We start from the raw sequence: 56731 nt of genomic DNA, 5'->3' as shown, positions 1-56731 counted from the left end.
ACCTGCGGGTTGAAGACGAAGCTGTAGTACTCAGGAAAGGCGCGTCCCATGATGCCCGGCCCCAGCAGGATGCCAGCGATGATCTGCACCACCACCAGCGGTGCGTAGTAATCGGTGCCGCCCAGGCGCCAGATCAGATATGGCACGCTGAAAATAATCACCATCGCAATCAGGAAGATTTCGGTCGTCCCCATATGCATGCTTGTCCCCTTTTTTATTTGGCATAGTATCGTTATATTTTATACATTACGTAACATCATAATGCATTTGGAAACGATACCACAGCCAATTCGCTGTTGCATTAGTTTCACACTGCGCGATTTTATAGTGGCACTTACTTGATTAATCAAGTATATTTCACGCATTAATCAACGACTATACAACCATGACCGACGACACCATCAATCCCAGCCTGGAATTCACCCTGCGCTTGATGCGCGCGCAAGCCACGCTGGTGCGCCGCCTCGACCAGGTACTGGGCGGCTACCATGGCATCAGCTTCAGTGACTTCATGCTGCTGCATTACCTGAACCGCGCACCGGGCGGCCGCCTGCGCCGCGTCGACCTGGCCGAGCGCCAGGGCCTGACCGCGTCCGGCGTCACGCGCACCCTGCTGCCGCTGGAGAAAATCGGCCTGGTCGAGCGCCAGCAAGATCCGCGCGACGCCCGCGTGGCCTATGCCGTCATCACCGCCACCGGCCGCGAACTGCTGACCAACGCAGTCACCGTAGCCAACCAGATCAGCAAAGACTTGCTGCGCAACTGCCCGCAAGGCCAGTTTGATGCGCTGAGCCAGGCACTGGCGCTGATCGCCGGCATGGATGCGTCCAACTCATGAGCGTGCTCAGGCAGAACGCCAACTTCAAATGGCTGATGCGCGGCAGCGTGATTGCGCTGCTGGGCGACCAGATGACCATGATCGCCCTGCCCTGGCTGGTGCTCAAGCTGACCGGCGATACGCTGGCGCTGGGGCTGGTGATCGCGCTGATGAGCATCCCGCGCGCGGTATTCATCCTGATCGGCGGCGCGCTGGTGGACCGCTATTCGCCGAAGCGCGTGTTCATGCTGAGCAAGCTGGCCAACGCCGTGCTGCTGGCCTTGCTGACACTGCTGGTGCTGTGCGCCGACAGCACACGCACCGTCGCACTATCGGACACACTGTCGCTGACCATCGCGCTGACATCGCACATGACGCTGCAATTGATCTATCTACTGGCCCTGGGCATCGGCCTGGCCCAAGCATTCGGCATGCCGTCGGCAACCTCGATCATGCCGCTGGCGATACCGCCCGAACAGCTGCAGGCAGCGAATGGCGTGATGATGGGACTGCGCCAGGTGTCGATGCTGGTCGGGCCGCTGCTGGCGGCCGGCCTGCTGGCGATCAGCGGCGACAAGAACAGCGGCGCGGTCAGCAACGCTGGCGGCCTGGCGCTGGCCTTCGGCATCGACTGCGCCAGCTATCTGATCTCGGCGTGGACGCTGTCGCGGGTCAAGCTCAACGCGCCGCAGCAGGCGGAGGCGCCGCAATCGGTGCTGCGCTCCGTCGGCGAAGGCTTGCGCATGGTGTGGAACGACCTGCCGCTGCGCCTGTGCCTGAGCTACTGGGGCATCGTCTCGCTGCTGATCGGCGGCGCGATGCAGGTGGCGATACCGGTACTCGCGGCCGACCTGCACGGCGCCTCGACCTTGGGTGTGCTGATGGCAGCGCACGGCGCGGGCACGCTACTCGGCATGGGCATCGCGGCCAAATTCGGCGCGCAGCTGCGCTTCGCCAGCTTTGGCGTGATGATACTGCTGGTGGACGGTGTGGCCGGGCTGCTGGTCGCGCCGCTCGGGCTGGTGCAGGCGGCCTGGCAGGCGGCCGTGCTGATGCTGACGCTCGGCCTGCTGGCCGGCTATATGCAGATCAACGTCTTCACCTGGATACAGCGCCGTGTGCCGCCGCGCATGATGGGCCGCGCCATGAGCATCTTCATGTTCATCTTTATGGGACTGGCGCCGCTGTCGGCCGCCAGCGCCGGATGGCTGCTGACACTGGTCTCGCTATCGCAATTGTTCATCGGCGGTGGCATCATACTGGTGATGTTCGCGCTGCTGGCCTATGTGTTCACGCCGATGCGCAGCATCGTCTCGATCACAGCGTAAAGGATAGGTATGGAAACCAAATGGCTGGAAGACTTCATCTCACTGGTGGAGACCAATAACTTCAGCCGCTCGGCGGCGCTGCGCCATGTGACGCAGCCCGCCTTCTCACGCCGCATCCAGTCGCTGGAAAACTGGCTGGGCACGGACTTGATCGACCGCACCTCCTACCCCACCCGGCTGACGCCGGCCGGCATCGTGTTCTATGAACAGGCGCTGGAGATGCTGTCCAAGATTAACGGCGCGCGCGAAATGCTGCGCAGCAAGCGCGCCGCCGCGCAGACCAGCATCGACCTGGCCGTGCCGCATACGCTGTCGCTGACCTTTGTGCCGAAGTGGCTGACCAGGTTGGAACAAGACTTCGCGCCGATCCGCAGCCGGCTGATGGCGCTCAACGTCCACGACGCCGTGCTGCAACTGGTCGAAGGCGGCTGCGACCTGCTGCTGTGCTATCACCATCCGCGCCAGCCGGTGCAGCTGGATCCGGGTCGCTACGACATGCTGGTACTGGGCCGCGAGTCGCTGCGCGCCTACGCGCGCTGCGATAAAAACAAGGTGCCGGAATTTACGCTGCCCGGCACCAAGCGCGCGCCGCTGCCCTTCCTCTCCTACACCAACAATGCCTATCTGGGCCGTATGGTGGAGCTGATACTCAACGACGCCAAAACCCCGCTGCACCTGGAGCCGCATTACGAAACCGATATGGCCGAAGGCCTGAAGATGATGGCGCTGGAAGGCCGTGGCGTCGCCTTCCTGCCGGAATCCGCAGTCACCCGCGAACTCAAACAAAAGCAGCTGGCGCGTGCCGACGGCGATACCTCGGACTGGGAAATCGAAATGGAAATCCGCCTCTACCGCGAGCGTCCATCGGCAACGCGGCACGGCAAGCCCATCGTCGACCGACTGTGGGATTTCCTTGAAACGCAGCAGAATGGCGGACGCAGAAAACGGCACATTCCGGTATCGGAAAGATAACTATGCATTTTACGCATAGCAGAATGCGCATACAGCATTGGCGGCCCTAAATGCCCAGGCGTAGGATTCGACCCACTTGAACAGCTGCCACGAGCAGCGTTCAGCAAACGAATCCATCAGGAGCCTTGAGCATGACCTCTGTACAAGCACAACACGCACTGCCTTCCTACCTCAACGCCGAAGATCTCGGCCCATGGGGTGTCTACCTGCAGCAAATCGATCGCGTTACCCCGCACCTCGGTCCTCTGTCGCGCTGGGTGGAAACGCTCAAGCGCCCTAAGCGCATCCTGACTGTCGACGTGCCGATCGAGCGCGATGATGGCAGCATCGCCCACTACGAAGGCTACCGCGTGCAGCACAATATGTCGCGTGGTCCAGGCAAAGGCGGCGTGCGCTTCCACCAGGACGTGACCCTGTCCGAAGTGATGGCCCTTTCGGCATGGATGACCGTGAAAAACGCTGCGGTCAACGTGCCATACGGCGGCGCCAAAGGCGGCATCCGTGTCGATCCTAAAACCCTGTCGCGCGGCGAACTGCAGCGCCTGACCCGCCGCTACACCAGCGAAATCAGCCTGATCATCGGCCCGAACAAAGACATTCCTGCACCGGACGTCAACACCAACGAACAAGTGATGGCCTGGATGATGGACTCCTACGCCATGATCGAAGGTAATCTGTCGACCGGCGTCGTGACCGGCAAACCAATCTCGCTGGGTGGCTCGCTGGGCCGCCGCGAAGCGACCGGCCGCGGTGTGTTCGTGGTCGGCCGCGAAGCCGCCGCCAAGCGTGGCGTGGCGATTGCCGGCGCCCGTGTCGCCGTGCAGGGCTTTGGCAACGTCGGCGGCGTGGCAGCAACCATGTTCGCTGAAGCTGGCGCGAAAGTCATCGCCGTGCAGGATCACACCGCCACCGTGGTGCATCAAGGCGGCCTGGATATCGCCCGCCTGCACAAGCACGTCGCGGAAACCGGCGGCGTCGCTGGCTTCCCAGGCGCCGAAGCGATCCTGGATCGCGACGCTTTCTGGGATGTTGAATCCGAGATCCTCATCCCGGCCGCACTGGAACAGCAGATTACTGCCGCTAACGCGCCGCGTATTCGCACTAAAATCATCCTGGAAGGCGCCAACGGCCCAACCACGCCGGAAGCCGACGACATCCTGACCGACAAAGATGTGTTGATCGTTCCTGATGTACTGGCTAACGCTGGCGGCGTAACCGTGTCATACTTCGAATGGGTGCAGGATTTCTCCAGCTTCTTCTGGACTGAAGATGAAATCAATGCACGCCTGACCCGCATCATGCAGGACGCATTCAATGCAGTATGGACCGTTGCGCAGGAAAAGAAAGTCACGCTGCGAACCGCCACCTTCATCCTCGCTTGCACCCGAGTGCTGCAAGCGCGTGAGGTACGTGGCCTGTATCCATGATTGACTGAATCCCCAGCAGTTTGCGCCTGTACCTGCCTTTGGCTCGTGCAGGCGTTTTTCGCTTTAAAGGAATAAAGAATAAAATGACCACGATTGAACAAAAGGCACTGGCCTATCACCGTGCCGGTAGCGCCGGCAAAATCGCCATCGAGATTACCAAGAGCGTCAGCACCCAGGAAGACCTGGCGCTGGCTTACTCGCCTGGCGTTGCCGCGCCGTGCGTCGAGATCAAGCGCGATCCGGCCAAGGCTTATGAATATACCGCCAAGGGCAACCTGGTTGGCGTCATCACCAACGGCAGTGCAGTGCTCGGCCTGGGCAACATCGGCGCGCTGGCCGGCAAGCCGGTGATGGAAGGTAAAGTCGTGCTGTTCAAAAAATTCGCCGGCATCGACGCCTTCGACATTGAAATCGACGAGAGCGATCCGGACAAGCTGGTCGAGATCATCGCCGCGCTGCATCCAACCTTCGGCGGCATCAACCTGGAAGACATCAAGGCGCCGGAGTGCTTCTACATCGAACGCAAGCTGCGCGAGCGCCTGTCGATTCCGGTGTTCCACGACGACCAGCACGGCACCGCCATCGTGGTTGGCGCCGGCATGCTGAACGCGATTGAAATGACCGGCCGCGACATCGCCACCGTGAAGATCGTCTGCTCCGGCGCCGGTGCGGCGGCCATCGCCTGCCTGGACTTGCTGGTTGACCTGGGCGCGCAGCGCAAGAACATCTTCGTCTGCGACAGCAAAGGCGTGCTGTCCACCGCACGCACCCTGGACGGCGAAAAAGCCGCCTGGGCGCAGGACACCAGCGCGGTCACCTTATCCGACGTGATGGATGGCGCGGACGTGTTCCTTGGTGTTTCCGGTCCTGGCGTGCTGTCGCAAGCCGACATCCAGCGCATGAAGGCCCAGCCTATCGTGTTCACGCTGGCCAATCCGGAACCTGAGCTGCGCCCTGAACTGGTGCGCGAAGTCGCCCCGGACGCGATCATCGCCACCGGCCGCTCGGACTATCCGAACCAGATCAACAACGCGCTGTGCTTCCCTTACCTGTTCCGTGCCGCGCTGGATTCGGGCGCAACCACCATCAACCAGGAAATGAAACGCGCTTGCGTGGTTGCCCTGGCTGACATGGCGCGCAGCGACGCACGCTTCAGCAAGGACTACATCGTACCTGGCCTGCTGGACCCGCGCCTGCTGAGCGGCGTTACGCCTAAGATCGCTGCCGCAGCCTACCGTAGCGGCGTCGCCCGCAAGCAGCTGGTCGAAACCGAGTACGCCGACGACCTGAAAGACCTGGCCGAATCGCTGCTGTAATCCATTGCTGATTACTGCGTCGGCTGCAAGGCAATAACCGCCATGCCCGCCAGCGCCAGCACGGCGCCGGCGGCGTCATAGCGCGTCAGCGCCATGCCGTCGACCAGGCGTAGCCACAACAGCGCCACGCAGATATAAGCACCGCCATAAGCGGCGTAAATGCGTCCGGCAGCCGCCGGATGCAGCGTCAATAGCCAGGCAAACAGCGCCAGCGACGCGGCGGCTGGCAGCAACAGCCAAGCCGTCCTGCCCTGCTTGAGCACCAGCCAAGGCAGATAACAGCCGATGATTTCCGCCAGCGCCGTCACCAAGAACAGCGCGCCTATCTTAAGCATCTCCACGTCCCACTCCAAATTTTTCGTTGATGACGCGTACCGCGTTAGCCACGCCGTTTTCCTGCGCCATCGCATGCGCAACGGCGGCCGCCTTGATCTGCATTGCTGGCCGCAGCGCGCGGATACGCGCCGCCAGCCTGGCTGCCGTCACGCTGCGACGCCTGAGCAGCTTGCCGGCGATGCCCAGCCGGCGCAGCTCCTGCCCCCAATGTTCCTGCTCCGAGATATTCGCCACCACAATGGATGGCCGTCCCGCCAGCGTCGTCGATTGGGTGGTGCCGGCACCGCCGTGATGCACCACCGCCGCACAGCGCGGGAAGATCAGATGATGAGGGGAGGCACTGACGTACAGGATCTGCTGATCCGAATGAAAACCGCAAGCGGCGGCGTCCGGCGTCTGGATGATCGCGCGACGGCCGGACAGGCGTGCGGCCTGCGTCAGCAATTGCAGATTCTCGGTCTGGTGCGGAATATCGCGCGGCGTCCAGCTGCCGAAGGTCATGTATACCGGCGCTCCGCCAGCGGCGAGAAAAGCTTCCACCGCTTCGGTTAGCCGTCCTTCCAGCTGCATATTCGGCATATCGAGGAAGCCGGTCACCTGGATCGATGACGGCCAGTCAGGCTGGCGCTCGCAAATCTGCGGACTCACCGCCAGCAGCGTCATTTGTGTCGACAGCCACACCTCGGTCAGCATATCTCCGCTCGGCGGCATATTCAGTTGCGCGCGCAAGCGGTTGGGATAAGGCGAGGCGGCCCTGTGCAACGCCCATTGCGTGAAGCGCCACAACCAGCGCTGGCCGAATGGCAGCGGCAAGGGATAGCTGTAGGCACTCGGCACCATCACATGCGACAGCAGCACGGTCGCATACGGCTTGCCGGCGCGCTCCGCCGCAATCTGCAAGGGGTAGACAAAGAAGTGGCCGATCAGCAGATCGGATTCCTCAGCCAGTTGCCGCGACGCCGCGAAGATCGCCTCTTCTGCCGGCAGGAAGCCGCCTTCGATCAGCATCTTCAATTGCGCGAACGGATTGCTCATGCGCGCCGCCGCCTCGCCCAGCCGCTCGACTTCCGCCTGGTCGATCACCGGCGAAGCCACCACCCGCAGCCGCACGCCCGGCGGCGACGACAGCGCCGCATAGGCATCGCTGTCGACACAGGTAATCACCAGCGTGACCTCATGCCCCGCCAGTTGCAAACCCTCGGCCAGCGCGACAAACGGCCGCACATCGCCATGACTGCCCCAGGTTTGCAAGCCTATCTTCATGCTATGCGGCGCACTTCCTCATCGGTTGACGGAACGGCGGCAGTGGCGCGCGCCGGATGGCCGCGCATACTGCTGACGCTGGCCTTGTGCGATTCTAACTTGAATACGTCCACCACATGTGCCAGGCTGGTGGACTGGTCCTGCAACTCCTGCGCAGCAGCCGATGCCTGCTCAACCAGTGCGGTGTTTTGCTGAGTCATCGCGTCCATCTCGCCGATCGCCTTGTTGACCTGTTCGATGCCGGCCGTCTGCTCCATACTGGCGCCGCTGATTTCGCCCATGATTTCGGTCACGCGCTTGACGCTGCTGACTACCTGGTGCATCGTCTCCGCCGCCTTGTGCACCTGCTCGGAGCCAGCGCCAACCTTGGCCACGGAATCATCGATCAGTGCCTTGATCTCCTTGGCGGCGGACGCGGAACGCTGTGCCAGCGTGCGCACTTCCTGTGCCACCACCGCAAAGCCGCGTCCCTGCTCACCCGCGCGCGCCGCTTCCACAGCGGCGTTCAAGGCCAGGATATTGGTCTGGAAAGCGATACCGTCGATGACCGAGATGATGTCCACGATCTTCTTCGACGATGCGTTAATCGAGGCCATGGTCACGGTAACCTGTTCCATCACCTGCCCGCCCTGCTCCGATACATCCGACGCCGACACCGCCAACGTATTCGCCTGCATGGCGTTGTGCGCATTCTGGCGCACCGTACCGGTCAGCTCTTCCATCGCGGTGGCGACCTTCTCCAGCGATTCCGACTGATGCTCGGTGCGCAGCGACAGATCGCGGTTGCCGCTGGCGATTTCGGAAGAAGCAGTGGCAATCAGATTGGTCCCCTGGCGTACCTGGCCAACGATGGAGAACAGGTTGTCGCGCATCGTGGCAATCGCGTGCAGCAGGCTGTGTTCATCGTTCGCCTTCAGCGCCACGGTTGCGGACAAGTCGCCCTCAGCGATCTGGTTGGCGATCTGAGTGGCGTAAGCCGGCTCGCCGCCCAGCTGCTTCAACAGCAGCCGCGTATTCACCCACGCGATCAATATGCTGACGATCAGCGACAGCAAGGCTTGCAGTGCGATCCACAGCAGCGCAGCGCTGGCATGCGCGTCAACACCGGCGCTGGCGGCACGTGTCTCCTGCTGAACAGAGGTCAGCAGCACGCCCATGTCGGCCACAATCTGCTTACGCAGCGGACTGCATTCATTGGTCAGGAAAGCCGCCATGCCTTCCATATCGCCCGCCTCGCGGTACTTGCGCGGGCGCTTGAGTTCATCGGCCATCTTCAGCAGGCCATCGCGTACCTTGTTGAAACCGGCGTCGCCTTGATAGGCCGGCGCCATCTTCTCCAATGCAGCCAGATACATCGCCTTCTGCTCATCAATGATGGCCAGCTCGCGGCTGGCTTGCGCCGCGTCGGCGAAAATGTAGGCGTTGCGCGCGGCCAGGCCGGTTTGCGCCAGCGCCTCGCGCGCCACATACATCGGCTCCAGTTTTTCAGCCAGCACCCGCTGCTCATCGTGGAAAGCACTGGCGATCGACGAGGTGCGCACGACCGCGAAGCTTGCCATGATCAGCATCAGCGCAGTCAGCGTACCGAAGCTCAGCGCCAGCTGCGTCCCTATTTTTAGTTTTTTGAACGTTTCCATCAACTTCCTGGTGTAAAGGAAAAAATGACGGATTATCCATTACCCCATATTTTTGTCCACAACAAACTGGTAATTTGCGAGGAATACTCTGACTTTCAGGAGTGGCGTAAGGGATGCCCTTAGTGTTAGCGAATGACGACGCCGCCTTTCATCACAAACGACACCTTGGTCAACTCGGTCGCGTCATCGGCCGGATTGCCCTGGACAGCGATGATGTCAGCGTATTTGCCCACGCTGATGGAGCCGACGCGATCCTTCCAGCCCAGCAGGTCGGCCGCATTGATAGTGGCGGCCTGAATCGCCTGCATCGAAGTCATGCCGTACTTGGTCATGTAATAGAACTGCCTGGCGTTGTCGCCATGCGGATAAACGCCGGAGTCCGAGCCGAAGGCCATTTTCGCGCCGCCCTGGAACGCCTTGCGGAAGTTATCGCGCTGCAGCTGGCCGATCACCTTTTCCTTCTCAATCGACTCCGGCAGCATGCCCGCCTTTGTACCTTCTTGCAGTATGAAGTCATCGTTGTAGATGTCCATCACCAGGTAAGTGCCCTTCTGTTTCGCCAGCTTGATATTGGCGTCGTCAATCAGGCTGGCGTGTTCAATCGAATCGACGCCGGCCAGGATGGCGTCGTGGATCGCGCTGGTGCCGTGTGCGTGCGCAGCCACCTTGCGTCCCAGCTTGTGCGCTTCGCTGACGATGGCCTGCATCTCTTCCAGCGTGTATTGCTGCGCGCCTGGCTCATCGCCTTTCGACAGCACGCCGCCGGAAGCGCAGATCTTGATCACATCGGCGCCGTACTTGGCCATCTCGCGCACCTTGGCGCGTGCTTCCCACGGTCCATCGGCCACGCCACGGCCGGTGAAGTTGACCTCCGGCGGCAGCAGATTTTCATCGCAGTGGCCGCCCTTGATGCCGATGGCGTAACCGGCGGTGCGCATGCGCGGGCCGACGAAGTCGCCGTCGTTGATAGCGTCGCGCAGCGCCACGTCGCCAAAGCCGGCGGCGCCCACATTACGCACGGTGGTGAAGCCAGCCTCCAGCGTCTTGCGCGCTGCGCGCACGCCGTACAACGCGGCACGGGTGTCGGACACGCCCAGCGAGTTATAGCCGCTCATATAAGGATCGGCGGTCAGGTGGGTATGCATGTCGATCAGGCCTGGCAGCACGGTCTGCGCCGACAGGTCGATCACCTTCGCGCCGGCAGGCGCCTGCACCGACGCGCTCGGACCGACCGAGATAATGCGCTCGCCGCTGATGACGATGGTCTGGTCCTTGAGCACAGTGCCAGCCACCACATCCACCAGCCGGCCGGCGCGGACTACCGTCACCTGCTCTGCTGCGAGGGCTTGCGCGGCCGCGCCCATGACGACGGTGGAAATCAGGAAGTGCTTCAGCTTCAGTTTCATGGACGGCGCCCTCGGAAAGTAAAACAAAAAGCATAGCAGAGCGCCGCGCAAAAGCGAAACTATCCGGGCCAGGCGCAGGTGCGGAAACCTGCAAAGAGATCGTCACGTTCCGGCAGCTGGAAATGGCGGAATTTGGCCGAGCCAAAGCGCGACGGCGTGGCGAACGACGCACCGCGCAGCACTTGGTGTGTATGGAAGCACGGCTCGGAATATTCCAGATAGCGGTCTGCCTTGAAGTCCGGATACGGCTCGAACGGAGACGCGGTCCATTCCCACAACTGGCCCCAGCGGAACGCCGGGTGGCCGGACAACGCAGCATACTCCCATTCCGCCTCGCTCGGCAGACGGCGGCCAGCCCAGGCACAATATGCCTGGGCCTCGTACAGGCTCACATGCCGTACTGGTTCGGCGCCAGCCAGCGTGGTCAATCGCCCGAAGCGCATCACGCGCCACTGGGCGCCGTCGCGCTGCCAGTAGCGCGGCGCCGAGCGCTCCTGGCGCATCAGCCAGTCCGCGCCGGCGCTGCTCCAGAACTGGCGCTGATCATAACCACCATCCATGACGAAATCTGCATACTGACTGTTGCTGACCAAGGTACTGTCGATGACAAACGGCGCCACATGAAAAGCATGCTGCTGGCGTTCGTTATCGAAGCTGAAGCCGGCATCCGGCTTGCTGCCCAGTTGAATGGTCCCGCCGGGGAAGCCGATTTCGGATGGCGTGAACATAGGCTGCGCTTCGCTGAGTAGCGGCGCGGGCGCGGCCAGGCCCAGCGTCTGCAAGCTGTGCAGCAGCATTTCGCCACGCAGGTCCTCATACGCCAGCGCCAGGCGATAGGGATACAAGGCCGTATCGGTATTGGCTACGCGCGTCAGCTTGTCCAGCACCCGGTCCAGCACCTCGTGGCAATAGGTCTTGACGCCACCGCTACTGGGCAGATCCAGCGTCCAGCGGCTGCGGTGCGGCACGCGCGTGGCGTCGAACCAGTCGTCGCCCTTGGTCAGCAGGCAGTGGCCATGGGCGTCGGCCGGATGGCTGGATTCCGCTTCGCGCAGAATGAACCATTCGGCAAACCAGGCGATCTGCCCCAGCTCCCACAACGGTGGATTGAGGTTGCGCAGCTGCGGCACGCGCGACGCGGCGTCCATGCCGGCCGCAGAAAAACAGTCGAACAGCGAAAGCGTATAATCCCTGGCATGCTGCAGGGCGCGAGCCAATTGCTGCGACGTGGCGTTCCTGAACGAAGAAGAGCTGGAAGTCATGCGCCGATTGTACCCCGCCGCACCTCGAACACAACAGGAATCACACCATGAGCAATGACGCAATCAAACTGACCTCTTTCTCCCACGGCGGTGGCTGCGGCTGCAAAATCGCGCCCGGCGTGCTGTCCGAAATCCTCAAGAATTCCAACGGATTCGCGGTGCCCAAGGAACTGCTGGTGGGGATCGAAACGTCCGACGACGCCGCTGTCTACAAGCTCAATGACGAACAGGCGCTGATTGCCACCACCGACTTCTTCATGCCGATTGTCGACGACCCGTACGACTTCGGCCGCATCGCCGCCACCAACGCCATCTCCGACGTGTACGCCATGGGCGGCACGCCGATCATGGCGCTGGCCTTGGTGGGCATGCCGATCAACAAACTGCCGATCGACACCATCGGCCAGATCATCAAGGGTGGCGAATCGATTTGCGCCGAAGCGGGCATTCCGATTGCGGGCGGCCATACCATCGATTCGGTGGAGCCTATCTACGGCCTGGTGGTGATGGGCCTGATCCATCCGTCGAAAGTGAAACGCAACGCCGATGCCAGAGCCGATGATGTGCTGGTGCTGGGCAAACCGCTGGGCGTGGGCGTGTTGTCGGCAGCGCTCAAGAAAGGCAAGCTGGATGCCGCTGGCTACCAGGCCATGATCACCAACACCACCAAGCTGAATAAGCCGGGCAAGGCCTTGTCCGAGCTGGCCGGCGTGCACGCGATGACCGACGTCACCGGCTTCGGCCTGCTGGGCCACCTGCTGGAACTGGCGCGCGGCGCCGGGCTGGAGGCGCAGCTGGAAATGGCGAAGATCCCGCTGCTGCCAGGCGTCGAACAACTGGCCCACGACGGCTACTACACCGGTGCCTCGGGCCGCAACTGGGAGGCCTACGGCAAGGACGTGCAGCTGTCGCCATCGATCACGGCGGCACAGCACTCGCTGCTGACCGACCCGCAAACCTCCGGTGGCCTGCTGGTGTCCTGCGACAAAGCCAGCGCCGAGGAAGTCCTGGCACTGTTCCGCCGCGAAGGTTTCTCCGACGCCGCCATCATCGGCCGCATGGCGGCAGGTGAAGCGCGCGTCAAGGTCGGCTGATTATTGCTCCGGGAAGTGCGTCGACCAGACCACGGAGAAGATCTTCCACTGGCCGCCGCGCTTGACCATCTGCCAGGTCTCGACGCCGTAGTTCTCTACCTTTCCATCGCCGACAAATTCGTAGTCGAACATCACCCAGGCCAGGTCACCGTCCTGGGTGATCTTGATGTTATAAAAACGCTCCTCAATGTCCTTCTTGGCGTTTTTGATAAACCACGCAAAATCATTGTAGCCGCCCGCGCGCACGCCGTCGAAATTTGGATCGTGTTCCGCACGCAGCTTGGCCACCTGTTTGTCCGACGCGGGGGAACTCCACAAGATATTCGAATTCAGCATCAGCGACGACAACGCCTTGACATCCTTGGCCTTCAACGCCGCCTGGAACTGCTCGGTGACAGCGGTAATCGCCGCCACATCCTCCGGCGTGCTGACCGGCTTGGGCGGCGCGGCCAGCGCGACGCCCGCAAACAACACACACAATATCCCGCTCATCAAGCGCCGCATACCCTGCCTCCATCCATGAAATGCCCCTGATGGTATGCCGTGATTGCAAAATAATCAAATCAACCACAAAAACATTCGCTTGACGGGCGCGCGGCTGATCGCTTACATTAAAGGAATGATCTCGCATCTGCACCTATCCGCTTTCCTGCTATCGCCTGCCAGCGCCCTATCGCTAGCAGCGCGTCTACTAGCACGCGTTTAATCCGCGTCCCTGTTGTACCCTCGTGCCGGCCATAAGCCGCACCGTCTTCAAAATCCAGGAAAGTCGTACCGATGCTCCCAGCTTTTTCGCTACTGCTAAAACTACCGATCGGTTGCCGCGCCTAGTATTCCGTGGCCGCACGGCAGCCCTTCGCCACATCGCTAGCAAGCCCCCTATTTTCCAGATCCAGGAGCATTACCATGATGTTGCAGAACCCAGCGTCCAAATACCGTCCATTCCCAGCCGTCCAACTGTCCGACCGCAGCTGGCCTAACGCCGTGATCAGCAAGCCGCCGATCTGGATGAGTACCGATCTGCGCGACGGTAACCAGGCACTGATCGAGCCGATGAGCATTGAGAAAAAACTGCGCTTCTTCGACCTGTTGATCAAGATCGGCCTGAAAGAAATCGAAGTGGGCTTCCCGTCGGCCTCGCAAACCGATTTCGATTTCGTGCGCAAGCTGATTGATGAAAACCGCATCCCGGACGACGTCACCATCATCGTATTGACCCAGTCGCGCGAAGAGCTGATACGCCGCACCGTGGAATCCTGCGTCGGCGCCAAGCGCGCCATCGTCCACCTGTATAACTCGGTGGCGCCAGTGTTCCGCAAAGTGGTGTTCGGCATGTCGCGCGAAGAGATCACCAACATCGCCACCACCGGCGCCAAGCTGGTGAAAGAACTGACCAAGCAGCACCCGCAAACCGACTGGGGCTACGAATACACGCCGGAATCCTTCTCCACCACCGAACTGGATTTCTCCAAGCATATCTGCGACGCCGTGATCGCCATCTTCGAGCCTACGCCGAACAAGAAGCTGATCATCAACCTGCCATCCACCGTGGAATGCAGCACGCCGAATATCTACGCCGATCAGATCGAATGGATGTCGCGCAAGCTGACCCGCCGTGATTCGCTGCTCATCTCGGTCCACCCGCACAATGACCGTGGCACCGCTGTCGCTTCGGCGGAACTGGCAGTGATGGCCGGCGCCGACCGCGTCGAAGGCTGCCTGTTCGGCAATGGCGAGCGCACCGGCAACGTCGACCTGGTGACGCTGGCGCTGAACCTGTACACGCAAGGCGTCCATCCTGGCCTGGACTTCTCCGATATCGACGAAGTGCGCAAAGTAGTTGAGGAATGCAACCAGCTGCCGGTACACCCGCGCCATCCCTACGTCGGCGACCTGGTATTCACCGCCTTCTCCGGCTCGCACCAGGACGCGATCAAGAAAGGCTTCGCCAAGCAGCAAGAAGGCGCAATCTGGGAAATCCCATACCTGCCTATCGACCCGCAAGACCTGGGCCGCAGCTACGACGCAGTCATCCGTGTCAACAGCCAGTCGGGCAAAGGCGGCATGTCCTACCTGCTGGAACAGGATTACGGCCTGGTACTGCCACGCCGTCTGCAAATTGAATTCAGCCGCGCCGTGCAGCAAGTAGCCGACCAGACCGGCCTGGAAATCACTGCCGAAGGCATCTACAACATCTTCAGCAAAGAGTACTTCGAGCAGCAATCGCCGTACGGCTACCAGTCGCACAAAATGGTGGAAGACACCAGCAGCGATGAACCGGTGCAGATCGACATCGCCCTGATCCACAACGGCGCACCACTGGCGCTGCAAGGCGGCGGCAATGGCCCGATTGACGCTTTCGTCGATGCGCTCGGCCTGGACATCAAGCTGATGGATTACCACGAGCACTCGATCGGCTCCGGCGCCAACGCCAAGGCAGCCTGCTATGTTGAACTGCGCCTGGCCAATGGCCCGACCCTGTTCGGCGCGGCGACCGACAGCAACATCCTGACCGCGTCCTTCAAGGCCGTACTCAGCGCCGTCAACCGCCAGATGGCCCGCTCGGCTGCGGAACAGGCGCAAGGCGCGACCACCGCGTAATCCCGACTGCGCGGAGGGGCGTACCCTCCGCGCAACACCAATTTGTGCACTGCACCGTTATACTGCACCTACAGTGGATACCGGAGCAGTCGCATGAATATCTCGAATCTAAAAATCGGCGCGCGACTGGGCGTGGCGTTTGGTGCAGTGCTCATCCTGATGGCGATCCTGATCGTGATCGGCTTGCAAAGACTAAGCAGCATCAGCTCCCTCAACGACACCATCATCGACAACGACTGGGTCAAAGCCGAAGCGGCGGCCACTGTCAGCACCACCACCCGCGCCAATTCCGCGCTCACGCTCGAACTGTTCACCACCGACGACAGCAGCCGCCTCGCCGCCATCAAGAGCGAGATGGACGCCAACAAGCAAACCATCAGCAACGCACTGCAAACACTGGGCCGCCTGGTCACGCGCGACGAGGGCAAAGCCCTGCTGGCACGCATCGGCGACGAACGCAAGGCCTACGTGGCGTCATTCACGCAAGTCGGCAAGATACTGGCCGACGGCAAGCGCGACGAAGCGCTCGCCTTCCTGCGCGCTGACATGCTGCCGAAGCTGAACAAACTCCAGGACAGCGTGCGCCAGCTGAACGAGCTGCAAAAATCCATCGTCAACGAAAACGGTGCGGCGGTCAAACACGACATCTCGATGGCGCGGCAGATGATGGGCTGGCTGGGATTGGTGGCGCTGGGTCTGGGACTGGCGTTCGCATGGCGCGTCACCCGCTCGATCACCGATCCCATCAGCGACGCGCTGCTGGTGGCGCGCGCCGTCGCCGCCGGCGACCTGACGCAAAACATCAGCAATACCCAGCGCGACGAAATGGGCCAGCTGCTGCAAGCGATGGCGCAGATGAGCGACAACCTGTCCAACATCGTCGGCCGCGTACGCAGCGGCACTGGCGCAATCAACACCGCGTCGGCGGAAATCGCCAGCGGCAATATGGACCTGTCATCGCGCACCGAGGAACAGGCCAGCTCGCTGGAAGAAACCGCCGCCTCGATGGAAGAACTGACCAGCACCGTCAAGCAGAACGCCGCCAACGCGCATCAGGCCAACCAGCTAGCTCAAAGCGCGACCGAAGTGGCGCAACGCGGCGGCGCCGTGGTCGCCCAGGTGGTGGACACCATGAACGCCATCAACGACTCCTCGCGCAAGATCGTCGACATCATCGCCGTCATCGATGGCATCGCCTTCCAGACCAACATCCTGGCCTTGAACGCCGCAGTGGAAGCAGCCCGCGCCGGCGAACAAGGCCGAGGCTTTGCGGTGGTCGCATCGGAAGTCCGCACACTGGCGCAGCGCTCCGCCAGCGCCGCCAAGGAAATCAAGGAACTGATCGACGCCTCGGTAGACAAAGTGGCCGCTGGCGCGCAGTTGGTCGATCTGGCAGGCAATACCATGAGCGAGGTACAAGACAGCGTACGTAAAGTGACCGAAATCGTCGAAGAAATGTCCCTGGCCAACCGCGAGCAAACCAGCGGCATCGAGCAAATCAACATCGCCATCAGCCAGATGGACCAGGTCACACAGCAAAACGCCGCGCTGGTCGAACAAGCCGCTGCCGCCGCATCCGCGATGCAAGATCAGGCCGGCGAACTGAACGCCGTCGTCAGCCAGTTCCGCCTCCACACCTAAATCCGTGTACGTTTGGCGGAACTGACCCGGATTTGGTTTAGCGTTGCGCGAGGCGGATGCCGGTGAATTGCCAGCGGGCGCCGGCGGGGAAGAAGTTGCGGTAGCTGGCGCGTGCGTGGCCTTCCGGCGTGGCGCAGGATGAGCCGCGCAGCACGTATTGATTCAGCATGAACTTGCCGTTGTACTCGCCCAGCGCGCCCTCCGCCGCAGCAAAGCCGGGATACGGTGCGTAGCTGCTGCTGGTCCATTGCCAGCAGTGGCCGTACATTTGCCGCAGGCCGTCACTAGTGGCGCCTGATGGATGTAGCGAACCGGTTTCGATGCTGGCTTGCGCGGCGGCGTATTCCCATTCGGCTTCGGTCGGCAAACGGGCGCCGGCCCATTGGGCGTAGGCGTCCGCTTCAAATAGCGAGACGTGCGTGACCGGCCGGTCAAGATCCAGCGGCTGCGGGCCGTGCAGCGTGAATTCCTGCCATCCGCCCTTCTCGTCCTGGAACCAGTAGATCGGCGCCCGCAGATTTTGTGTGCGTACCCAATCCCAGCCTTCGGCCAGCCATAGCGCGGCGTTGGCATAGCCTCCAGCGTTGACGAAGTTGAGGTATTCGCCATTGGTCACCAGCCGCGATGCCAGCGCGAACGGCGCCACATATTGTTTATGGCGTGGCAGTTCGTTGTCGAAGCTGAAGCCGTCGCCAGTGTGGCCGATGTCGGTCAGGCCGCCGTCAAACGACAGCCACGCCATCGCTGGCGCTACGCCAGCGGCTGGCAGCGGGATATCCATATAGGCAGGCCGCAACAGGCTTTGCGCCAGCAGGTGCTTGACATCGGTCAGCATCAATTCCTGATGCTGCTGCTCGTGTTGCAGGCCCAGCGTCAGCAGCATGTCCAATTCTTCGCCGTGCTCGCGCTCCAGCAGGCGAGCGATGCGCGCATCGACATCGGCACGATACGCGCGCACCTGCGCCATGCCCGGCCGCGTCAACAGGCCACGCTGCGGGCGCGGATGCTTTTCGCCGATGCCGTTGTAGTAGGAGTTGAACAGGATGCGGAAGGCCGGATGAAACGGCGTGAAATCCGTCTCCATACGCTCCAGGATAAACGTCTCAAAGAACCAGGTGGTGTGCGCCAGATGCCATTTGATCGGGCTGGCATCCGGCATAGACTGCGCACCGCAGTCTTCATCCGACAAAGGTTCGGCCAGCGCCAGCGTGTGCTTGCGTACGGCGGCGTAGCGATGCAGCAGATTCATATCAACTGGCTCGCGCATGAATGACAGCAAACCAGCCATCCTTGTCAGTCCACATGCGCGAAGTCGCAAAGCCCGCTTTTTCCAGCAGCGCGACAAAGGACTGGCGCGTGTACTTATAGCTGTCTTCCGTGTGGATGCGCTCACCACGCGCGAAATCGCGCTCGCCACCCGGCCAGCTGACCGTCAGCGGGCAGCGCGCTTCCAGGTGCATTTCGATACGGCTCCTGTCAGCGTTGAAGAAGGCCACATGCTTCCACTGCCCGACGTCGAAGTCCGCGCCGATCAGGTGATTCAGGTGGCGCAGCATGTTCAGGTTGAATGCGCCGGTCACGCCCAGCGCATCGTCATACGCCGCATCCAGTACCGCATGGTCTTTGATCAGGTCCACGCCGATCAGCAGGCCGCCATCCTCGCCGGCATTGGCACGCAAGCCGCGCAGGAAGCTGACCGCCTGCTCCGGCGAAAAATTACCGATCGACGACCCCGGATAGAAGAACACGCGGCGCTCGCCACGCACACTGTCCGGCAAGGCGAAGCCGCTGGAGAAGTCCAGGCCCAGCGCGGTCATTTCGATCTGCGGGAAGCGCTGCTGCAATTGCGCCACCGCGCCAAGCAGAAAATCGCGCGAGATATCGACCGGCACATACTGCGCTGGCTTCAGCAACGGAAACAGCGACGCCGCCTTGGCGCAGTTGCCAGCGCCAAGGTCGATCAGCGACGAGCCAGCTCCTATCGCATTTGCCATGTCGGCGCCGTATGCGGCAAAGATGCCGGCCTCGGTACGGGTTGGATAATATTCAGGCAATTCGCAGATCGCCTCGAACAGCTTGGAGCCCAGGCTGTCATACAGGAATTTGGGCGAGGTGTAGGCAGCGTCGGCCAGCAGACCTTCGGTGATTTCCTTGATAACCGCTGCGCTACCATGCGCGGGCCGTTGCGAGACTGTGTTGCTGGCGAGGGGCGATACAACACGGATCGCCGGGGCACGGGACAATTGCATGGAACGCTCTGCCTTTATTCTGGGTGGTCATCTGCTTAGATGATTTTTGTTATGATAGCCGAATATCCATTTTGTAGCGCCGTGCCAAAAGTTCTGTGCGACTTCTCACATAAAAGGTTAACCACCATGAAAATCTCCCTCAAATCCGTACTCGCCGCCGGCATGATGCTGGCCGCTTCCTGGTCCCATGCACAGTCGGCCGATCACGTGTTCCGCGTGTCGGCGATCCCGGACGAAGCGCCAACCGAACTGCAACGCAAGTTCAAGCCACTGGGCGAATACCTGGAGAAGAAGATCGGCATGAAGGTCGAATTCACGCCAGTGACCGACTACGCCGCTTCGGTGGAAGCGCTGATCAACAAGAAAGTGGACATGGTCTGGTTCGGCGGCTTCACCTTCGTGCAGGCGAATGACCGCAGCAAGGGCGCCATCACGCCGCTGGTGCAGCGCACCGAAGATGAAAAATTCCGCTCGGTGTTCGTCACCACCAACAAGAGCATCAACAGCCTGAATGACCTGAAAGGCAAGACCCTGAGCTTCGGTTCCGAGTCATCGACCTCGGGCCACCTGATGCCGCGCTACTACCTGCTGGCCGCCAAGATCAATCCGGACACCGATCTGAAACGCATCGCCTTCTCCGGCGCGCATGACGCCACCGTGGCTGCGGTCGCAGGCGGCAAGGTGGATGCCGGCGCGCTGAATATCTCGGTGTGGGAAAAACTGGTCGAGTCGAAAAAAGTCGATCCTAATGTGGTGCGCGTGTTCTACACCACTCCAGGCTATTACGATTACAACTGGTCGGTGCGCACCGACATGAACGCGGACCTGAAGAAGAAGCTGAGCGACGCCTTCCTGGCGCTGGACATCAACAAGCCTGAAGACAAGGCCATCATGGACCTGCAACGCACCGTCAAGTTCATCCCGACCAAAGTCGACAACTACAAGAACATCGAAGCCGCAGCCAAGAACGCGGGTCTGCTGAAGTAAGACGCTGTCAGTTTCACCTATGCCCACGTATCAATTGCAAGACCTGACTGTCCGCCATCTCGGCGGGCAGTCCACTCCCGCGCTGCAAGCCATCAACCTGACCATCGAGCAGGGTGAGCAACTGGCCTTGATCGGTCCTTCCGGCGCCGGCAAGACCACCCTGCTGGCGACACTGTCCTTGTCCCACAAGCCGTCTGGAGGCAGCTTTCAGGCCTTCGGCGCGGCTCCGTGGTCGCTCGGCGAAGCTGCGCGGCACCGCCTGCGCGCGCAGTTATTCCTGGCGCCGCAGACGCCGCCACTGCCACCGCGCCAGCGCGTAGTGACGGCGGTGCTGGCCGCACGCTTGCCGCAATGGAGCGTGTGGCAGGCGCTGGCCTCGCTGTTCAAGCCTGCCGATCCCGAAGCCGCGTGGCAGGCGCTGTCGCGCTTCAATCTGGGCGACAAGCTGTACTCGCGCGTTGACCGCCTGTCCGGCGGCGAGCGCCAGCGCTGCGGCCTGGCGCGCTTGCTGCTGTCGCCAGCCAAGGCACTGCTGGTGGACGAGCCACTGTCCGCGCTCGATCCGGCGCTGTCAGAACTGACGCTGTCCACGCTGCGCGAAGAAGCCAGGGCGCGCAACGCCACGCTGATTTGCAGCCTGCACCAGGTGGATCTGGCGCTCGGTCACTTCCCGCGCATCGTCGCGCTGCGCGACGGCCGCATCGCCTTCGACCTGCCGCGCGAACAAGTCACGCCGCAGATGATCGCCGCGCTGTATCAGGGCGAACAGCCTGCCGATAGCGTGCCGCCAGCAGGTGATGATCCGATGTCGGTCAAACTCGGCGTGGGCGCCTGCCTGTAATGGCCGCCACGCTGAATCCACGCCACGCCGATCCCGCACTACGCGGCCGCGTCATCGCCATCATCCTGGCACTGGTGGTGCTATGGCCAACGCTGGTGGTCACCGAATTCAAGCCGTGGATACTGTTCGACCAACAAAGCCTGAGCGCTACCGGCCGCTTCCTGGCAGACTTCCTGGTGCCGGCGCACAGCGCCGAGTTCCTGGAGATGCTGCTGCGCGAAACCTGGAATACCGTCGCCATCGCCACCGCCGGCCTGGCGCTCGCGCTGCTGGGCGCGATTCCCGCCACACTGATCATCAACGAACAGCTGTCGATTTCCGCGCTGGGCACCGGCCGCATGAGCGTCATTGCGCGCACCGTGCGCCAGGCGGTGCGTTGGCTGCTGGTGATCCTGCGCTCGGTGCCGGAACTGGTCTGGGCGCTACTGTTCGTGCGCATCATCGGCCTCGGTCCGACCGCCGGCGTACTGGCCATCGCCCTCACCTACTGCGGCATGCTGGGCAAGGTCTACGCCGAAATCCTCGAATCCTCCGACGCCCACGCCAGCGACACGCTGCTGGCCAACGGCGCCGGACGTCTCAACGCACTGCTATACGGCGCCTTGCCGGAAGCCGCGGCGGAGCTGATGTCCTACACCGTCTACCGCTGGGAATGCGCCATCCGTGGCTCGGTGGTGATGGGCTTCGTCGGCGCTGGCGGCCTAGGCCAGCGCATGGACGAATCAATGAAAATGCTGGCGGGCGCCGAAGTCTCTTCCATGCTGCTGGTGTTCGTGCTGCTGGTGGCCTTGGCCGACCAGTTCTCCAAAGTGCTGCGGCGGAGGCTGGGATGAATCCGAACATGCCCAAGCCGCCGCCACGCGACTGGACCGTGCGCATCCTGATGCTGCTGGTACTGGCCCTGATCGTCGCCAGCTTCGCCACGCTGCCGCTGAAGTGGCGGGAATTCTTCACCACCGAAGCCGTCAACAGCACGCTGGAACTGCTGGCCGGCTTCACGCCGCCGGAAACCGGCCTGCCCTTCCTCACCAAGACCTTCTGGGCGGCGATAGAAACGCTGGCGATGTCCGGCCTGGGCACGCTGCTGGCCGTGATCTTCGGCCTGGCCTTCTCGCTGCCGGCTTCGGGCCGCTTCGGCGCAGCACCGCGCGCCGCCATGCGCGGCGTGCTCAATGTGCTGCGCTCGATACCGGAACTGGTGTGGGCCTCCATCATGCTGATCGCCGCAGGCCTCGGTCCGCTGGGCGGCACACTGGCCCTGGCCGCGCACACGGCCGGCGTGCTGGGACGGCTGTTCGCCGACTCGCTGGAAAATGCCGCAACGCTGCCGGAACAAAGCCTGCGCACCAACGGCGCCAGCGCCACTGCTGCCTTCTTCTATGCCACGCTGCCGCAAACGCTGCCGCAGATGATGTCGTACACGCTGTACCGCTGGGAGAACAATATCCGCGCCGCCGCGATTCTCGGCGTAGTGGGCGCCGGTGGTTTGGGGCAGATGCTTAAATACCACCTGTCCTTATTCCAGATGCCGCTGGCCGCCACCGTCATCCTCGCTATGCTGTTGCTGGTGGCGCTGGTCGATGGCGTCAGCTTTGCCATGCGCCGCGCACTCACAAGGTAACCATGCTCGAACTTCGCCAGCTCTCCAAATCCTATAACGGCCGTCCGGTGCTGGACCGCCTGTCATGGACCTTCAAGGCCGGCGAATTCGTCTCCATTATGGGCGATTCCGGCGTCGGAAAATCAACACTGCTGAATCTTATCGCTGGCCTGGATACGCCCGACGCGACTGACGTATCGCCGATCATCGTTGACGGCGTTGCGATGTCCGGCCTCGATGACGATGCGGCCACCAAGCTGCGCCGCGCGCGCATGGGTTTTATCTTTCAAGCCTTCCACGTATTGCCGCATCTGACCCTGCTGCAAAACGTTGCCCTGCCGCTGCTGCTGAATGGTCTGCCGACCGCGCGCGCGGCCGAGATGCTGGATGCGGTCGGCCTGGCGGGCCGCGAACACGACTTCCCCCATCAAATCTCGGGCGGCCAAATGCAGCGCGTGGCAATCGCCCGCGCGCTGGTGCACCGCCCGGCGCTGGTGCTGGCCGACGAGCCAACCGGCAACCTCGATCCCGATACCGCCGACGCCATCCTGACACTGTTGCAACGTGAAATCAAAGCCACTGGCGCCAGCGCCATCATGGTGACACATTCGCAACTTTCCGCCCAAAAGACAGACAAAATCCTACAACTTTCAAAATGTGGGCTACAAGAAACAACAATCGTCAACCAGTTTGCGCAATAACTAACATAATTTAATTGTTAAACCCTGCACTTTTTTCCCAGCCGTAGTATTATTTAAGTTAACTTGCATGGTTATCAAGAATGTTGAGTAGCGTGCCACATTCAGACCCGAACCAGAACGAGTGTGGCGCTAGCCTTGCCGGGAAACGTACTTCTTAAAAACGTTTAGAGCAAAGGAGGAGCAAACCATGAACGTCCGTCAGAAGAAGTTGGAGTTGATTGAAGCGATGAATCGCGCTCGTGCGCTGGAGCCATCCAGTTTCGTGCCGAACAAGCTGCTTGATACTCTGATCGAAAAGATGAACTTGAAAAACGATGCAGAGTTGTGCCGGGTGCTGGAAGTTCAGCCCCCGATCATCAGCAAGATCCGCCACCGTAAGTTAGCAGTTGGTGCAACGATCCTGTTGCGCATGCATGAAAAATCGGAGATCAGCATTCGCGAGCTGAAAGATCTCTCTACCGCGTCTATGCATTGAACGGCCGCACTGTTCTTGCCATGCCAGACGCCGGCATGCGGTATCCGGCGTCCTTTAAGAAGCGCCATAGCAATCAGCCCAAACCCCGCTGATAGCTGTTTTCCCTAGCATTTCTCGTACTTCCAATTCCTCGCTTTACCTTCAGCGATCCATGCGATGGCCTGCTCACGCCTGCGCGCGCGCGTTGCTTCGGTCTTGGCCTCGGTCAGCCATTCAGCGTAGTCGCGCTGCTTGCTGGGGCTGAAGGCGTCGAAGTGGCGCCGCGCCTCGGGCGAGGCGTCCAGCGCGGCGCTCAGGTCATCCGGTATCTCCAGCGCGCGCGGCGTTGCGGGCTTGGCGCGCGCCGGTGCGGCGACGCCGTCATCGTTGAGCTTCATCGCTTGCCTGATGTAAGTGGCCAGCGTCTTCTTCGGCGGCAAATCCTTCAGCGACGTAATCCGGCCGAAGTCGCCCATCGCTTCCCTCCTGGCGTCGTCCGCCATCAGCAGTTCCGCCTTCCAGAAGCCGAAAGCGCAGTGCGCCTTGAAGGACGCCATGCTGCACATCATGCCCTTGTACATAAAGTGCGGGAAGCCCCACTTGATGGTTTCCTCGACGTCAGGGCAAGTGGCGTGCACCACCGCGCGCAAATGCGTCAGGATGGCTTGCGCAAACTCGGCCGACTTGGCGATATAGGCGTCCACGCGCGGGTCGATGGCGGGCATGATAATGTCTCCAGTAACATTTTGTTGCACGATACACGAATCGCATACTTGCGGCCAGCGGCATGGGTCTATACTCGCAGCATGAAAACAATCTCATCCATTGTTGCCCTGCTGCTGGCAGGATGCGCGGCCACCACGCCCGTGCCGCAGGCGCCTGCCGACCCGGTAGCCCTGAGCGCGGCGCTAAACCGCGTCAGCTGGGGCGTCAGCAACAGCACTTACCAGCAGGCCGAGAAGATGGGATATGACGCCTGGCTGGAGCAGCAGCTACACCCTGCCCCCGCCGTGCTGCCCGCCGCCGCCCAGGCGCAGATCGATGCGCTGACCATCTCGCAAAAGCCGGTGATGCAGCTGGTGCAGGAACTGGAAGCGCAACGCCGCGACTACGATAAGGCGATGGTCGATGACGACGCCAAGAAAGCCGCGCAGCGCGCCTATCAGCAGGAAATGAGCCGGCTGGCGCGCGAAGCCGCCACCCGCGCGCTGCTGCGTGCGCTGTACTCGCCCAACCAGTTGCAGGAACAGATGACCTGGTTCTGGATGAACCACTTCAACGTCCATCAGGGCAAGAGCAATCTGCGGGTGCTGGTGGGCGACTATGAGGAGCAGGCGATCCGCCCCCACGCGCTGGGCAAGTTCCGCGACCTGCTGTCTGCCACGCTGCGCCACCCTGCCATGATCCGCTACCTGGACAACGAACAGAACGCCGCCAACCGCATCAACGAAAACTACGCCCGAGAAATCATGGAGCTGCACACGCTGGGTGTCGATGGCGGCTACACGCAGAACGACGTGCAGCAGCTGGCGCGCATCCTCACCGGCGTCGGCGTCAACCTGAGCGACAAAGCGCCGAATGTGCGCAAGGACAAGCAGAACCAGTATGTCCGCCAGGGCCTGTTTGAATTCAACCCCAACCGCCATGACTACGGCGACAAAGTCTTCCTCGGCCAGACGGTCAAGGGACGCGGCCTGGCCGAAGTGGATGAAGCGCTGGACCGTCTGAGCCGCAGCCCGGCCACCGCGCGCTACGTCAGCCGCAAGCTGGCCATCTATTTCGTCGCCGACGAACCGCCGCCGCAGTTGGTGGAACGCATGGCGCAGCGCTTCCTGTCCAGCGACGGCGATATCGCCGCTGTAATGCGGGTGATGCTGACCGCGCCTGAGTTCACGCAATCGCTGGGCAAAAAATTCAAGGACCCGGTGCACTATGTGGTGTCGGCCGTACGCCTGACCTACGACGACAAGATCATTCTCAACACCGGTCCGATGCTCAACTGGCTGAACCGCATGGCCGAGCCGCTGTACGGCCGCCAGACGCCGGACGGCTATCCGCTGACGCAATCCGGCTGGGCCAGCCCCGGCCAGATGACCACCCGCTTCGAAATCGCCAAGGCCATCGGCAGCGGCGCGGCCGGCCTGTTCAAGACCGAAGGCGCGCAGCCAACCGAGAAGCCGGCCTTCCCGCAACTGGCCAATGCGCTGTACTACCAGTCGCTGCAAAAATCGCTGGCGCCGGCCACCCGGCAGGCGCTGGAACAAGCCGCCTCGCCGCAGGAGTGGAACACGCTGCTGCTGTCATCGCCGGAACTGATGCACCGCTAGGAGAAGCCCGATGAAACGCCGTACCCTGCTCAAGACTTTGGCCGCTGCATCGGCCTCATTATCGGCGGCATCCATGGCCGGCCAGCTGTGGGCCGCGCCCGCCAATCAGACGCGTTTGCTGTTCGTCTTCATGCGCGGTGGCTACGACGCCACCAGCCTGCTGGCGCCGGTGTCCAGCCAGTACTACTACGAGGTGCGGCCCAACATCGCCATCGCCAAGGCCGACGCGCTGCCGATCGACAGCAACTGGGGCCTGCATCCGGCGCTGGCCGACACCATCCATCCGCTGTTTACGGCCGGGCAAGCCGCCTTCGTGCCGTTCGCCGGCACCGAAGACCTGTCGCGCAGCCACTTTGAAACCCAGGACAGTATCGAACTGGGTCAGCCGCTGAAAGGCTCGCGCGACTACCGCTCCGGCTTCCTCAACCGCCTGGCCGCCACGCTCAACGCCGACCGCGCCAACGCCATCTCTTTCACCGACCAGCTGCCGTTGATCATGCAAGGCGGGCTGCAGGTACCGAACACCGCGCTGCGCAATGTCGCCAAGCCGGCGGTCGATGCACGGCAGGCCCGGATGATCGCCGCCATGTACCAGGAAACGCAGCTGGCGCAGCCGGTGCGCGACGGCTTTGCCGTGCGCGAGGACGTGATGAAGGAAATGATAGGCGAAATGAACGCCGCCAACCGCAACGCCATCAGCGCCAAGGGTTTTGAGCTGGAGGCGCGCCGCATCGCCAAGCTGATGAAGGACAAGTACAACATCGGCTTTGTCGATGTCGGCGGTTGGGACACCCACGTCGGCCAGGGCAACAGCACCGGCTACCTGGCGAACCGGCTGGAAGAACTGGGACGCGGCCTGGCCGGCTTCGCGCAGGAAATGGGGCCTGACTGGAAAAACACCGTGGTGGTGGTGCTCAGCGAATTCGGCCGCACCTTCCGCGAGAATGGCAACCGTGGCACCGACCATGGCCACGGCAGCGTCTATTGGGTGCTGGGCGGCAGCGTCAACGGCGGCAAGGTCCATGGCGAGCAGATACGCCTGGAGCAGCCGACGCTGTTCCAGAACCGCGACTACCCGGTGCTGAACGAATACCGCGCCATGTTCGGCGGACTGCTGTCGCGCATGTACGGCCTGAACGCCGGCCAGGTGGAAAAAATCTTCGGCACCCAGGGACGCGATCTGGGCCTGGTATAGCACTAATGGTGGTTGCGCAGCCAGGCAGCCGCGTCCTGGGGCGCCAGCGCCGGCGCGTACAAATAGCCCTGGAAGGCATTGCAGCCGGCCTCGCCGAGGAAGTTGGCCTGGGCGTGATGCTCGACGCCTTCCGCGACCACCTCCAGCCGCAAATCGTGCGCCAGTTGCACCACCATCCGCACCACCGCGTTGGCGTCGGCATTGTCCGGCACGTCGCACAGAAAGCTCTTGTCCAGCTTGATGGCGCTGACCGGCAGCGCGCGCAGATAACTGAGCGAAGAATAACCGGTGCCGAAATCGTCCAGCGACAGGCGGAAGCCGCGTGTGTGCAGTAGCTGCACCACCTTGCTGCCGCTGCGGTCCAGCTCAATGACATCGCGCTCGGTGAGCTCGATTTCCACATCATCCGCCAGCAAGCCGTTGTCGGCCACGGTGGCCTCCAGCTGCGCGACATAGCCGGCGTCGCGCAATTCCTTGGCGCAGGTGTTGATACAGATACGCACCCCGTCCAGGCCGGCGTCCTTCCAGGCCCGCAACTGCTCGCAAGCCTGCCGCGCGACCCAAGCACCCAGCTCCGGCAGCAGACCCATTTCGCCCGCCAGGCCGAGCGCATATTCCACCGGTCCCAGCCCCATATAGCCCGGCAGGCGCAGCAAGGCTTCCATGGCAATCGTGCGGCCGTCCGCGTCGAGGATGGGCTGATAGGCCAGCCCGCAACTCTGGCCGCCCATCAGCCGGCGCATCTCGATATGGTCGGCGTTCTTGCGGTGCGCCATCTGATCCAGCTCGGCTGTGTAATAGCGATAGCAATTGCGGCCGGCTTCCTTGGCGTGATACAGCGCCAGGTCGGCTTTTTTCAACAACAGGTCGGGTGCGCCGGCGTCCAGCGGACAGACGGCAATGCCGATGCTGGCGCTGATCGTGACTTCGCGGTCGCTGACCTGAAAGGGCCGCGCCAGTTCCGCCAGCAATTTTTCCGCCAGCATGCCGCCAATGATGGGCGACGCCACGTTTTGCTGGATCAGCGCGAACTCGTCGCCGCCCAGCCTGGCGACAAAATCGCTTTCGCGGCAGGCTGCGCGCAGGCGCTGCGCGGTCAGCTGCAATAACAGGTCGCCAGCCTGGTGGCCATGTGCGTCGTTGACTTCCTTGAACTGATCGAGGTCGATCATCAGCAACAGCAGCGATTGCCCGCTGCGCTCGGCAAACGACATCATCTCGGCGCGGCGCGCGTCAAACGCGGCGCGGTTGGCCAGCCCGGTCAGCACATCGATGGTGGCCAGCCGGCGCGCCTCGTCCTGCGCCAGCTTGCTGGCGGTGATATCGCGCAGAATTTTCAGATAGCCGATCACCGCACCGTCATGGCCGCGCAGCGGCGTCATCACGCCATCCGCCCAGAACAGCGCGCCGCCGCGCCGCGCGTGCCAGCGGTAATCGGCAGCGCGGTTGGCCTGCTGCGCCGTCCGCATTTCCTGCTGCGGCTGGTCCTCTGCGCGGTCGGTAGCGGTGAACAGGCATGCGCCGTGCTGGCCTAGCATATCCTGCGCGGCGTAACCGAAGATCAGCTCCGCGCCCAGATTCCAGCTGGTGACGAGGCCTTGCGCGTCCATGGTGAAAATGGCGAAGTCGCGCAGGTTCAGGTAAATCTGCTCCAGCAGCAGTGCTGGCGCCAGTCCGGGCGCGATCACATGGTTCAGTTGGGGAGTCATGGCCGGTCACCGGATAAAACTGTTGGATCAGCGGCACCGCAGCAAAGTTCCCCCTGTTGCGCAATCTAGGCGACGCGCTGCCGCAGCCGCGCCAGCGCGCGCATGAATAGCGCCGGCTCGTTGGCTGCACGTGCCAGTACCAGCGCGCCCTGGATGCCGCCGACCACTTCCTCGGCCAGCGCCAGTGCGCTCTCGGGATCGCGTCCGCCGCGTTCCAGCACCACCGCCAGCGCCTGCACCCACTCGGCAAAATACGCCTGCACCTTGAGCGCAAACCGGTCGCGCTCGTGTCCCAGCGCAAACATGCCAACCAGACAGACCTTGCGGCCGGACTCGAAATAACGGCTGACGGCGTCAAACATCATCATCACGCCGCGCCGCGCGTCGGCTGCGTCGCGCAGCGGATGGAAGACCTGTTCGCGAAACCAGCCATCGATTTCGCTCAGCACCGCCGCCGCCATCTCGTCCTTCCCGCCAGGGAAGAAGTTATAGATGCTGCCCTTCCCCAGCCCGGTTCCCTCGGTGATGCGCGCCAGGCTGGCGCCCTCATAACCATAGGTGCGAAATACTTCGGCCAGTTGCGGCACAACGGTGCTGCGTTCTCCCATCACTCGTGGCATGACTTCCTTTTAAAACCCAAAATCGCTCAGGCCGGGATGATCGGCCGGACGCGGTGCGTTGATATCCCAATGGAATTTGCGGTCGGCGACGGCGATCGGATGTTCGTTGATGCTGGCCAGACGATGACGCATCAGGCCGTCTTCCGCGAACTCCCAGTTTTCGTTGCCGTAAGCGCGATACCACTGGCCGGAATCATCATGGTATTCGTAGGCGAAGCGGACTGCAATGCGGTTGCCGTCATGCGCCCACAATTCCTTGATCAGGCGGTATTCCAGCTCGCGCGTCCATTTGCGCGTCAGCAGGTCGATGATCTCCTTGCGGCCATTGACAAATTCACCACGATTGCGCCAGGCGCAATCTTCGGTGTAAGCCAGTGCAACCTTTTCGGGATTGCGGGTATTCCAGCCATCTTCGGCCAGGCGGGCTTTCTGCTTGGCGGTTTCCAGGGTGAACGGAGGCAGTGGAGGACGGGACATATGAGCACCTTAAGTTGAGTTGTACCAAACGGTACAACAACTATAAACCTCTGACGCATGCGTGGCAACACCTCTTTTGTCTATTTGTGGGGATTCTCTTTCTTATGAGGCAAACAACGCGCGCGCCAGCTGCTCTCCGGCCGGAGTGAGGTGCACCGTGCCGGTGATGCCGCCGTCGTCCAGCGCCAGTGCAAGCAGCCGCATTTCCTCCAGCATGGTCAGCTGGCGGCGCAGCACGCTCATCGGACGCTGCGCCTGCTTGCTCAGCTTGGCCAGCGTGCACGGCTTGTCCGGCCACTCCGCCTGGATGCGCCACAGGGCTTCCAGCACGCCGGCCAGCATGGTCAACACTTCCTCGTCCATCTGTTACGCTCTTTCTGCAAATGCAATATACTCGTATCAAATAGTACCGGATTGCAACATGAACAAAAAGCCCGAAGGCCACATCACTCCCTACACCCATCCTGCCGCAGGCTGGGGGGCGTTAAAGCAGGTGGCCATCAATCTCGTGCGCGAAAAAGTCGCGGGCGGCAATTACAGAACCCTGCTCAAGCAAAACCAGCCGGACGGCTTCGACTGTCCCGGCTGCGCCTGGCCGGACCGCGAACACGCGTCCACCTTCGAGTTCTGCGAGAACGGTGTCAAGGCGGTGGCGGCGGAAGCCACCAGCAAGCGCGTGCGCCCGGAATTCTTTGCCGCGCATACCGTCACCAGTCTGCTGGCGCAATCCGATTATGCGCTGGAGCAGCATGGCCGCCTGACCGATCCGATGGTCTACGACGCCGCCAGCGACAAATACGTGCCGATCGCCTGGGACGATGCGTTCACGCTGATGGCGCGCCACCTGCAAGCCCTGCCCGATCCCAACCAGGCCACCTTCTACACCTCCGGCCGCACCGGCAACGAGGCGGCCTTCCTGTTCCAGCTGTTCGTGCGCCTGTACGGCACCAACAACTTCCCGGACTGCTCGAATATGTGCCACGAGCCGACCAGCCGCGGCCTGCCCGGCACGGTGGGTATCGGCAAGGGTACGGTGATGCTGGAAGATTTCGACCAAGCCGACACGCTGCTGATCTTCGGCCAGAACCCGGCCACCAACCACCCGCGCATGATGAACGAGTTGCGCGACTGCGCGCGGCGCGGCGCCACCATCGTGTCGATCAACCCGCTGCGCGAGCGCGGCCTGGAGCGCTTCACCAGCCCGGCCCACGCGCTGGAAATGTTGACCGGTTCGACCACCAATATCAGCAATATGTTCGTGCAGCCCAAGCTGGCCGGCGACTTCGCGCTGATCAAGGCCATCGCCAAGCGCCTGGTCGAGCGTGACGACGAAGCGCTGGCGACCGGCCATCCGGGTGTACTGGACCGCGAATTCATCGCCCGCCACACCAGCGGCTACGAGGCCTTCGAGCAAGACCTGCGTGCCGAAAGCTGGGCGGTGCTGCTGGAAGAATCCGGCGTGCCGCGCTTGCAAATTGACCAACTGACCGGCATCTTCATTCGCGGCAACAACATCATCAGCACCTGGGGCATGGGCCTCACGCAGCACAAGAACGCGCTGAAGACCATCCAGATGCTGTCCAACCTGATGATGATGCGCGGCCAGATCGGGCGCCCCGGCGCCGGCTTGTGCCCGGTGCGCGGCCACTCCAACGTGCAGGGCGACCGCACCATGGGCATCGAGGAAAAGCCGACCAAGGCTTTCCTCGACCGCATGCAGCGCGTGTTCAACTTCGATCCGCCGCGCGAACACGGCCTGGACACCGTGGACAGCATCCAGGCCATGCTGGACGGCCGCGTCAAGCTGTTCTTCGCCATGGGCGGCAACTTCGCCATGGCCACGCCGGATACGCCGCTCACTTTCAAGGCGCTGCAAAACTGCGCGCTGACCGTGCACGTCGCCACCAAGCTGAATCGCAGCCACCTGATCATGGGCAAGCAGGCGCTGATCCTGCCGACCTTGGGCCGGACTGAAATCGACCTGCAAAACGGCGTGCCACAAGGCGTGACGGTGGAAGACTCGATGAGCATGGTGCACCTGTCCTACGGCATGAACAAGCCGGCGTCGGACAACTTGCTGTCGGAAACCATGATCGTCGCCAGGCTGGCGCACGCCACGCTGGGCAGCGACAAGATCGACTGGCTGCGGCTGGGCGGCGATTACGCAGAAATCCGCGAGCTGATCGAAAAAGTCTTCGACGATTTCCACGACTTCAACGCGCGCGTGGCGCATCCGGGTGGCTTCCACCTGCGGGTGGCGTCGCGCGAACGCGAATGGCGCACGCCGAGCGGCCGCGCGCAGTTCGTGCCGCACGCCATCGACCTGGACACGCCGATCCACCGCGCCCGCGCCAAACACGGCGAGCGCCTGATGACGCTGATGACCGCCCGCTCGCACGACCAGTACAACACCACCATCTATGGGCTGGACGACCGCTATCGCGGCGTCTACGGTCTGCGCCGCGTGGTCTTCATCAACAAGGATGACCTTACCTTGCTGGGTTTGAAAAACGGCGAGCATGTGGACCTGATCAGCGTGTGGGAAGATGATGTCACCCGCCGCGCCGAGCGCTTCCAGCTGGTGGAATACGATATCCCGCGTGGCTGCCTGGGCGCCTACTTCCCCGAGACCAACGGCCTGGTGCCGCTGCACAGCACCGCCGACGGCGCCGGCACGCCAACCTCCAAATCGATACCTGTGCTGCTGGAGCGTAGCGCGGCCTAGTCGCGCTTGGAGCGGGTCGCCAGCGCCACGATGGCAGCGCCTGCGGCGACGATCAACGCGTCTTCAATCAGGCCGCTGCGGGTCTGGCCGATGCTGGCCATGGCGCGCTTGCGGCCGGCCAGCGTCAGATAGGCCAGCGGCACTGCGGTGGCCACCGCGACCGCCGCGCCAGCCGCCTCCTTGCCCTTGGGCGCCAGCGCCGAACCGGCGATGCCAGCGCTGGCGACACGCGCCAGCAGACCGAGGAAAACGGTACGGTCAGGCGCGGACTTCATTTTGTCGCCCAACAGTTCTCCCGCGCCCATGGCCAGCGCGCCATACTTGAACAGCGGACGATCCAATAACGCCAGCGCGCCGGGCGTGCTGCGGTTGGCAAGACGCGCCGTTGCAATAGTGGCCATGGGGGTCATGGAACGCGCGCTGGCGACAGCGCCGATCAGCGCGGATGAGAGTAGGCTGGGATTTTTCATCTTGACAGGCTCCGTAAGTGCGGGTGAAACCACAGCTTAGGTCCTGCGTGACGCGCCATCTGTTCGGTAAGGCATACAGTGCGCGCTTCGGTGTCGCTAGGAGCCGCAGGCGTCCGCGTTGCTGAACATGGCCGAACTGGTCCAGCCACGCTTGCCAGCCTTGTTCTTCACCAGCCCTCACCCAGCGGTGTCAGCATGTAAAGCACATCGCCCGGTTGCAGCGACAACTGCGGCTGCTCCTGTCCACGCAGATAACCGTCCCGCACCGCCCTGTCCACGGTAATAACGCCGGGACGTTCGGTCACCACCACACCATCGACGCCATCCAGCGCCTCGCCTTGGGAGACATGGAACAGCACCGGCGAATCCTCGCTTCGGCGCTGATGGACCGGGATATCGCCCTCGGCCGTCCATTGGCGGTAGGTGCAGCACTCAAAGGGGCAAACGCCCCAGTTCTCATAGTTCTGTGGCGGCGCGTCCTGCGGCTTGGCAAACGCCGGTATCGCCAACAGCACACCAGCCAAAAGGCCCATCAGGGATGAAGAGGCTTTAAGTATATTCAACGCAGCCATCCTGTCGACAGAAGCTCACCAGTTTGACCCCGGCTTCGGCAGCGATGTCGATTGCCAGCGTGCTGGGCGCGGAAATGGTCGCGAGCATCGGGATATGCATGCGCGCGGCCTTGCGCACCAGTTCATAACTGGCACGGCTGGACATGAACACGAAGCCGCGCCACATGTCTTCGCCATCCAGCGCCAGGTGGCCAATCAGCTTGTCCAGCGCGTTGTGGCGGCCGACGTCCTCACAGACGCGCAGCACGTTGCCATGCGCATCACACCACGCCGCAGCGTGCACGCCGCCGGTGGCGCGCATCAGGTCCTGATATTGCCCCAGCTCGGAAGCGGCGATGGCGATCGCAGGTTGCAGCGCACCCGGCGCGTGCAGCGGCGGCGACTGAATGGGCTCTGGCTGCAAGTCAAGCAACTCCAGGCTTTCGATGCCGCACACGCCGCAACCGCTGCGGCCCGCCATTGAGCGTCGCTGCTGCTTGAGCTGCATGAATTCCTGGGTGGCGATGGTGATGTCGATCTCAACGCTGCGCGCATGCTGGCGCACTTCGATATCAAACACGTCGGAGCGTTTGGCGACCAGTCCTTCGGTCAGCAGAAAGCCCATGGCAAAGGGCTGCAGGTCGCGCGGCGTGACCATCATGACCGCGTGCGAGATGCCGTTGACGACCAGCGCCACCGGCACTTCCTCAATCACGTTGTCAGTCGCGGACGTGGCGCGGGCGCCGCGATGGCGCAGCACCTGGCGCTCCTGAAACCCGGTTTGATCCGACTCTAAATCCAACTTCATGACAGCCCCGCAGAATAAGCACAACGCCGCTCATTCTACACCGGGCCGCCAGACCTCGTCAGGCAGCCAAAGGCTGGGCTTCGCCCACGCCGTAGTGACGCGCGTAGCGGGTGTCCAGGTTCGCCAGCGGCATCAGCAGGAACAGGTCGGCGCTTTCAAAATCAGGATCCCAGGCCGGTTCGCCGCAGATCCATGCGCCCGAGCGCATATAGCCTTTCAACAGCGCAGGCACTTGCGGCTTTTGCGCAGCTTCCAGCTTGGAGAACGGGAACGGCAGGTGCGGCGTCACACGGTATTCGATCGGTGCCAGGTTCTTGGTCACCAGTTGCTGATACACGGCAACCGCGTTGTGGCCGCCATCGGCCAGCGAGATGCTGGCGCAGCCCACCAGGAATTCGGCGTTCTCGCGGCGCATGTATTCGGCCAGGCCGGACCACAGCAGCATGATCACGCTGCCGCCACGGTAATCGGGATGGATGCAGGCGCGGCCTGCTTCAACGATGCGGCCGCGGATGTTGTTCAGGCGGCCCAGGTCAAACTCGCCTTCCGAGTACAGGCGGCCCAGCTTGCGGGCGCGGTTGGCGCTCAGCAGGCGATAGGTGCCCACCACCATCAGGGTGTCGGAATCGCGCACGATCAGGTGATCGCAATGCTCGTCGAATTCGTCGCTATCCAGGCCGTCGGCGCTTTGCAACGCGGTCAGTCCCATGGTTTCGATGAATACCTTGTAGCGCAGGCGCTGGACTTCACGCAGTTCTTCCGGCGTGCTTGCCATGCTGAGTACCAGCTTGCCGGACGTTGCTCGGACATCGGCTTGTATGATCGAGGTTTGCATGCTTCATCCCTTTTGTGTAGAAGACGAAGCAAGCGTAACCAGCGAATACTTCAAGAAAATGACAATAAAATGTCATTTTCGTGACCTGTTGTTTTTTAATCAGGCCTTCTTTGGACGGCCGGTTTTCAGCTGCGGCAGGCTTGCCAGCACGTTTTTCAGCGTCGCCAGGTCGATCTGCGAGATCAGCGCCACGCCGATGCGCAGCAGTTCGCTTTTCTTTACTTCGAAGCCGGCTTTCAAGGCGGCTTTTTTCACCTGGCCCAGCACGGCGTATTCGGCTTCCGGCATGGTGAAGCTGTCACGCACCAGTTTTTCCTTATGGGCTTTGACTTTAACTTCAGGTGCGGCTTTTGGCACTGGCTTGGCGACGGCTTTCGGAGCGGCTTTAGGTGCAACTTTAGGCGCGGCCTTCGGCGCTACCTTTGGAGCGGCTTTCACAGCTGGCTTGGCGGCGGCTTTCGGCGCAGCTTTTGGCACTGCTTTAGGTGCAGCTGGCTTGACGGCAGCTTTCGGCACCGGCTTGGCGGCCGCGCGCGGGGCGGCCGTGCGTGGGGCAGCTTTCACCGCTGGTTTTGCGGCCGGCTTGGCGGCGGTCTTGGTTGCGGTGGTCCGGGTGGCTGGTTTGGTCGCCATATTCACTCCAATGTAGTCATCAATATAAACAGTATATATCATTTTCCAACTCAACCGCGCGGGCGAGTACATCTATGAAAATGATTCACGCCGCAGGCCGCCGCGCACTGATATCACGAATAAAAGCGCAGAACTCATAGCTATTGCGCTCCTCCGTTTTCACCGGCGTGATCGACAACTCGATGGGGAATTCCTCGCCACTGCGGCGCAATGCAAACACCTCGATGCGCCGTTCCAGCACGCCGCTGCTCGCGCCAGTCAGATAGCGCTGCATGCCGCGCTTATGGTCATAGCGGAAGCGCGGCGGGATAATGGTCTGATCCAGCGCCCTGCCCAGAACCTCCTCGCACTTCCAGCCGAAGATTAGCTCCGCCTGGCGGTTCCAGCCAACGATGCGCCCTTCCAGATCCATCCGCACCACCGCGTCCAGCGCCGTGTCGACGATGGCCTGCAACTTGGCCTCGCTGTCGCGCGTCTGATGTATGCTTCGCGTCAGCTCGGCAGTGCGGACACTGATGCGCTGTTCCAGCTCCGCATTGAAATCGCGCAGCTCACGCTCGGCGTCGCGCAACCGGGTCAGCGTATCGCGGAAGCGCAGCACCGCGTCAGACAGCCGCCCCACCTGGTCTTCCCTGCCGATGCCGGATAGCTTGATATCCGTTTCGCCGCGTGTCAGCTTTTCCAGCGCGGTACGGATATCGGCAAACGGCCGCGCCGCGCGCCGGCCGACAATCAGGATCGACAGCGCAATGCCCATCGCCAGCAACAGATTGGCCGCCAGGGTATTAAAAATCTGCCGGTTCAAGTCGGTATTCATCTGCTGGCGCGAATATGCCAGATCAATCGCGCCTACCGGATAACTGCGCCGTCCATCGTTGAACTGGATCTCCCGCTTCACGCGGATCGAGGCCACCGGATCCTTCATCGGCGACACATACCCGGCCAGCTCACTGCCATTCGGCGCCAGTACCCGCAGCATCAGCACTTCCGGCGTGGCGCCAGAAGCATCCACCACGCTGGCCACCGCTGCGCTATTCATGTCGAATAGCGGCCGCGCCAAAGCCTGCGACAGTACCGCCGCCAGCCGCTCGGCACGGTCGTGCAGATTCTGTTCCGCCTCGCTGCGCAAGCTCTGCATCACATAAGTAGTGTAGATGGCGGTGGAAATCGCCACCGCGAGAAAAATCCCGAAGCCCAGACGCAGCACGATATTGCGTCGCCACGCCAGCCGTAGCTGCGTCAGCGGCCCGCCGCCATCCAGCAGTACTTTGTCGTGGGTATTAATTCCGCACTCCCTGCGCCTGCGCCAGCTTCTTGTAGGCCGGGCTATTGCGGGCTTTCTCCATCTCGCTCCAGATGCGCGCCGCCAGTTGCGGCCTGGACGCCACCAGCGCATGCGACAGGATCAGGAAATAAGGCTTTTCAATGATGGGGATCGGCAATTGCTCCAGCTGTGGCGCCAGCGGGCCGCGCATCAAACCGGCAGCGTCACTGCCACCCAGCGCCGCCGCAGCGACACGCCCGGCGATCAGCTTGCGCGCCAGCTCATCGGCGCGCTGGCTGCCCTCGTCCACTTCCAGATTCTGCGCGCGCAGTACATCGCCCACCGAATAGCCAAGCTGGAAGCCGATTGCGCCATCCAGATTGCTGAACTGTTTGCCGTCCCACGCCACCTTGCTGCCCTTGCGGCGCAACACTACATAGGTATCGGTGTGCATGCGCTTGGAGGTGTCGATATTTTCTGCGCCGGGATACTCGCCCAGCTCGCGCCGGTCCGGCTTGAAGCTGACCGCAAACGCACCATCGACCGCATTCACCTTCAGCTGCGCCAGGCAGCGCTTCCAGGGAACGCTTTGAAAATCGAAATGAATATCGAGCCGCTGCTCAACCATTTTCAGCAGCGCGAAATTAAGGCCGCCGCCCTTCTCCGTGCGCCACGGCAGCACGTCCTGCGCCTCGTAGCATAGGATCACTGTTTCGCGCGCCACGGCCGGCATCGACAGGAGTAGCAACATGCAAGCGCTGTAGCGAACTATCCTGTCGAACATGGCTTCTCTCCATTAGCTAGTGCGTATGGTGAAGTCTACACCGACTTCGTCCCATTGCTCCTGTTCCTTCTCCAGCCAATAGGACAGCGTAGGATGCTCAGCCACCCAATCGCGGCTGATTTCCAGTTCGATGCGACTCTTGAAGCGCAGCTTGAGCTGGGTGAAGTCGATATCGATGCGCGAGTGCATGAACAGCACCGCCAGCCGCAGCGCCACAATGGCCTTGGCGAAGTCCGCATCCTCCAGCACTTCGGACACTTTGCGCAGATTGCCCTTGTGGGCCACGATCAGGCGGCTCATGGTGCGCTGCTCGCGCGCCGTGAAGCCCGGCAGGTCGGCGTTCTCGATGATGTAGGCGGCGTGCTTATGATAGCCGGTGTGCGACACCACCATGCCCATTTCGTGCAGCAGCGCACTCCAGTACAGCAGGCGGTTGTACTGCTCGGACGATGGCTTGGTCTGCGCATACAGCGCCAGCGCATCCACCGCCGCCCGGTTGGCGCGGCGCTGGTCAACGTGGAAACGCTCGACACAGGCTTGCACCGATTGCTCGCGGCGGTCACGCTTGGTTGAGCGCAGGTGCAAGTCCCACATCACGCCCATGCGCAGGCCGGCCTCAATCGGCTGCACCAGCGCGATACCCAGTTCGCGCACCAGCCCGATCAGGATTGCCAGCCCGCCGATGATGGTCGAGGCGCGATCCGGCCGCAGGCCAGGCATATCGATTTTGCTGACGTGGCCGAATTCGATAAAGCGCTGCTTCAGCGCCTCCAGCGTCTGCGCATTGACTTCGCGTCCAATGCCATTCTTGATGATGATGTCGGCGATGGTGCGCGCGGTGCCGGAGGAACCGTAGCACTGCTTCCAGAATTGCGGATGGTAAGGCGGTGCCGCGTCCTCGAAATGGCTGCGCGCCGACAGGATGGCGGCCTCAAACGACGGCCCGTCAACCCGCCCGCCGATGAAGAAGGACAGGCTTTGCTTGACCGTGCCGACGCTGAACGATTCGACCTTTTCGATTTCCGGCCCGCGCCCCAGTATCAGTTCGGTGGAGCCGCCGCCGATGTCGATCACCAGCCGGCGCTCGCCGGGCAGCGCGACCGCGTGCGCCACGCCCATATAGATCAGGCGCCCTTCTTCCTCGCCGGAGATGATTTCGATCGGATAGCCGATGGCCTTTTCCGCCTCCGGCAAAAAGGCGGCGGAATTGCGCGCCACGCGCATCGCCGATGTGGCCACCACGCGCACCGCGTCCAGCTTGTAGGCGGCCAACACGGTGCGGAAATTTTGCAGGCAGTTGAGGGCCGCCTGCATGGCGGCCGGCGTCAGGTTGCCATCCTTATCCAGGCCGGCAGCCAGCCGGATCGGCTCCCTCACGCTTTTCAGTACGCGGATGGCCTCCCCATCATGCTTGCCGATGTGGAGGCGAAAACTATTGGAACCCAGGTCTACGGCAGCGTACATATAATGAGATTTGAACTAAACGATTTACACCATTATAAGCACGATAAGCCCGATTTGTTACGTCTTGATGACTTCGGCCTCCATGACGCGGTTGCGGCCTGCCTGTTTGGCAGCCTGCAAAGCCTCGTCGGCGCGCTTGAACAGGCTGACGGTGCTGTCCTCGGCGCGTATCGTGGTCACGCCCAGACTGGCGGTCATATTGATGACCGCCTTTTCCGCCTTGACCGGTTGTTCGGCCACCGCATTGCGGATGCGCTCCGCCACCATCGCCGCATCCTCCAGCGAGGTGCGCGGCAGCAGAATGGCGAATTCGGCGCCGCCCAGGCGGCCCATCTGGTCCGAGTCGCGCAGTTGTTTCTTGCACACATCCACCATCGCCTTCAGCACCACATCGCCGGCCGTATGGCCATAGCTGTCGTTGACGCGCTTGAACTGGTCGAGGTTGAGGATCACCAGCGCGGTCGGCATGCCGGGACGGCGCGCCAGCGCGATCCACGGCGTCAGCGCGGTGTAGAAGCCGCGCCGGTTCGGTACATCGGTCAGCGCATCCACCACTTCCAGCCGTGCCAGCTCACCGTGCTCCTGCTCGCGCGCCAGCAGCAGATAGCCGAAAGCGTTGCCCAGCATCATCAAGTACAGTGCGATCATGCCAGCCGTCTGCACCCCGACCGGATTCAGCCAGTCCGGCAGCAGCGGCAACAGGCCGCGCCCCACCACCAGCACGGTCAGCGCCAGCACCAGCAGCACAAGATAGCGGCGCAATGGCGTGCCGTTGCGCCAGCCACGGCCCAGCGCGGCGGCACCGGCCAGGAAGAAGAAACCAGCCGCCATCGAGGCGATGCCGATACGGCCCGCCGCTGGCAGCTGCAACAGCCAGGCGCCGACATACACGCCGGTCGATGCGCCCAGCGCCGGCAACAGGTATTTGCGCCACACGCGCCGGCCAGCCTGCTCCCACAGCGCGGACGCATCCAGCGCAAAGCCGGCGAACAGCACCGCATTGGCAAACGGAATCGTCAGGAAATCCGGCAGAACGCCGCGACAATACAGCAGCAGCCAGGCCAGCGCCTGGCATTGCTTGGCCCAGGCCCAGGTGGCGTGAACGCGCGCAAGCTGGCCGTCGCGGCGCGCGCCGGCCTCAAAAAAGAACAGCGCTGCGCACAGGCTGAAATTGCCCAGTGCCAGCGCTAACAACAAGGTTTTTATATCCATGACCGCAGCCCGGTGTCAGACTTCAGACCTCGTGCTCGACGTTGCTGCTGCCATCGCCCATTTTGCTGCCCCAGGCCTGGGTGAAGAAGACTTTTTCTTCTTCGGTCGGGGCGTCGTGCCAGAACACGATCAGCGTGCCTTTGTGGTCGTGCAGCTGGCTGACTTTTTCAATAAAGCTCTGCTTGCCGGCCAGGTCGGCCAGCGCGGCCACATAGCCGTAGACGCGGCTCAGGCGCTCCAGACGGTCCGGCTCGGTGAAGCTATTGGTGGCGGTAAGCGTAGGGTGGTCTAAAAACATCGTATCTCTCTCCAAGTCGGCCGCCGATGGGCAGGCCCGTGCTGACGCCATGCTACTATGATTCCCTACGTAAATCCACATTACTAAGCAACTTGACCACACCCGCCAACCGTCCGCCGCCACAGGTACGCACCGTGGGCGACAAGCGCCTGCTGGAATTTCAGCCCGGCATGGTGCAAAGCGAGATGCGCCTGTCCCGCCCGGACCAGCTGGTGCTCAGCTATGTGCGGGCGATGATGTGCTTCGTGCTGTTCCATCCGCGCCCCGAGCACATCGTCATGGTCGGCCTGGGCGGCGGCTCGCTGGCCAAGTTCTGCCACCGCTACCTGCCGCATGCGCGCATCACCGTGCTGGAACTGAATCCAGACGTGATCGCGCTACGCGAGCAGTTCGCCATTCCCCGCGACAGCGCGCGCTTTCGCGTGATCCAGGCCGATGCGGCGGAGTATATGCACCAGCTGCGCGACAGCGCCGACGTGCTGCTGGTGGACGGCTTCGACGCCGACGGCCTGCCGCCGCCGCTGGGCAGCGCCAGCTTCTACGCCGACTGCCGGCGCGCGCTGCGGCCCGGCGGCGTGATGGTGGCGAATATCTTCAGCTACGACCCGCACTACGCGGCCATGCTGCGCCGCCTGCGCCAGGCGTTTCAGGGCCATATCTGCGCCTTCAACGGGATCGCCGGCAATAACCGCATCCTGTTCGCGGTGAAAAACGGCGGCAACACGCCGGCGCTGGCCATGCAGCGCAAAGTGGCGCGTACCGGCGGCCTGGCGCTGCCACTGCTGAACCGTTTGCTGGCGCACTGGATCGTGTTGCGGCTGCGTTGGGCATAACGTGGTTATTTCGGCACATCAGCAGCGATGAAACTGTCCTGACAGCATTTTTGTGACACACTGACTATCAATCCTGCGGCCCCCGCCCCCGCCCGCGCTTTGCCATCCCTGTTTCGGAAAGCGTGTCATGCCGTCCTTCCGCACTTCATCCCGGATCTCGCTGGCAGCCTTGCTGACGCTGATCACCGGCTGCGCGGTCACCGGCCTGTTGTTCATCGCCGTCAGTGCGCTGGAATACAGCAAGATGGAGCTCAGCTACCAGCAGCGCGGCCACATCCGCGCCGCCGCGATCCGTCGCGGCATGGACGATACGCTGGAACTGGTCACCATCCTGAACGGCTTGTTCAAATCAGTTGGCCCGGTCAGCCGTGAACAGTTCGCCAGCTTCAGCCGGCCGATGCTGGAGCGCTACCCTTTTGTGCAGGCATTCAACTTCCAGCGCGTGATGGATGACCAGCAGGCGCGCACGTACCAGGAAGAAATGCAACGCCACTATCCGGGCGTTGAACTGCACGACGGCGGGCGGCAGCCGCTGGCTTCGCGGCCGCAACACGTCATCGTCGACTATCTGGAACCGCTGGAAGGCAACGAAGCCGCCTTCGGCCTGGACGTGGCTTCGCTGCCGGCCATGGCGCGGGTGATCGCCGAAGCGGTCGACAGCGGCCAGCCGCGCACCACGCCGCTGATGCGGCTGGCGCAGGAACGCGCCGGGCAACAGGGCTTTGTGATGATGATACCGGTGTACCGCCAGGGCGCCGAGCTCAATACCGTGGAGCAGCGCCGCGCCGCCTGGATCGGCAATACCAGCGCGGTCATCCGCTCGGCAGACCTGATCCAGAAAATCCTGCTGACGGCCGACCTGCTGGATGACCGCGAGCTGAGCGTGCAGGTCTACATCGGCGACGACATCCGCCCCGCCAATCTGGTCTACAGCCGGGGCCAGCCGGCTGGCCCCGGCACTGAGCCGTCGGTGCTGCAGCGCTGGCTGTCGATCGACTACCGCGAACCCTATGTGCGCACCTTCAGCGCTGCCGGCAAGTCCTGGCATGTGCAGGTGACGCCGCTGCCGCGCCCCTTCCTGCCGCACCATCTCGGCTCGCTGTCGACGCTGATCGGCGGCCTGCTGTTCTCGCTGCTGACGGCGGCCTTCGTCAATTCGCTGGCGCGCCGTTCAGTGCGGGTGCAGCGGCTGGTGGACGAGCGCACCCATGCGCTCAAGCTCAGCAATGAACAGCTGGCCCAGGACGTGGCCTCCCGCAAGCGCACCGAGGAAGCATTGCAGGAAAGCGAACACCGCTTCCGCCGCCTGCTGGCATTGTCCTCGGACTGGTACTGGGAGCAGGATGAGCAATTCCGCTTCACCAATATCACCGGCGGCTTCTTCGAAAAGGGCCGGCAAGATCCAAAGCTATTCCTGGGGCGGACGCGCTGGGAGGCGCATCCCGAACTGTGGGATAACAACTGGGGCCGCGAGCACCAGGCGATGCTGGAAGCGCATCTGCCGTTCAGCAATCTTGAATACGCACTGCGCGGCGTCGATGGCCAGACCCATTGGTTCACCAGCAGCGGCGAGCCGGTCTACGACCGCGAAGGAAAATTCCGAGGCTATCGCGGCACCGGCACCGAGATCACCGAGCGCAAGCTGGCCGAGCAGCGCATCCAGCACATCGCCCACCACGACGTGCTGACCGGCCTGCCCAACCGCGTGCTGCTGCAAGACCGGCTGTCGCAGGCGGTGGCCTTCGCCAACCGCAGCGGCAAGCCCTTGTGGGTGATGCTGATCGACCTGGACCGCTTCAAGTTCGTCAACGACAGCATGGGCCACAAGGCCGGCGACCTGCTGCTGAAAACCGTGGCCCAGCGGCTGCGCGATAGCGTGCGCGACAGCGACACCGTGGCACGGCTGTCCGGCGACGAATTTGTCGCCATCCTCACTGAGTACCCGGAAGAAACGCTGTCGCACGACGTGGCCCAGCGCATCATGCGCGCCGTCACCCAGCCGGTGATGCTGGAAGGGAAGGAATTCTTTGTCACCTGCTCGATCGGCGTGGCCGTGTACGGCGCAGACGGTACCTCGGCGCAGCGGCTGATCGAACACGCGGACATCGCCATGTACCGCGCCAAGAAGCTGGGCCGCAACAACACCCAGTTCTACGAGCCGGCGATGAACGAAGAAGCGCGCGAACGGCTGCGCATCGAAAGCGCACTGCGCAACGCGCTGGAAAGGCAGCAATTCGTGCTGCATTACCAGCCACAGGTGGATCTGCAAACTGGCCGCGTGGTCGGCATGGAAGCGCTGCTGCGCTGGCAGCATCCGGAACTGGGCATGGTGGCGCCCTACCGCTTCATCGGGCTGGCGGAAGAAACCGGCCTGATCGTCGAGATCGGCGCCTGGGTGATGCGCACCGCCTGCGCCCAGGCCAAGCGATGGCTGGACGCGGGCCACGGCCCGCTGCGCATCGCCGTCAACCTGTCACCGCGCCAGTTCAGCGAGCCGCAACTGGTGGCGTCCATCAGCGAGGTGCTGCGCGAGACCGGATTGCCGCCGGCCTGCCTGGACATCGAACTGACCGAAGGCTTGTTCATGCATGACGTGACACAGGCAGTGGAGCTGCTGCACAAGCTGAAATCGCTGGGCCTGGCGCTGTCGATCGACGACTTCGGCACTGGCTATTCCAGCTTTTCCTACCTGCGCCATTTCCCGATTGACGTGCTGAAGATCGACCGCTCCTTCATCAGCGACATTCACGCGGACGACGAGGCGGCGATTGTGGTGTCCATCATCGCGCTGGCGCACAACCTGAAACTGCGCGTCATCGCCGAAGGGGTGGAGACGGCGACCCAGCTCGACTACCTGCGCCGCCACGGCTGCGACGAAATCCAGGGCTATTATTTCAGCCGGCCACTGCCGGTTGCGGAATTTGAACTGCTGCTGGCGGAGGGACGAGCTCTGCAAGCGATGCCGGCTTAGCCTTGGGCTTGCTGCGCTTGCGCGGCTTGGGCGCCAGCATGGTGCCGGTGCATTTTTCCGCGCCACACCGGCAGGCAAAGGCGCGCTTGATGGCCGGCGTGTGCCGCCCTTCGTAGATCAGCGGATAGGAATAGCTGAGTTCTTCGTCCTGCTTGATGTCATGCAGCGCATAGATGAAGATGCGGCCGTCCTCTTCCTCGATTGCCTCGCAGTTCGGTTCGCAGGAATGGTTGATATAGCGCGCCTCGTTGCCGTGGTCGCCGCCATCGATGACATTGCCATTCGACAGGCTGAAAAAGAAAGTGTGGTTGTGCGGCCCGCCCTGGATTTCGGCGCGCACTTGCGCCTCGTCCCAGGTGATTTCCCGGCCCGCGTATTCAACGACGGGTTCGCCGGGCGCGATATCCCGCTGCGCGAACACGCCGTTGCCGTGCACCGATGAGCGTTCCACGCGATAGGCGGGCAGTTGATCTGTAGCTGGTTGAGTACTGGCGTCGGACATGGCAATCACGATGATCAAAGATCGTTGGATTAAACCATATTTTTCAGCGCGCAGACATGCCGCACGCCAGAAAATCCAAATATTACAAACATGACTTGAGATCGCGTGCCAGCCGCTGCGCCTGGCCTTCTTCCAGATTGGAGATGGTGACGCGGATCGCTTGCGATTGCCCCTGCACATCGTAGGCGCTGCCGAGGCGCACCAGCCAGCCTTTCTTCGCCATCGCATACGCCACGTCGCGCGCATCGCGCTCAAGTGGTATCCACACATTCAGCCCGCCTGATGGACACGGCACGCCGATGCCCTCGGATCGCAGCGCCGCCACCAGTTGCTCGCGGCGGGCGGCATAGGCGCTGCGCGCCGTGTCCACCTGCTGACGCACCTGCTCCGAACCGAGACAGGCGGCGACCGCGTGCTGCAGGATATGGCTGACCCAGGTCATGCCGGGCGCCAGGCGGATGCGCAGCCGGGCGGCAGTGCCGGCGTCGCAGGCGACAAAAGCCAGCCGCAGGTCCGGTCCCAGCGCTTTCGACACCGAGCGCACCAGCGCCCAGCGCGTGGTCGATGCCGGGATGACGGCGTGACATGGCGTATCCGCCAGCAGTGCGAAATGGTCGTCCAGTATCACCAGCACATTCGGATAGCCGGCCAGCACCCGTTTCAGCGCATCGGCGCGGTATTTGCTCAGGGCGCAACCGGTGGGATTGTTGGCGCGCGGCGTCAGCAGCACGGCGCGCGCCCCCTCTTGCAGGGCACGCGCCAGCGCCTGCGGCTGCATGCCCTGGTCATCAATCGCAACGCCAACCGCCTGCATGCCGCCGATGCGCAGCGCGTTGACGGTGCCGAGGAAGGCCGGATCTTCCACCGCCACCTTATCGCCGGCCACCAGGTGCGCCACCGCCAGCCGCTCGACGGCGTCCACCGCGCCGTTGGTCAACGCCAATTCCCAGCCGGCCGGGCAGTCCGAAGCGAACCATGCCTGCCCCCATGCGCGCAACTCGGGCAGGATGGTGTCCTCGCCGTAGACCACCGGTTTGAAAGGACGCGCCGCCAGCAAGGCGGACAGGTCGGGCAGCCAGCTGGCGTTGGGGTTGCCGTGGGCCACGTCGGTCAACGGCGTATCGGCGCTGGCGCCCTCCTGCTCGCCGGCGCGGTGCGGCGCGCGGATGGTGGTGCCGAGCCGCCCCTGGGCCACGGCGATGCCGGCCTTGGTCAGGCGCTGGTAGGCGGCGGCAACGGTGTTGCGGTTGACGCCCAGCGTCCCGGCCAGCTCGCGCACGGGCGGCAGCGCGTCGCCGGGCTGGTAGTCGCCGCTTTGCACCAGGGCGCGGATGCAGTCGGCAATCTCTATGGCTGTGCTTCCGGATATCATTTGACTTTGTCCTAGGACATAATTTACTATGTACCAGACATTTTACCCCATCGTCTGGAGCACTTTATGTTTACCGGCCTGAGCGCGTTTCCCATCACTCCCCTCAACCAAGACGGCGTCAACGAAGCAGCTTTCACCAGGCTGGTGGCGAGGCTGGCGGCGGCCGGGGTCGATTCGATTGGTGCGCTGGGGTCCACCGGCGTGTACGCCTATCTGGATCGCGCCGAGCGCGCACGGGTGGCGCGGCTGGCGGTGGAGCATGCGGATGGCGTGCCGGTCATGGTTGGCATCGGCGCCTTGCGCACCCGCGAGGTGCTGGCATTGGCCGAGGATGCGCAACAGGCCGGCGTCAGCGCCCTGCTGCTGGCGCCGGTGTCTTACCATGCGCTCAACGCCGACGAGGTCTACAACTTGTATGCGACGGTGGCGCGCAACGTCTCGGTGCCGGTCTGCGTGTATGACAATCCGGGCGTCTCGCGTTTCGACTTCAGCGACGAGCTGCATGGCCGCATCGCCCAGTTGAAGCATATCGCATCGATCAAGATTCCCGGCGTGCCGGCCGATCCGGCAGCAGCGGCGCAGCGTGTGGCGCGGCTGCGCGCCTTGGCGCCGGCGCATGTCAGCATCGGCGTCAGCGGCGACAAGTTTGGCGCCGCCGGCCTGAGCGCCGGCTGCGCGCTATGGTATTCGGTGATCGGCGGCATCTTCCCCGCCACCACGCTGGCCATCACCCGCGCCGCACAGGCGGGCCAGGCCGACGAGGCGGCGCGCTTGTCGGCACGGCTGCAACCGCTATGGGACTTGTTCGCCAAATACAAGGGCAGCCTGCGCGTGGTCGCCGCCGCAGCCGGGCTGATGGGACTGGCGCAACAGCCCTGCCTGCCCTTGCCGCTGCAAGCCATCGACGGCGCCGACCGCGAACACCTGGCCAGCCTGATCGATACGCTGGCCCTGGCCTGATGGATTATTCGCCTGGCGACTTGAACAGGCTCTCCAGGTCGGCGCGGGTGGTCGGCTTGCGCACCACGCCACGGCGGCCGGTGTATTCCTCTTCGATATTGTCGCGGTAGTAGCTCCAGGCCGCGCCCGAGCTGGACAGTTTGCGCCACACCTCGTTGCCGACGCCGGAATAGTCGATGGCGCTGCCGTCGTCGAATTCCACGCGCAGCAGCTTGTCGCGCGCGTCATAGCCGATGGCCCGCAGTTTCCCCGCATTGATGCGCTTCATTTCCATGCTGGCCTCCATTGTATGGTTAAGTGCTGCCGCGCTGGATAAACTGGAATCCGGTATCGGTCAGGCTGGCGACCGCCTTGCCTTCCAACCGGTCCAGTATCGCTTGCGCCGCCATACGTCCGATATTAGCCCCATCGACGCGTACAGTCGATAGCGGCGGATAGGTGTGCGACGCAAAATGCAAGTCGCCAAAGCCGACCACCGCCAGTTGCTGCGGCACTTTAATGCCGCGCTCGATGGCCTCGGTCAGCACGCCGTGCGCCAGCGTGTCCGAACTGCACACCACCGCCTCGACGTCCGGACAGCTGGCCAGCAGCGCCGCCATGCCCTCGCGTCCCAGTGCAAACGTGGACGGCAGCGGCATCAGTTGCAAGGCCGCCACTTCCACACCATGCTTGGCCAGTCCGGCCTGCAAGCCCTGGTTGCGCCGCGCCGCGCGCGGGTCCTGCACCGCCAGGATGGCGATGCGCCGGTAGCCGCGCTCCAGCAGATGCTGGGCGATCGCGTGGCCCACATCTTCGTGCGAGAAACCGACCATCATGTCCACCGGCGACGGCGTCAAATCCCAGGTTTCCACCACCGGCAGCTGCGCCGCCTGCAAGCGGCGCCGGGTACTGTCGGTGTGCAGCGAGCCGGTCAGGATCACGCCATCGGGACGGCGGCTGAGGATGGTTTCCACCAGCAACTCCTCGCGCCAGGCTTCGTAGCTGGACAGGCCCAGCATCACCTGATAGCCGGCCGCCGTCAGATTATCGCTGGCCGCCTGCACCATATCGGCAAAGATCGGCGTGGAAATCGTCGGCAGCACCAGCGACACCAGCCGGCTGCGCGCCGAGGCCAGCGCGCCGGCCATCATATTCTTCACATAGCCGGTCTGCGCCACGGCCGCCTGCACTTTGGCCAGCGTGTTGGGGCGCACCAGATGCGGCTGGTTCAGCGCGCGCGACACGGTAATCGGCGACACGCCCGCTACCCTGGCTACATCGGCCAGCGTGGCACCGCTGACAGCCAGCTCGCCCTCGGCGGTGCGCAAGCTGCGGATTTGAGTCTTTTCCATGGCGATGATGATAAACGTTGATGTGCTATTGTAGCATCACACATCATTTTCTATCATTTTTAAACAGCAAAAACCACAGGTTTACCTTGATATTGCTCTTATACCGGTCTAAGATTGAAATGACAGCGCAATCATTTATCAGGAGACACCCATGACGCAAGCACCTTCCTCCACCCCACGCATTGTTGATATGCGCGTGGTTCCCGTCGCCGGCCGCGACAGCATGCTGCTCAACCTCAGCGGCGCGCACGGCCCCTACTTCACCCGCAACATCGTCATCCTGAAAGACAGCGCCGGCAACACCGGCGTCGGCGAAGTGCCAGGCGGCGAGAAAATCCGCCAGACGCTGGAAGACGCACGCCCATTGCTGCTAAACCAGCCTATCGGCAACTACAACGCCATCCTCAACGCCGCCCGCGCTGCCTTTGCCGACCGTGATGCCGGCGGCCGCGGCCTGCAAACCTTCGACCTGCGCATCGCCATCCACGCCGTCACCGCGCTGGAAGCGGCGCTGCTCGATCTGGTTGGCAAGTTCATGGGCGTGCCGGTCGCGGCGCTGCTCGGCGACGGCCAGCAACGCTCGGAAGTGGAAATGCTGGGCTATCTGTTCTACATCGGCGACCGCAACGCCACCGACCTGCCCTATGCCGGCGTGCCGGACCAGGCCGGCGACAACTGGACCCGCATCCGCACCGAACCAGCCGTCACGCCGGAAGCCGTGGTGCGGCTGGCCGAAGCGGCATACGAACGCTATGGCTTCAACGACTTCAAACTGAAAGGCGGCGTATTCCGCGGTGAAGAGGAAATCGAAGCCGTCACCGCCATCCACGAACGCTTCCCGCAAGCGCGCGTGACGCTGGACCCGAACGGCGGCTGGCTGCTGAAAGACGCAATCCGCCTGTGCCGCGACAAGGGCGATGTGCTGGCCTACGCCGAAGACCCGTGCGGCGCCGAGAACGGCTACTCAGGCCGCGAAGTGATGGCCGAGTTCCGCCGCGCCACCGGCCTGCCGACCGCCACCAATATGGTCGCCACCGACTGGCGCGAAATGCGCCACGCGATCCAGCTGCAATCGGTCGACATCCCGCTGGCCGATCCGCACTTCTGGACCATGCAGGGCTCGGTGCGCGTGGCGCAGATGTGCCACGAATGGGGCCTGACCTGGGGCTCGCACTCGAACAACCACTTCGATATCTCGCTGGCCATGTTCACCCACGTTGCGGCCGCCGCACCGGGCAATATCACCGCCATCGACACCCACTGGATCTGGCAGGATGGCCAGCACCTGAGCAAAAACCCGCTGCAAATCAAGGGCGGCATGGTGCAGGTGCCGGCCACGCCGGGGCTGGGCGTGGAGCTCGACATGGACGCCATCGAAGCGGCCCATCACCTGTACAACAATATGGGGCTGGGTGCGCGAGACGACGCGGTGGCGATGCAATTCCTGATCCCCGGCTGGAAGTTCAATAACAAAATGCCTTGCATGGTTCGCTAATAACAATAACAAGAACCAAGGAGACCAGCATGACTACCACAGCCAGCGCCCCAGCAAACGGCGGCGAAATCGCCGCCCCTACCGTCCTCGATACAGCCGTCAGCAAGGTCAAGTGGCGCATCTTGCCGCTGTTCGTGGTGATGTTTATCGCCAACTACATCGACCGCGTCAACATCGGCTTTGTCCGTTCGCACCTGGAAAAAGACCTCGGCATCGGCGCCGCCGCATTCGGCTTCGGCGCCGGCGTGTTCTTCCTCGCGTATGCGCTGTTCGAGGTGCCGTCCAACATCCTGCAACAGCGCTTCGGCGCCAAGGCCTGGCTGACCCGCATCATGGCCAGCTGGGGCGTGGTCGCCACCGGCATGGCCTTTGTGCAGGGCGAAATGTCGTTCTACGTGATGCGCTTCCTGCTGGGCGTGGCCGAAGCCGGCTTCTTCCCTGGCGTGGTGTATTACTTCACGCAATGGCTGCCGAACCGCGAGCGCGGCAAGGCCATGGCCATCTTCCTCAGCGGCTCGGCGCTGGCGTCGGTGATGTCGGGTCCATTGTCCGGCGCGCTGCTGTCGATTGAAGGCGGCGGCTTCCACGGCTGGCAATGGATGTTCATCATCGAAGGCCTGGCCTCGGTGGCGCTGTGCTTTGTGGTGTGGTTCTTCCTCGACTCGCATCCTCAGGACGCCAAGTGGCTGACCGAGTCCGAGCGCAATGCACTGACCGCCATCATCGAAACCGAGAAGAAGGAACGCGACGCCAACAAGCCCAAGCATGCCAGCATGTTCACGCTGCTGAAGGACTCGCGCATCGCGCTGTTCTGCTTCATCTACTTCGCGATCCAGCTGACCATCTACGGCGCGACGTTCTGGCTGCCCAGCATCATCAAGAAAATGGGCCATTACACGGAATTCCAGATCGGCCTGTTCAACTCGATTCCGTGGATCATCTCGATCGCGGCGATGTATATGTTTGCGACGCTGGCGCAGAAGTACCGCCATCAGCAGGCATGGGTGGCAGTCGCGCTGATTATCGCGGCGTGCGGCATGTTCGCCTCCACCACCGGCGGCCCGGTATTCGCGTTCGTGGCGATCTGCTTCGCCGGCATCGGCTTCAAGGCGGCATCGTCGCTGTTCTGGCCGATTCCCCAAGGCTACCTGGACAGCCGCATCGCCGCCGCCGTGATCGCGCTGATCAACTCGCTGGGCAACCTGGGCGGCTTTGTCGCGCCCACCACCTTCGGCTACCTGGAACAGAAAACCGGTTCCATCCAGGGCGGCTTGTACGCGCTGGCGGCAGCATCGGTGATCGCCGCCGGCCTGGTGTTCCTGACCCGGCGCCGCAGCTGAGGCGTGCCCGACGGCATCTGCATCAAGCGGGCGAGCAGGCCCGCTTGATCAGCAGTCGCCACGCAATTCGACTTGCCCCTTAATGCACAGCTCAACACCTCAAATAATTCTGCCCACAGATTCTGTGGACAACGCTGTTAACAAGTCTCTTTTCCGGACGCAAGTCTTTGACGCAAAAGAGAAAAGCCACCGTGCCAGTAAAACTGGCAGCCTCACTGCTTTTTGCTGGCCTGGCGTGTGGTGTCATGGTACTGCCATAGCACGTTGACGATTTTCCACTCGCTGTGCTGGTTTTTGTATAAGTGCATATAGTCGATCCACTCGTCGGCGGTCAGCTTGACGGTGGCAACGCGCTGGTCTACATCGAGGATTTTGATCTCGACCCGTGGCTGCGCGGGGAATTTCGTGCCGTCCTTGTTATAGGTGCGGGCGACTTTGAGCATGCTGTCGTAGTCGGTGTTCATGACGAATTCCGAACCGTCGGCAGCGCGCCAATAGGTGCGCTTGGCCAGTTGCGGATCGATGCCGCGCGCCATGCGCTCCGGATCGGCCTTGTGCTGCGATTCGATGTAATCGCGCACCGCGCGTTTGATCGATTGGGTATCCGTGGCATCGGCTGCCTGGGACAGCAGCGGCGATGCCACGAGCAGAAGAAGCATCAGCAAGCGTTTCATGGGCAACCTTAGCAAGTAGATAAGGCACCCATCAAAACACAAAAGCTAACCCTATGCAATCATTCCTCTTGCTGCGCCGGGTCGTGGCAGCATACGCAAATCTTATTGCCATCGGGGTCGCGGAAATAGGCGCCATAGTAGTTCGGATGGTAGTGCGCCCGCAGGCCGGGCGCGCCCTCGCAGCGTCCGCCGTTGGCCAGCGCCGCCGCATGGGCCCGGTCGACCGCCGGCCGCGTCGGCGCCAGCAAGGCAATCATCTGGCCATTACCGGCGGTGGCGGCCTCTTCATTGAACGGCCGGGCGATGACAAACAGCGGCCGCGCCTGCTCCGGCGGCATCCAGCCAGCCCACTGCTGGTCCGCGTCGGAAAACTTCAAGCGCAGCGACAGTTCATCCACCACTGCGGTATAAAAATCCAGGGCGCGGCCAAAATCGCTGATGCCGACAAAGACATGTGAGATCACGCCTGGCCCTCCCCTATCATTGCTTGCGGTTGCCGTGCACCATCTGGCGGGCCTGCTTGCGCAGCAGCGCCTGTTCCCAGCGCTGCTTCTGCTCTTCGCTTTCTGGCACCAGCGCCGGCACTTTGACCGGCTTGCGGTCCTGGTCCACCGCCACCATGGTGAAGTAGCAGCTGTTGGCGTGACGCACCAGGCGCTGCTGGATGTTTTCGGTCACCACGCGGATGCCGACTTCCATCGAGGTATTGCCGGTGTAGTTGATCGAGGCCAGGAAGGTCACCAGCTCGCCGACATGGATCGGTTGCAGGAACATCACCTGGTCCACCGACAGGGTGACCACATAGCTGCCCGAATAGCGGCTGGCACAGGCATAGGCCACGCTGTCGAGGTATTTGAGAATGGTGCCGCCGTGGACGTTGCCTGAGAAATTCGCCATATCCGGGGTCATCAGCACGGTCATGCTCAGTTCGTGCGCGACCCAGTTCATTGGTTTTTCCATTGGTAGTGCTCCTTTTGTGGTTGTCACCATGCTAGCTGCTATGCTTGCCATTCGCAAATACTTGTCAAAAAGATGTATGCTTTGTGCTTCTTGTTTAAGGAGCGCTCATGAAATGGAAAGTTTTGGCCGCCAGCATCGTGCTGGGTCTGGCCGCCACCGCGCAAGCCGCTGTCAGCGCCGACCAGGTGCAGACCTTCACGCTGGCCAACGGCATGAAGTTTATCGTGCTGGAATCGCACAGCATCCCCAACGCCAATATGTACACCTTCTGGAAAGTCGGTTCGCGCAATGAGGCGCCGGGGATCACCGGCCTGTCGCATTTCTTTGAACACATGATGTTCAACGGCTCCAAAAACTTCGGCCCGAAGATGTTCGACCGCACCATGGAAGCCAAGGGCGGCTCGAATAACGCCTATACCTCGACCGACCTGACGGTGTACCAGGACTGGTTCCCGGCCTCGTCGCTGGAAACCATCTTTACGCTGGAAAGCGACCGCATCGCCCATCTGAGCATCGATCCGAAAATGGTGGCGAGCGAGCGCGGCGTGGTGCTGTCGGAGCGCAGCACCGGCCGCGAGAACTCGAATTTCCGCCTGCTGTGGGAAGAAATCACCAGCGTGGCCTTCACCGCGCACCCTTATCAGTGGTCGGTGATCGGCCATGAGTCCGATATCAAGGCCTGGACCCAGCAGGATCTGGAAAACTATTTCCGCACCTACTACGCGCCGAATAATGCGGTGGCGGTGATCGTGGGCGACGTCAAGGCCGATGAGGTCAAGAAGCTGGCGACCAAATACTTCGGCGCGATTCCCAAACGCGCGCTGCCACCGGCCGTGCGCACCGTCGAACCGCCGCAGACCGGCGAGAAGCGCGTCTTCGTGACCAAGGCATCGGCCACCTCGGCCAATCTGATCGTCGCCTACAAGATCCCCAAAGCGGACGATCCGGATTACTACGCGCTGGACGTGCTGCAAACCCTGATGGGTAGCGGCAAAACCTCGCGCCTGTACAAGGCGCTGGTGGAAAACCAGCTGGCCACGCAGGTCAGCGCCAGCGGCATGGAAGGCTTCGATCCGGGGCTGATGTCGCTGAGCGCGGTGGCGTCGGCCAAGGTTGATCCGGGCACGCTGGAAAAAGCGCTGCTGGCGGAAGTCGACAAGCTGATCAAGGATGGCGTGAGCGCCGAGGAGCTGCAAAAGGTGAAGAACCAGAGGCTGGTCAATCTGTACCGCGAGCAGGAAACCATCAATGGCAAGGCGCAGCAACTGGGCCTGCACGAAGTATTCTTCGGCGGCTACCAGAAGATGTTTGACGCGCCTGCCGCTTACGAGAAACTGACGCCGGCCGATATCCAGAAGGTCGCCGCAAAATACCTGAAAAAATCGCAGCGCACCGTCGGCGTGCTGGCCGCGAAGGAGGACTGATTACATGACCCGTAAACTCATCACCATCACCGCGCTGGCGGCCGCGCTGAGCGCCGCTGGCCTGTCGCACGCCGCCGAATTCCGCCTGCCGGAGTTCGACACCATCACCTTGCAGAATGGCTTGACGGTCTACCTGATGGAACGCCACGAAGTGCCGCTGATCTCGGTGCGCGCCGTGGTCAAAGCCGGCTCGGTCAATGACGGCAAACAGGCCGGCCTGTCCAATCTGACTGGCGACGCCCTGCTGCTGGGCACGACCGCCCATGACAAGGCGGCCATCGACCAGGCCTTTGATTATCGCGGCGCGCGTCTGGCCGGTGGCGCCGGCGCCGAAGCCAGCACCGTGCAAGCCAACTTCGCCAAGGCCGATGCGGCTGCGCTGCTGCCGCTGTTCGCTGAAGTGGTGCAGCAGCCGAGCTTTAACGATGTCGAACTGGGCAAGCTGCGCACGCGCAAGGTCAACGGCATCAAGCAGGCCAAGGAAGCGCCGCGCAATGTGGTGCAGACCTACTACCGCGCGATGCTGTTCGGCGACAGCCCGTACGGCATTCCGGCCAGCGGCACGGTTGATAGCGTCGGCGCGCTGAAGCAAGGCGATGTGCAGCGCTACTACCAGCAGTACTACCGTCCGGACAACGCTGCCATCATCGTGGTAGGCGACTTCCAGAAAACCGAAATGCGCAAGCAAATCGAATCGTTGTTTGGCGCCTGGAAAGCCAGCGGCCCGGCGCCGGCCAGGCAGGACAACGGCAAGGTGCAGGCAGACAAGGCGCGCGTACTGCTGGTGAACAAGCCGGACGCGACCGAAACCACCTTCCTGATCGGCGGCGCCGGCATCGCCCGCAACGATCCCGACTACGTGCCTATCCAGGTGGTCAACACCGTGCTGGGCGGCCGCTTCACCTCGTGGCTGAACGACGAACTGCGGGTAAACTCCGGCCTGACCTACGGCGCCAGCAGCCAGTTCGGCACGCTGTCGCAAACCGGCACCTTCGCCATCAGCAGCTTCACCGCGCTGCCGAAGACCGAAGCGGCGCTGGCACTGGCGCATCAAACCTATCAGCGGCTGTGGGACAAAGGCATCGACAAGGCGACGCTGGAATCGGCCAAGGCCTACGTCAAAGGCCAATTCCCGCCGCGCTACGAAACCGGCGAACAGCTGGCCGGGCTGCTGGGAGAAATGTACGCGAACCAGGTGGGCCGCGAACAGATCGACAATTTCACCAAATCGGTGGACAGCCTCACGCCTGAGAAGGCCAAGGCGCTGATCGACAAGCACTTCCCGCGCAGCAAGCTGCAAACCGTGCTGATCGGCAAAGCCGACACGATCCGCGACATCGCCAAAACCTACGGCGATGTCACCGAAATCGACATCACCGCCGACGGCTTCCGCTAAACTCCGGATAGGCGTTCTTCGATGTCGCTGGTGACGCCAGGGCAGGCTTCCAGTACCGGCGTCAGTGCTTGCCAGGCGCTGCTGTCGTCCTTCAGCGCGCGCTCGGCTTGCTGGGTGAGCATCGCCAGGCGGTCGGCGCCGACTGTGCCGGCCAGGCCTTTGAGGGTGT

56 protein-coding genes (2 of these 56 only partly in view) are annotated in these 56731 nt (G+C 62.6%); 24 read left to right on the top strand and 32 right to left on the bottom strand.

The window, feature by feature from the left end; translation table 11 throughout:
* Nucleotides 1–200: the 5' portion of a cation:proton antiporter gene (locus KW842_RS12880; RefSeq protein ID WP_218304500.1), read on the bottom strand. 1006 nt of this gene lie to the left of the window's left edge; the window shows 200 of its 1206 coding nt (coding positions 1–200); its start codon is at nt 198–200; the stop codon falls past the left edge of the window.
* 185 nt (nt 201–385) lie between these two features.
* On the opposite strand from KW842_RS12880, the gene KW842_RS12875 reads away from it, so the two are divergent.
* From KW842_RS12875 to KW842_RS12855, 5 genes are all read left to right on the top strand, one after another.
* Nucleotides 386–838 carry a MarR family winged helix-turn-helix transcriptional regulator gene (locus KW842_RS12875; RefSeq protein WP_218304499.1) on the top strand — a complete coding sequence of 151 codons (453 nt, stop codon included), beginning with the start codon at nt 386–388 and terminating at the stop codon, nt 836–838.
* Entirely contained in the window at nt 835–2145 is a 1311-nt protein-coding gene (locus tag KW842_RS12870; protein WP_218304498.1) for an MFS transporter, read from the top strand. The genes KW842_RS12875 and KW842_RS12870 overlap by 4 nt, the downstream gene beginning before the upstream one ends.
* 9 nt (nt 2146–2154) lie before the next feature.
* Entirely contained in the window at nt 2155–3117 is a 963-nt protein-coding gene (locus tag KW842_RS12865; protein WP_218304497.1) for a LysR substrate-binding domain-containing protein, read from the top strand.
* Between the two features lie 131 nt (nt 3118–3248).
* A complete protein-coding gene (locus KW842_RS12860) occupies nt 3249–4544 on the top strand; it encodes a Glu/Leu/Phe/Val dehydrogenase (RefSeq protein ID WP_218304496.1) in 1296 nt (431 codons plus the stop codon).
* Nucleotides 4545–4627: 83 nt separating this feature from the next.
* Nucleotides 4628–5860, top strand: a complete 1233-nt coding sequence (locus KW842_RS12855; RefSeq protein ID WP_218304495.1) for a malic enzyme-like NAD(P)-binding protein — start codon at nt 4628–4630, stop codon at nt 5858–5860.
* Between the two features lie 11 nt (nt 5861–5871).
* On the opposite strand, the gene KW842_RS12850 is transcribed toward KW842_RS12855, so the two are convergent.
* The 5 genes from KW842_RS12850 to senA form a co-directional block, all read right to left on the bottom strand.
* The gene (locus KW842_RS12850) at nt 5872–6195 is read right to left on the bottom strand and encodes a YnfA family protein (protein WP_218304494.1); all 324 of its coding nucleotides are present in this window, start codon (nt 6193–6195) and stop codon (nt 5872–5874) included.
* Nucleotides 6188–7459 carry a glycosyltransferase gene (locus tag KW842_RS12845; RefSeq protein ID WP_218304493.1) on the bottom strand — a complete coding sequence of 424 codons (1272 nt, stop codon included), beginning with the start codon at nt 7457–7459 and terminating at the stop codon, nt 6188–6190. Before KW842_RS12845 ends, KW842_RS12850 begins: the two co-directional genes overlap by 8 nt.
* Nucleotides 7456–9096 (bottom strand): methyl-accepting chemotaxis protein, encoded by a 1641-nt coding sequence (locus KW842_RS12840; RefSeq protein WP_218304492.1) that lies wholly within the window; start codon nt 9094–9096, stop codon nt 7456–7458. The genes KW842_RS12845 and KW842_RS12840 overlap by 4 nt, the downstream gene beginning before the upstream one ends.
* 125 nt (nt 9097–9221) lie before the next feature.
* Nucleotides 9222–10502 (bottom strand): amidohydrolase family protein, encoded by a 1281-nt coding sequence (locus tag KW842_RS12835; protein WP_218304491.1) that lies wholly within the window; start codon nt 10500–10502, stop codon nt 9222–9224.
* Nucleotides 10503–10561: 59 nt separating this feature from the next.
* Entirely contained in the window at nt 10562–11764 is a 1203-nt protein-coding gene (gene senA / locus KW842_RS12830; RefSeq protein WP_304515013.1) for a selenoneine synthase SenA, read from the bottom strand.
* 47 nt (nt 11765–11811) lie between these two features.
* Between senA and selD the strand changes: the two genes are divergently transcribed.
* Nucleotides 11812–12858 carry a selenide, water dikinase SelD gene (gene selD, locus KW842_RS12825; protein WP_218304490.1) on the top strand — a complete coding sequence of 349 codons (1047 nt, stop codon included), beginning with the start codon at nt 11812–11814 and terminating at the stop codon, nt 12856–12858.
* On the opposite strand, the gene KW842_RS12820 is transcribed toward selD, so the two are convergent.
* Nucleotides 12859–13350 carry a nuclear transport factor 2 family protein gene (locus tag KW842_RS12820; RefSeq protein ID WP_218304489.1) on the bottom strand — a complete coding sequence of 164 codons (492 nt, stop codon included), beginning with the start codon at nt 13348–13350 and terminating at the stop codon, nt 12859–12861.
* A 414-nt stretch (nt 13351–13764) separates the two neighbouring features.
* Between KW842_RS12820 and leuA the strand changes: the two genes are divergently transcribed.
* Together leuA and KW842_RS12810 are read left to right on the top strand one after the other, a co-directional pair.
* Complete coding sequence (gene leuA / locus KW842_RS12815; RefSeq protein WP_218304488.1) at nt 13765–15459, top strand: 2-isopropylmalate synthase; 1695 nt, start codon at nt 13765–13767, stop codon at nt 15457–15459.
* Between the two features lie 93 nt (nt 15460–15552).
* Nucleotides 15553–17100, top strand: coding sequence for a methyl-accepting chemotaxis protein (locus KW842_RS12810; RefSeq protein WP_218304487.1), 1548 nt, complete (start codon nt 15553–15555; stop codon nt 17098–17100).
* Nucleotides 17101–17137: 37 nt separating this feature from the next.
* Here KW842_RS12810 and egtB read toward each other — a convergent pair whose 3' ends face one another.
* Together egtB and egtD are read right to left on the bottom strand one after the other, a co-directional pair.
* Nucleotides 17138–18367, bottom strand: coding sequence for an ergothioneine biosynthesis protein EgtB (egtB, locus tag KW842_RS12805; protein ID WP_218304486.1), 1230 nt, complete (start codon nt 18365–18367; stop codon nt 17138–17140).
* On the bottom strand, nt 18351–19349 hold the full coding sequence (gene egtD, locus KW842_RS12800) for an L-histidine N(alpha)-methyltransferase (RefSeq protein ID WP_218304485.1): 999 nt from the start codon (nt 19347–19349) through the stop codon (nt 18351–18353). Before egtD ends, egtB begins: the two co-directional genes overlap by 17 nt.
* Nucleotides 19350–19475: 126 nt before the next feature.
* Between egtD and KW842_RS12795 the strand changes: the two genes are divergently transcribed.
* The 6 genes from KW842_RS12795 to KW842_RS12770 all read left to right on the top strand — a co-directional run bounded on the left by KW842_RS12795 (nt 19476) and on the right by KW842_RS12770 (nt 23953).
* Nucleotides 19476–20336 (top strand): putative selenate ABC transporter substrate-binding protein, encoded by an 861-nt coding sequence (locus tag KW842_RS12795; RefSeq protein WP_218304484.1) that lies wholly within the window; start codon nt 19476–19478, stop codon nt 20334–20336.
* A gap of 19 nt (nt 20337–20355) precedes the next feature.
* Nucleotides 20356–21177, top strand: a complete 822-nt coding sequence (locus tag KW842_RS12790) for a phosphonate ABC transporter ATP-binding protein (RefSeq protein ID WP_218304483.1) — start codon at nt 20356–20358, stop codon at nt 21175–21177.
* Nucleotides 21177–22010: an ABC transporter permease gene (locus KW842_RS12785; protein ID WP_218304482.1), complete on the top strand. Its 834-nt coding sequence runs from the start codon at nt 21177–21179 to the stop codon at nt 22008–22010. Before KW842_RS12790 ends, KW842_RS12785 begins: the two co-directional genes overlap by 1 nt.
* On the top strand, nt 22007–22798 hold the full coding sequence (gene phnE / locus KW842_RS12780) for a phosphonate ABC transporter, permease protein PhnE (protein WP_218304481.1): 792 nt from the start codon (nt 22007–22009) through the stop codon (nt 22796–22798). The genes KW842_RS12785 and phnE overlap by 4 nt, the downstream gene beginning before the upstream one ends.
* A 2-nt stretch (nt 22799–22800) precedes the next feature.
* Nucleotides 22801–23478: an ABC transporter ATP-binding protein gene (locus KW842_RS12775; protein WP_218304480.1), complete on the top strand. Its 678-nt coding sequence runs from the start codon at nt 22801–22803 to the stop codon at nt 23476–23478.
* 187 nt (nt 23479–23665) lie between these two features.
* Nucleotides 23666–23953 (top strand): hypothetical protein, encoded by a 288-nt coding sequence (locus KW842_RS12770; protein WP_090320664.1) that lies wholly within the window; start codon nt 23666–23668, stop codon nt 23951–23953.
* Between the two features lie 104 nt (nt 23954–24057).
* Here the strand turns inward: KW842_RS12770 and KW842_RS12765 are convergent, their stop codons facing one another.
* Nucleotides 24058–24657 (bottom strand): YdeI family protein, encoded by a 600-nt coding sequence (locus KW842_RS12765; RefSeq protein ID WP_218304479.1) that lies wholly within the window; start codon nt 24655–24657, stop codon nt 24058–24060.
* 81 nt (nt 24658–24738) lie between these two features.
* Here KW842_RS12765 and KW842_RS12760 point away from each other — a divergent pair, with 81 nt between their 5' ends.
* Together KW842_RS12760 and KW842_RS12755 are read left to right on the top strand one after the other, a co-directional pair.
* Nucleotides 24739–26259 (top strand): DUF1800 domain-containing protein, encoded by a 1521-nt coding sequence (locus KW842_RS12760; RefSeq protein ID WP_218304478.1) that lies wholly within the window; start codon nt 24739–24741, stop codon nt 26257–26259.
* 10 nt (nt 26260–26269) lie between these two features.
* Nucleotides 26270–27454 (top strand): DUF1501 domain-containing protein, encoded by a 1185-nt coding sequence (locus KW842_RS12755; protein WP_218304477.1) that lies wholly within the window; start codon nt 26270–26272, stop codon nt 27452–27454.
* A gap of 2 nt (nt 27455–27456) precedes the next feature.
* On the opposite strand, the gene KW842_RS12750 is transcribed toward KW842_RS12755, so the two are convergent.
* From KW842_RS12750 to KW842_RS12735, 4 genes are all read right to left on the bottom strand, one after another.
* A complete protein-coding gene (locus KW842_RS12750; RefSeq protein WP_218304476.1) occupies nt 27457–29163 on the bottom strand; it encodes a bifunctional diguanylate cyclase/phosphodiesterase in 1707 nt (568 codons plus the stop codon).
* A 65-nt stretch (nt 29164–29228) separates the two neighbouring features.
* Nucleotides 29229–29783 carry a TetR/AcrR family transcriptional regulator gene (locus tag KW842_RS12745; RefSeq protein ID WP_229223658.1) on the bottom strand — a complete coding sequence of 185 codons (555 nt, stop codon included), beginning with the start codon at nt 29781–29783 and terminating at the stop codon, nt 29229–29231.
* A gap of 9 nt (nt 29784–29792) precedes the next feature.
* Complete coding sequence (locus KW842_RS12740; protein WP_218304475.1) at nt 29793–30260, bottom strand: nuclear transport factor 2 family protein; 468 nt, start codon at nt 30258–30260, stop codon at nt 29793–29795.
* A 102-nt stretch (nt 30261–30362) separates the two neighbouring features.
* Nucleotides 30363–30623, bottom strand: coding sequence for an ArsR family transcriptional regulator (locus KW842_RS12735; protein ID WP_218304474.1), 261 nt, complete (start codon nt 30621–30623; stop codon nt 30363–30365).
* A gap of 58 nt (nt 30624–30681) precedes the next feature.
* Between KW842_RS12735 and KW842_RS12730 the strand changes: the two genes are divergently transcribed.
* A complete protein-coding gene (locus KW842_RS12730) occupies nt 30682–32985 on the top strand; it encodes an FdhF/YdeP family oxidoreductase (RefSeq protein ID WP_218304473.1) in 2304 nt (767 codons plus the stop codon).
* Here KW842_RS12730 and KW842_RS12725 read toward each other — a convergent pair.
* The 10 genes from KW842_RS12725 to KW842_RS12680 all read right to left on the bottom strand — a co-directional run bounded on the left by KW842_RS12725 (nt 32982) and on the right by KW842_RS12680 (nt 41304).
* On the bottom strand, nt 32982–33455 hold the full coding sequence (locus tag KW842_RS12725) for a hypothetical protein (protein WP_218304472.1): 474 nt from the start codon (nt 33453–33455) through the stop codon (nt 32982–32984). The genes KW842_RS12730 and KW842_RS12725 overlap by 4 nt on opposite strands.
* A gap of 167 nt (nt 33456–33622) precedes the next feature.
* Entirely contained in the window at nt 33623–34018 is a 396-nt protein-coding gene (locus KW842_RS12720) for a hypothetical protein (RefSeq protein ID WP_218304471.1), read from the bottom strand.
* Nucleotides 34005–34814: a formate dehydrogenase accessory sulfurtransferase FdhD gene (gene fdhD, locus KW842_RS12715; protein WP_218304470.1), complete on the bottom strand. Its 810-nt coding sequence runs from the start codon at nt 34812–34814 to the stop codon at nt 34005–34007. Before fdhD ends, KW842_RS12720 begins: the two co-directional genes overlap by 14 nt.
* A 58-nt stretch (nt 34815–34872) precedes the next feature.
* Nucleotides 34873–35649, bottom strand: coding sequence for a GNAT family N-acetyltransferase (locus tag KW842_RS12710; protein WP_218304469.1), 777 nt, complete (start codon nt 35647–35649; stop codon nt 34873–34875).
* Nucleotides 35650–35748: 99 nt separating this feature from the next.
* Complete coding sequence (locus KW842_RS12705) at nt 35749–36282, bottom strand: hypothetical protein (protein ID WP_218304468.1); 534 nt, start codon at nt 36280–36282, stop codon at nt 35749–35751.
* An 85-nt stretch (nt 36283–36367) separates the two neighbouring features.
* Nucleotides 36368–37489, bottom strand: coding sequence for a PAS domain S-box protein (locus KW842_RS12700; RefSeq protein ID WP_373925176.1), 1122 nt, complete (start codon nt 37487–37489; stop codon nt 36368–36370).
* Nucleotides 37490–37562: 73 nt separating this feature from the next.
* Nucleotides 37563–38330: an ABC transporter substrate-binding protein gene (locus tag KW842_RS12695; protein ID WP_218304466.1), complete on the bottom strand. Its 768-nt coding sequence runs from the start codon at nt 38328–38330 to the stop codon at nt 37563–37565.
* Between the two features lie 12 nt (nt 38331–38342).
* Nucleotides 38343–39794: a Ppx/GppA phosphatase family protein gene (locus KW842_RS12690; RefSeq protein WP_218304465.1), complete on the bottom strand. Its 1452-nt coding sequence runs from the start codon at nt 39792–39794 to the stop codon at nt 38343–38345.
* A 57-nt stretch (nt 39795–39851) separates the two neighbouring features.
* On the bottom strand, nt 39852–41006 hold the full coding sequence (locus tag KW842_RS12685; RefSeq protein ID WP_218304464.1) for a diguanylate cyclase: 1155 nt from the start codon (nt 41004–41006) through the stop codon (nt 39852–39854).
* 22 nt (nt 41007–41028) lie between these two features.
* Nucleotides 41029–41304, bottom strand: coding sequence for a hypothetical protein (locus KW842_RS12680; RefSeq protein ID WP_218304463.1), 276 nt, complete (start codon nt 41302–41304; stop codon nt 41029–41031).
* A 170-nt stretch (nt 41305–41474) separates the two neighbouring features.
* Here KW842_RS12680 and KW842_RS12675 point away from each other — a divergent pair, with 170 nt between their 5' ends.
* Together KW842_RS12675 and KW842_RS12670 are read left to right on the top strand one after the other, a co-directional pair.
* A complete protein-coding gene (locus tag KW842_RS12675; protein WP_373925186.1) occupies nt 41475–42137 on the top strand; it encodes a methyltransferase domain-containing protein in 663 nt (220 codons plus the stop codon).
* A 127-nt stretch (nt 42138–42264) separates the two neighbouring features.
* A complete protein-coding gene (locus KW842_RS12670; RefSeq protein WP_218304461.1) occupies nt 42265–45108 on the top strand; it encodes an EAL domain-containing protein in 2844 nt (947 codons plus the stop codon).
* On the opposite strand, the gene KW842_RS12665 is transcribed toward KW842_RS12670, so the two are convergent.
* The gene (locus KW842_RS12665; protein ID WP_218304460.1) at nt 45032–45610 is read right to left on the bottom strand and encodes an SET domain-containing protein; all 579 of its coding nucleotides are present in this window, start codon (nt 45608–45610) and stop codon (nt 45032–45034) included. The genes KW842_RS12670 and KW842_RS12665 overlap by 77 nt on opposite strands.
* Nucleotides 45611–45692: 82 nt before the next feature.
* Nucleotides 45693–46982: a transcriptional regulator PtsJ gene (gene ptsJ, locus KW842_RS12660; protein ID WP_218304459.1), complete on the bottom strand. Its 1290-nt coding sequence runs from the start codon at nt 46980–46982 to the stop codon at nt 45693–45695.
* Between the two features lie 66 nt (nt 46983–47048).
* Here ptsJ and KW842_RS12655 point away from each other — a divergent pair, with 66 nt between their 5' ends.
* On the top strand, nt 47049–47942 hold the full coding sequence (locus tag KW842_RS12655; protein ID WP_218304458.1) for a dihydrodipicolinate synthase family protein: 894 nt from the start codon (nt 47049–47051) through the stop codon (nt 47940–47942).
* A gap of 4 nt (nt 47943–47946) precedes the next feature.
* On the opposite strand, the gene KW842_RS12650 is transcribed toward KW842_RS12655, so the two are convergent.
* Nucleotides 47947–48216 (bottom strand): KTSC domain-containing protein, encoded by a 270-nt coding sequence (locus KW842_RS12650; protein WP_218304457.1) that lies wholly within the window; start codon nt 48214–48216, stop codon nt 47947–47949.
* A 19-nt stretch (nt 48217–48235) separates the two neighbouring features.
* Nucleotides 48236–49273: a LacI family DNA-binding transcriptional regulator gene (locus KW842_RS12645; protein ID WP_218304456.1), complete on the bottom strand. Its 1038-nt coding sequence runs from the start codon at nt 49271–49273 to the stop codon at nt 48236–48238.
* A 151-nt stretch (nt 49274–49424) separates the two neighbouring features.
* Between KW842_RS12645 and gudD the strand changes: the two genes are divergently transcribed.
* Nucleotides 49425–50768: a glucarate dehydratase gene (gene gudD, locus KW842_RS12640; protein ID WP_218304455.1), complete on the top strand. Its 1344-nt coding sequence runs from the start codon at nt 49425–49427 to the stop codon at nt 50766–50768.
* A 29-nt stretch (nt 50769–50797) separates the two neighbouring features.
* A complete protein-coding gene (locus KW842_RS12635) occupies nt 50798–52108 on the top strand; it encodes an MFS transporter (RefSeq protein ID WP_218304454.1) in 1311 nt (436 codons plus the stop codon).
* A gap of 212 nt (nt 52109–52320) precedes the next feature.
* On the opposite strand, the gene KW842_RS12630 is transcribed toward KW842_RS12635, so the two are convergent.
* The 3 genes from KW842_RS12630 to KW842_RS12620 all read right to left on the bottom strand — a co-directional run bounded on the left by KW842_RS12630 (nt 52321) and on the right by KW842_RS12620 (nt 53730).
* Nucleotides 52321–52767, bottom strand: coding sequence for a nuclear transport factor 2 family protein (locus tag KW842_RS12630; protein ID WP_229223656.1), 447 nt, complete (start codon nt 52765–52767; stop codon nt 52321–52323).
* Between the two features lie 74 nt (nt 52768–52841).
* The gene (locus KW842_RS12625; protein WP_218304452.1) at nt 52842–53246 is read right to left on the bottom strand and encodes a VOC family protein; all 405 of its coding nucleotides are present in this window, start codon (nt 53244–53246) and stop codon (nt 52842–52844) included.
* A gap of 16 nt (nt 53247–53262) precedes the next feature.
* Nucleotides 53263–53730, bottom strand: a complete 468-nt coding sequence (locus KW842_RS12620; protein ID WP_218304704.1) for an acyl-CoA thioesterase — start codon at nt 53728–53730, stop codon at nt 53263–53265.
* A gap of 119 nt (nt 53731–53849) precedes the next feature.
* Between KW842_RS12620 and KW842_RS12615 the strand changes: the two genes are divergently transcribed.
* Nucleotides 53850–55166, top strand: coding sequence for a pitrilysin family protein (locus KW842_RS12615; RefSeq protein WP_218304451.1), 1317 nt, complete (start codon nt 53850–53852; stop codon nt 55164–55166).
* A gap of 4 nt (nt 55167–55170) precedes the next feature.
* Nucleotides 55171–56562, top strand: a complete 1392-nt coding sequence (locus KW842_RS12610) for a pitrilysin family protein (protein WP_218304450.1) — start codon at nt 55171–55173, stop codon at nt 56560–56562.
* Here KW842_RS12610 and KW842_RS12605 read toward each other — a convergent pair.
* Nucleotides 56559–56731, bottom strand: the 3' portion of a protein-coding gene (locus KW842_RS12605) for a response regulator (RefSeq protein WP_218304449.1). It continues 3226 nt past the right edge of the window; 173 of the gene's 3399 nt are visible here — the last part of the coding sequence; its start codon lies off the right edge, out of view; its stop codon occupies nt 56559–56561. The genes KW842_RS12610 and KW842_RS12605 overlap by 4 nt on opposite strands.

The organism is Duganella sp. sic0402, assembly GCF_019219065.1.
Classification (GTDB): domain Bacteria; phylum Pseudomonadota; class Gammaproteobacteria; order Burkholderiales; family Burkholderiaceae_D; genus Rugamonas.
This window is presented reverse-complemented; position numbering and strand designations above follow the sequence as displayed.

Coding starts and splice junctions, on each gene's coding strand:
- KW842_RS12875 (WP_218304499.1), top strand. CDS start 386: ATGACCGACGACACCATCAATCCCAGCCTGGAATTCACCCTGCGCTTG.
- KW842_RS12870 (WP_218304498.1), top strand. CDS start 835: ATGAGCGTGCTCAGGCAGAACGCCAACTTCAAATGGCTGATGCGCGGC.
- KW842_RS12865 (WP_218304497.1), top strand. CDS start 2,155: ATGGAAACCAAATGGCTGGAAGACTTCATCTCACTGGTGGAGACCAAT.
- KW842_RS12860 (WP_218304496.1), top strand. CDS start 3,249: ATGACCTCTGTACAAGCACAACACGCACTGCCTTCCTACCTCAACGCC.
- KW842_RS12855 (WP_218304495.1), top strand. CDS start 4,628: ATGACCACGATTGAACAAAAGGCACTGGCCTATCACCGTGCCGGTAGC.
- KW842_RS12850 (WP_218304494.1), bottom strand. CDS start 6,195: ATGCTTAAGATAGGCGCGCTGTTCTTGGTGACGGCGCTGGCGGAAATC.
- KW842_RS12845 (WP_218304493.1), bottom strand. CDS start 7,459: ATGAAGATAGGCTTGCAAACCTGGGGCAGTCATGGCGATGTGCGGCCG.
- KW842_RS12840 (WP_218304492.1), bottom strand. CDS start 9,096: ATGGAAACGTTCAAAAAACTAAAAATAGGGACGCAGCTGGCGCTGAGC.
- KW842_RS12835 (WP_218304491.1), bottom strand. CDS start 10,502: ATGAAACTGAAGCTGAAGCACTTCCTGATTTCCACCGTCGTCATGGGC.
- senA (WP_304515013.1), bottom strand. CDS start 11,764: ATGACTTCCAGCTCTTCTTCGTTCAGGAACGCCACGTCGCAGCAATTG.
- selD (WP_218304490.1), top strand. CDS start 11,812: ATGAGCAATGACGCAATCAAACTGACCTCTTTCTCCCACGGCGGTGGC.
- KW842_RS12820 (WP_218304489.1), bottom strand. CDS start 13,350: ATGAGCGGGATATTGTGTGTGTTGTTTGCGGGCGTCGCGCTGGCCGCG.
- leuA (WP_218304488.1), top strand. CDS start 13,765: ATGATGTTGCAGAACCCAGCGTCCAAATACCGTCCATTCCCAGCCGTC.
- KW842_RS12810 (WP_218304487.1), top strand. CDS start 15,553: ATGAATATCTCGAATCTAAAAATCGGCGCGCGACTGGGCGTGGCGTTT.
- egtB (WP_218304486.1), bottom strand. CDS start 18,367: ATGCGCGAGCCAGTTGATATGAATCTGCTGCATCGCTACGCCGCCGTA.
- egtD (WP_218304485.1), bottom strand. CDS start 19,349: ATGCAATTGTCCCGTGCCCCGGCGATCCGTGTTGTATCGCCCCTCGCC.
- KW842_RS12795 (WP_218304484.1), top strand. CDS start 19,476: ATGAAAATCTCCCTCAAATCCGTACTCGCCGCCGGCATGATGCTGGCC.
- KW842_RS12790 (WP_218304483.1), top strand. CDS start 20,356: ATGCCCACGTATCAATTGCAAGACCTGACTGTCCGCCATCTCGGCGGG.
- KW842_RS12785 (WP_218304482.1), top strand. CDS start 21,177: ATGGCCGCCACGCTGAATCCACGCCACGCCGATCCCGCACTACGCGGC.
- phnE (WP_218304481.1), top strand. CDS start 22,007: ATGAATCCGAACATGCCCAAGCCGCCGCCACGCGACTGGACCGTGCGC.
- KW842_RS12775 (WP_218304480.1), top strand. CDS start 22,801: ATGCTCGAACTTCGCCAGCTCTCCAAATCCTATAACGGCCGTCCGGTG.
- KW842_RS12770 (WP_090320664.1), top strand. CDS start 23,666: ATGAACGTCCGTCAGAAGAAGTTGGAGTTGATTGAAGCGATGAATCGC.
- KW842_RS12765 (WP_218304479.1), bottom strand. CDS start 24,657: ATGCCCGCCATCGACCCGCGCGTGGACGCCTATATCGCCAAGTCGGCC.
- KW842_RS12760 (WP_218304478.1), top strand. CDS start 24,739: ATGAAAACAATCTCATCCATTGTTGCCCTGCTGCTGGCAGGATGCGCG.
- KW842_RS12755 (WP_218304477.1), top strand. CDS start 26,270: ATGAAACGCCGTACCCTGCTCAAGACTTTGGCCGCTGCATCGGCCTCA.
- KW842_RS12750 (WP_218304476.1), bottom strand. CDS start 29,163: ATGACTCCCCAACTGAACCATGTGATCGCGCCCGGACTGGCGCCAGCA.
- KW842_RS12745 (WP_229223658.1), bottom strand. CDS start 29,783: ATGCCACGAGTGATGGGAGAACGCAGCACCGTTGTGCCGCAACTGGCC.
- KW842_RS12740 (WP_218304475.1), bottom strand. CDS start 30,260: ATGTCCCGTCCTCCACTGCCTCCGTTCACCCTGGAAACCGCCAAGCAG.
- KW842_RS12735 (WP_218304474.1), bottom strand. CDS start 30,623: ATGGACGAGGAAGTGTTGACCATGCTGGCCGGCGTGCTGGAAGCCCTG.
- KW842_RS12730 (WP_218304473.1), top strand. CDS start 30,682: ATGAACAAAAAGCCCGAAGGCCACATCACTCCCTACACCCATCCTGCC.
- KW842_RS12725 (WP_218304472.1), bottom strand. CDS start 33,455: ATGAAAAATCCCAGCCTACTCTCATCCGCGCTGATCGGCGCTGTCGCC.
- fdhD (WP_218304470.1), bottom strand. CDS start 34,814: ATGAAGTTGGATTTAGAGTCGGATCAAACCGGGTTTCAGGAGCGCCAG.
- KW842_RS12710 (WP_218304469.1), bottom strand. CDS start 35,649: ATGCAAACCTCGATCATACAAGCCGATGTCCGAGCAACGTCCGGCAAG.
- KW842_RS12705 (WP_218304468.1), bottom strand. CDS start 36,282: ATGGCGACCAAACCAGCCACCCGGACCACCGCAACCAAGACCGCCGCC.
- KW842_RS12695 (WP_218304466.1), bottom strand. CDS start 38,330: ATGTTCGACAGGATAGTTCGCTACAGCGCTTGCATGTTGCTACTCCTG.
- KW842_RS12690 (WP_218304465.1), bottom strand. CDS start 39,794: ATGTACGCTGCCGTAGACCTGGGTTCCAATAGTTTTCGCCTCCACATC.
- KW842_RS12685 (WP_218304464.1), bottom strand. CDS start 41,006: ATGGATATAAAAACCTTGTTGTTAGCGCTGGCACTGGGCAATTTCAGC.
- KW842_RS12680 (WP_218304463.1), bottom strand. CDS start 41,304: ATGTTTTTAGACCACCCTACGCTTACCGCCACCAATAGCTTCACCGAG.
- KW842_RS12675 (WP_373925186.1), top strand. CDS start 41,475: ATGGTGCAAAGCGAGATGCGCCTGTCCCGCCCGGACCAGCTGGTGCTC.
- KW842_RS12670 (WP_218304461.1), top strand. CDS start 42,265: ATGCCGTCCTTCCGCACTTCATCCCGGATCTCGCTGGCAGCCTTGCTG.
- KW842_RS12665 (WP_218304460.1), bottom strand. CDS start 45,610: ATGTCCGACGCCAGTACTCAACCAGCTACAGATCAACTGCCCGCCTAT.
- ptsJ (WP_218304459.1), bottom strand. CDS start 46,982: ATGATATCCGGAAGCACAGCCATAGAGATTGCCGACTGCATCCGCGCC.
- KW842_RS12655 (WP_218304458.1), top strand. CDS start 47,049: ATGTTTACCGGCCTGAGCGCGTTTCCCATCACTCCCCTCAACCAAGAC.
- KW842_RS12650 (WP_218304457.1), bottom strand. CDS start 48,216: ATGGAAATGAAGCGCATCAATGCGGGGAAACTGCGGGCCATCGGCTAT.
- KW842_RS12645 (WP_218304456.1), bottom strand. CDS start 49,273: ATGGAAAAGACTCAAATCCGCAGCTTGCGCACCGCCGAGGGCGAGCTG.
- gudD (WP_218304455.1), top strand. CDS start 49,425: ATGACGCAAGCACCTTCCTCCACCCCACGCATTGTTGATATGCGCGTG.
- KW842_RS12635 (WP_218304454.1), top strand. CDS start 50,798: ATGACTACCACAGCCAGCGCCCCAGCAAACGGCGGCGAAATCGCCGCC.
- KW842_RS12630 (WP_229223656.1), bottom strand. CDS start 52,767: ATGCTTCTTCTGCTCGTGGCATCGCCGCTGCTGTCCCAGGCAGCCGAT.
- KW842_RS12620 (WP_218304704.1), bottom strand. CDS start 53,730: ATGAACTGGGTCGCGCACGAACTGAGCATGACCGTGCTGATGACCCCG.
- KW842_RS12615 (WP_218304451.1), top strand. CDS start 53,850: ATGAAATGGAAAGTTTTGGCCGCCAGCATCGTGCTGGGTCTGGCCGCC.
- KW842_RS12610 (WP_218304450.1), top strand. CDS start 55,171: ATGACCCGTAAACTCATCACCATCACCGCGCTGGCGGCCGCGCTGAGC.